At 44.2% G+C, this 57671-nt stretch carries 49 protein-coding genes (2 of these 49 running past the window's edge); 27 read left to right on the top strand and 22 right to left on the bottom strand.

Annotation, left to right across the window (positions count from 1 at the left end; translation table 11 throughout):
• Both ACXAFM_RS11660 and ACXAFM_RS11655 read left to right on the top strand, forming a co-directional pair.
• Positions 1–944 carry the 3' portion of a M28 family metallopeptidase gene (locus tag ACXAFM_RS11660; protein ID WP_474834643.1) on the top strand. 469 nt of this gene lie to the left of the window's left edge, so 944 of the gene's 1413 nt are visible here — the last part of the coding sequence; its start codon lies off the left edge, out of view; the stop codon is at positions 942–944.
• Positions 945–1218: 274 nt separating this feature from the next.
• Positions 1219–2244, top strand: a complete 1026-nt coding sequence (locus ACXAFM_RS11655; RefSeq protein ID WP_474834642.1) for a substrate-binding periplasmic protein — start codon at positions 1219–1221, stop codon at positions 2242–2244.
• A 159-nt stretch (positions 2245–2403) separates the two neighbouring features.
• Here ACXAFM_RS11655 and ACXAFM_RS11650 read toward each other — a convergent pair whose 3' ends face one another.
• Positions 2404–5130: an ATP-binding protein gene (locus ACXAFM_RS11650; RefSeq protein ID WP_474834640.1), complete on the bottom strand. Its 2727-nt coding sequence runs from the start codon at positions 5128–5130 to the stop codon at positions 2404–2406.
• Between the two features lie 223 nt (positions 5131–5353).
• Here ACXAFM_RS11650 and ACXAFM_RS11645 point away from each other — a divergent pair, with 223 nt between their 5' ends.
• The 3 genes from ACXAFM_RS11645 to ACXAFM_RS11635 are packed head-to-tail and all read left to right on the top strand — an operon-like array spanning position 5354 to position 8315.
• Positions 5354–5911, top strand: coding sequence for a GbsR/MarR family transcriptional regulator (locus ACXAFM_RS11645; RefSeq protein ID WP_136783374.1), 558 nt, complete (start codon positions 5354–5356; stop codon positions 5909–5911).
• A gap of 11 nt (positions 5912–5922) precedes the next feature.
• On the top strand, positions 5923–7296 hold the full coding sequence (locus ACXAFM_RS11640; protein WP_474804384.1) for a cytochrome ubiquinol oxidase subunit I: 1374 nt from the start codon (positions 5923–5925) through the stop codon (positions 7294–7296).
• A gap of 11 nt (positions 7297–7307) precedes the next feature.
• Positions 7308–8315 carry a cytochrome d ubiquinol oxidase subunit II gene (locus ACXAFM_RS11635; protein WP_474804381.1) on the top strand — a complete coding sequence of 336 codons (1008 nt, stop codon included), beginning with the start codon at positions 7308–7310 and terminating at the stop codon, positions 8313–8315.
• A 597-nt stretch (positions 8316–8912) separates the two neighbouring features.
• Here ACXAFM_RS11635 and ACXAFM_RS11630 read toward each other — a convergent pair.
• The 8 genes from ACXAFM_RS11630 to prlC all read right to left on the bottom strand — a co-directional run bounded on the left by ACXAFM_RS11630 (position 8913) and on the right by prlC (position 16977).
• Positions 8913–9395 (bottom strand): Lrp/AsnC family transcriptional regulator, encoded by a 483-nt coding sequence (locus ACXAFM_RS11630; protein ID WP_474834638.1) that lies wholly within the window; start codon positions 9393–9395, stop codon positions 8913–8915.
• Positions 9396–9461: 66 nt separating this feature from the next.
• Positions 9462–10106, bottom strand: a complete 645-nt coding sequence (locus ACXAFM_RS11625; RefSeq protein ID WP_474834636.1) for a hypothetical protein — start codon at positions 10104–10106, stop codon at positions 9462–9464.
• A 351-nt stretch (positions 10107–10457) separates the two neighbouring features.
• The gene (gene cspE, locus ACXAFM_RS11620) at positions 10458–10667 is read right to left on the bottom strand and encodes a transcription antiterminator/RNA stability regulator CspE (protein WP_012519905.1); all 210 of its coding nucleotides are present in this window, start codon (positions 10665–10667) and stop codon (positions 10458–10460) included.
• A 293-nt stretch (positions 10668–10960) separates the two neighbouring features.
• Positions 10961–12589: a ubiquinone biosynthesis regulatory protein kinase UbiB gene (gene ubiB / locus ACXAFM_RS11615; protein ID WP_474834634.1), complete on the bottom strand. Its 1629-nt coding sequence runs from the start codon at positions 12587–12589 to the stop codon at positions 10961–10963.
• A gap of 23 nt (positions 12590–12612) precedes the next feature.
• The gene (locus tag ACXAFM_RS11610; protein ID WP_474834632.1) at positions 12613–13248 is read right to left on the bottom strand and encodes a ubiquinone biosynthesis accessory factor UbiJ; all 636 of its coding nucleotides are present in this window, start codon (positions 13246–13248) and stop codon (positions 12613–12615) included.
• A complete protein-coding gene (gene ubiE / locus ACXAFM_RS11605) occupies positions 13248–14045 on the bottom strand; it encodes a bifunctional demethylmenaquinone methyltransferase/2-methoxy-6-polyprenyl-1,4-benzoquinol methylase UbiE (RefSeq protein WP_118491819.1) in 798 nt (265 codons plus the stop codon). Before ubiE ends, ACXAFM_RS11610 begins: the two co-directional genes overlap by 1 nt.
• 187 nt (positions 14046–14232) lie before the next feature.
• A complete protein-coding gene (locus tag ACXAFM_RS11600; protein WP_474834630.1) occupies positions 14233–14934 on the bottom strand; it encodes a DNA-3-methyladenine glycosylase I in 702 nt (233 codons plus the stop codon).
• A gap of 6 nt (positions 14935–14940) precedes the next feature.
• The gene (gene prlC / locus ACXAFM_RS11595; RefSeq protein ID WP_474834628.1) at positions 14941–16977 is read right to left on the bottom strand and encodes an oligopeptidase A; all 2037 of its coding nucleotides are present in this window, start codon (positions 16975–16977) and stop codon (positions 14941–14943) included.
• A 305-nt stretch (positions 16978–17282) separates the two neighbouring features.
• Here prlC and ACXAFM_RS11590 point away from each other — a divergent pair, with 305 nt between their 5' ends.
• The 5 genes from ACXAFM_RS11590 to gorA all read left to right on the top strand — a co-directional run bounded on the left by ACXAFM_RS11590 (position 17283) and on the right by gorA (position 23343).
• Positions 17283–17843: a response regulator gene (locus ACXAFM_RS11590; protein ID WP_179984746.1), complete on the top strand. Its 561-nt coding sequence runs from the start codon at positions 17283–17285 to the stop codon at positions 17841–17843.
• A 22-nt stretch (positions 17844–17865) separates the two neighbouring features.
• On the top strand, positions 17866–18690 hold the full coding sequence (locus ACXAFM_RS11585; protein WP_474834626.1) for a phosphate/phosphite/phosphonate ABC transporter substrate-binding protein: 825 nt from the start codon (positions 17866–17868) through the stop codon (positions 18688–18690).
• 11 nt (positions 18691–18701) lie between these two features.
• Entirely contained in the window at positions 18702–20381 is a 1680-nt protein-coding gene (locus ACXAFM_RS11580; protein ID WP_474834625.1) for a sensor histidine kinase, read from the top strand.
• A gap of 65 nt (positions 20382–20446) precedes the next feature.
• Positions 20447–21751: a response regulator c-di-GMP phosphodiesterase, NosR family gene (nosR, locus tag ACXAFM_RS11575; RefSeq protein WP_474834623.1), complete on the top strand. Its 1305-nt coding sequence runs from the start codon at positions 20447–20449 to the stop codon at positions 21749–21751.
• Positions 21752–21993: 242 nt separating this feature from the next.
• On the top strand, positions 21994–23343 hold the full coding sequence (gorA, locus tag ACXAFM_RS11570) for a glutathione-disulfide reductase (protein ID WP_474834622.1): 1350 nt from the start codon (positions 21994–21996) through the stop codon (positions 23341–23343).
• A gap of 173 nt (positions 23344–23516) precedes the next feature.
• On the opposite strand, the gene ACXAFM_RS11565 is transcribed toward gorA, so the two are convergent.
• On the bottom strand, positions 23517–25748 hold the full coding sequence (locus ACXAFM_RS11565; RefSeq protein WP_474834620.1) for a molybdopterin oxidoreductase family protein: 2232 nt from the start codon (positions 25746–25748) through the stop codon (positions 23517–23519).
• Positions 25749–26007: 259 nt separating this feature from the next.
• Here ACXAFM_RS11565 and ACXAFM_RS11560 point away from each other — a divergent pair, with 259 nt between their 5' ends.
• On the top strand, positions 26008–29343 hold the full coding sequence (locus ACXAFM_RS11560; protein ID WP_474829604.1) for an amidohydrolase family protein: 3336 nt from the start codon (positions 26008–26010) through the stop codon (positions 29341–29343).
• Positions 29344–29419: 76 nt separating this feature from the next.
• On the opposite strand, the gene ACXAFM_RS11555 is transcribed toward ACXAFM_RS11560, so the two are convergent.
• A complete protein-coding gene (locus tag ACXAFM_RS11555; protein WP_474829602.1) occupies positions 29420–30964 on the bottom strand; it encodes a hydroxymethylglutaryl-CoA reductase in 1545 nt (514 codons plus the stop codon).
• A gap of 432 nt (positions 30965–31396) precedes the next feature.
• Between ACXAFM_RS11555 and ACXAFM_RS11550 the strand changes: the two genes are divergently transcribed.
• The 7 genes from ACXAFM_RS11550 (at position 31397) to ACXAFM_RS11520 (ending at position 37632) form a co-directional block, all read left to right on the top strand.
• Complete coding sequence (locus tag ACXAFM_RS11550; RefSeq protein ID WP_474829600.1) at positions 31397–32650, top strand: HlyD family secretion protein; 1254 nt, start codon at positions 31397–31399, stop codon at positions 32648–32650.
• Positions 32651–32652: 2 nt separating this feature from the next.
• Positions 32653–34929: a peptidase domain-containing ABC transporter gene (locus ACXAFM_RS11545; RefSeq protein ID WP_474829598.1), complete on the top strand. Its 2277-nt coding sequence runs from the start codon at positions 32653–32655 to the stop codon at positions 34927–34929.
• Positions 34926–35237 (top strand): helix-turn-helix domain-containing protein, encoded by a 312-nt coding sequence (locus ACXAFM_RS11540; protein ID WP_179984757.1) that lies wholly within the window; start codon positions 34926–34928, stop codon positions 35235–35237. Before ACXAFM_RS11545 ends, ACXAFM_RS11540 begins: the two co-directional genes overlap by 4 nt.
• A gap of 47 nt (positions 35238–35284) precedes the next feature.
• A complete protein-coding gene (locus ACXAFM_RS11535) occupies positions 35285–35506 on the top strand; it encodes a hypothetical protein (protein ID WP_474829596.1) in 222 nt (73 codons plus the stop codon).
• Between the two features lie 112 nt (positions 35507–35618).
• On the top strand, positions 35619–36617 hold the full coding sequence (locus ACXAFM_RS11530) for an ATP-grasp domain-containing protein (RefSeq protein ID WP_474829594.1): 999 nt from the start codon (positions 35619–35621) through the stop codon (positions 36615–36617).
• 209 nt (positions 36618–36826) lie between these two features.
• Positions 36827–37156, top strand: coding sequence for a type II toxin-antitoxin system PrlF family antitoxin (locus ACXAFM_RS11525; RefSeq protein ID WP_474804333.1), 330 nt, complete (start codon positions 36827–36829; stop codon positions 37154–37156).
• Between the two features lie 20 nt (positions 37157–37176).
• Positions 37177–37632, top strand: a complete 456-nt coding sequence (locus ACXAFM_RS11520) for a type II toxin-antitoxin system YhaV family toxin (RefSeq protein ID WP_474830572.1) — start codon at positions 37177–37179, stop codon at positions 37630–37632.
• Positions 37633–37840: 208 nt separating this feature from the next.
• Here the strand turns inward: ACXAFM_RS11520 and hslU are convergent, their stop codons facing one another.
• From hslU to priA, 5 genes are all read right to left on the bottom strand, one after another.
• Entirely contained in the window at positions 37841–39169 is a 1329-nt protein-coding gene (gene hslU / locus ACXAFM_RS11515) for an HslU--HslV peptidase ATPase subunit (protein ID WP_118491788.1), read from the bottom strand.
• Between the two features lie 82 nt (positions 39170–39251).
• Positions 39252–39776 carry an ATP-dependent protease subunit HslV gene (hslV, locus tag ACXAFM_RS11510; protein WP_025257580.1) on the bottom strand — a complete coding sequence of 175 codons (525 nt, stop codon included), beginning with the start codon at positions 39774–39776 and terminating at the stop codon, positions 39252–39254.
• A 163-nt stretch (positions 39777–39939) separates the two neighbouring features.
• Positions 39940–40677 (bottom strand): hypothetical protein, encoded by a 738-nt coding sequence (locus ACXAFM_RS11505; RefSeq protein ID WP_474829592.1) that lies wholly within the window; start codon positions 40675–40677, stop codon positions 39940–39942.
• A 72-nt stretch (positions 40678–40749) separates the two neighbouring features.
• Complete coding sequence (locus ACXAFM_RS11500; RefSeq protein WP_474829590.1) at positions 40750–41340, bottom strand: SPOR domain-containing protein; 591 nt, start codon at positions 41338–41340, stop codon at positions 40750–40752.
• Between the two features lie 132 nt (positions 41341–41472).
• Positions 41473–43662 (bottom strand): primosomal protein N', encoded by a 2190-nt coding sequence (priA, locus tag ACXAFM_RS11495; protein WP_474829588.1) that lies wholly within the window; start codon positions 43660–43662, stop codon positions 41473–41475.
• A 452-nt stretch (positions 43663–44114) separates the two neighbouring features.
• On the opposite strand from priA, the gene rpmE reads away from it, so the two are divergent.
• Positions 44115–44327: a 50S ribosomal protein L31 gene (gene rpmE, locus ACXAFM_RS11490; RefSeq protein WP_012519872.1), complete on the top strand. Its 213-nt coding sequence runs from the start codon at positions 44115–44117 to the stop codon at positions 44325–44327.
• Positions 44328–44501: 174 nt separating this feature from the next.
• On the opposite strand, the gene ACXAFM_RS11485 is transcribed toward rpmE, so the two are convergent.
• The gene (locus ACXAFM_RS11485) at positions 44502–44819 is read right to left on the bottom strand and encodes a hypothetical protein (RefSeq protein WP_474829586.1); all 318 of its coding nucleotides are present in this window, start codon (positions 44817–44819) and stop codon (positions 44502–44504) included.
• Between the two features lie 625 nt (positions 44820–45444).
• On the opposite strand from ACXAFM_RS11485, the gene ACXAFM_RS11480 reads away from it, so the two are divergent.
• A complete protein-coding gene (locus ACXAFM_RS11480; protein ID WP_474829584.1) occupies positions 45445–46680 on the top strand; it encodes a malic enzyme-like NAD(P)-binding protein in 1236 nt (411 codons plus the stop codon).
• A gap of 163 nt (positions 46681–46843) precedes the next feature.
• On the opposite strand, the gene metJ is transcribed toward ACXAFM_RS11480, so the two are convergent.
• Positions 46844–47176: a met regulon transcriptional regulator MetJ gene (gene metJ, locus ACXAFM_RS11475; protein WP_014950979.1), complete on the bottom strand. Its 333-nt coding sequence runs from the start codon at positions 47174–47176 to the stop codon at positions 46844–46846.
• A gap of 160 nt (positions 47177–47336) precedes the next feature.
• Here metJ and metF point away from each other — a divergent pair, with 160 nt between their 5' ends.
• Entirely contained in the window at positions 47337–48224 is an 888-nt protein-coding gene (gene metF / locus ACXAFM_RS11470) for a methylenetetrahydrofolate reductase (protein WP_474829582.1), read from the top strand.
• 226 nt (positions 48225–48450) lie between these two features.
• Entirely contained in the window at positions 48451–49335 is an 885-nt protein-coding gene (locus ACXAFM_RS11465; protein ID WP_474829580.1) for a virulence factor BrkB family protein, read from the top strand.
• Positions 49336–49476: 141 nt separating this feature from the next.
• On the opposite strand, the gene ACXAFM_RS11460 is transcribed toward ACXAFM_RS11465, so the two are convergent.
• Complete coding sequence (locus tag ACXAFM_RS11460) at positions 49477–50115, bottom strand: DUF2959 domain-containing protein (protein WP_474829578.1); 639 nt, start codon at positions 50113–50115, stop codon at positions 49477–49479.
• Entirely contained in the window at positions 50112–50354 is a 243-nt protein-coding gene (locus ACXAFM_RS11455) for a hypothetical protein (RefSeq protein ID WP_025257569.1), read from the bottom strand. The genes ACXAFM_RS11460 and ACXAFM_RS11455 overlap by 4 nt, the downstream gene beginning before the upstream one ends.
• Positions 50355–50542: 188 nt before the next feature.
• On the opposite strand from ACXAFM_RS11455, the gene pip reads away from it, so the two are divergent.
• From pip to ACXAFM_RS11440, 3 genes are all read left to right on the top strand, one after another.
• Complete coding sequence (gene pip / locus ACXAFM_RS11450) at positions 50543–51520, top strand: prolyl aminopeptidase (protein WP_474829576.1); 978 nt, start codon at positions 50543–50545, stop codon at positions 51518–51520.
• Complete coding sequence (gene dtd / locus ACXAFM_RS11445) at positions 51517–51954, top strand: D-aminoacyl-tRNA deacylase (protein WP_474829574.1); 438 nt, start codon at positions 51517–51519, stop codon at positions 51952–51954. Before pip ends, dtd begins: the two co-directional genes overlap by 4 nt.
• Positions 51955–52186: 232 nt before the next feature.
• Positions 52187–53101: a bifunctional GNAT family N-acetyltransferase/hotdog fold thioesterase gene (locus tag ACXAFM_RS11440; RefSeq protein WP_474829572.1), complete on the top strand. Its 915-nt coding sequence runs from the start codon at positions 52187–52189 to the stop codon at positions 53099–53101.
• A 112-nt stretch (positions 53102–53213) separates the two neighbouring features.
• Here the strand turns inward: ACXAFM_RS11440 and rpoH are convergent, their stop codons facing one another.
• Positions 53214–54068 carry an RNA polymerase sigma factor RpoH gene (gene rpoH / locus ACXAFM_RS11435; RefSeq protein ID WP_179984771.1) on the bottom strand — a complete coding sequence of 285 codons (855 nt, stop codon included), beginning with the start codon at positions 54066–54068 and terminating at the stop codon, positions 53214–53216.
• A gap of 624 nt (positions 54069–54692) precedes the next feature.
• Here rpoH and ACXAFM_RS11430 point away from each other — a divergent pair.
• Both ACXAFM_RS11430 and ACXAFM_RS11425 read left to right on the top strand, forming a co-directional pair.
• Positions 54693–55919 carry an EAL and HDOD domain-containing protein gene (locus ACXAFM_RS11430; RefSeq protein WP_474829570.1) on the top strand — a complete coding sequence of 409 codons (1227 nt, stop codon included), beginning with the start codon at positions 54693–54695 and terminating at the stop codon, positions 55917–55919.
• Positions 55920–56072: 153 nt separating this feature from the next.
• The gene (locus ACXAFM_RS11425; RefSeq protein WP_474829568.1) at positions 56073–57308 is read left to right on the top strand and encodes an EAL and HDOD domain-containing protein; all 1236 of its coding nucleotides are present in this window, start codon (positions 56073–56075) and stop codon (positions 57306–57308) included.
• Here the strand turns inward: ACXAFM_RS11425 and ftsX are convergent, their stop codons facing one another.
• Positions 57309–57671, bottom strand: the 3' end of a protein-coding gene (ftsX, locus tag ACXAFM_RS11420) for a permease-like cell division protein FtsX (protein ID WP_474829566.1). 618 nt of this gene lie beyond the right edge of the window; 363 of the gene's 981 nt are visible here — the last part of the coding sequence; its start codon lies beyond the right edge, outside the window; the stop codon is at positions 57309–57311.

Below are 57671 nucleotides of genomic sequence, written 5' to 3'. Positions count from 1 at the left end.
TGGATTTCACGTCTGACTCACCGGGTGCAAACGACAACGCCTCGGGTGTTGCCGGTACTCTTGAAGCGGCACGAGTATTATCAAAGTACAAGTTTAACGGCAGTATCGTGTATGCTGCACTATCTGGCGAAGAGCAAGGGCTTTTCGGCGGGCGTATTATGGCAAACCATGCCAAAAAAGACGGCTGGAGAATTAAAGCCGTGCTCAATAACGACATGATAGGCAATATCGAAGGGGTTAACGGTGTGATTAATAACACCACCGCTCGCTTGTTTGCCGAAGGTACACGCGTAACCGAAACGGAAAAAGAAGCGCGAATGCGACGATTCACCGGGGGTGAAGTAGACTCGCCAAGCCGAAACCTTGCCCGCTATATCGATAAAATTGCCGATAAGTACATTGAAAATTTAGACACTATGGTGATTTATCGTTTGGACCGCTTTGGTCGTGGTGGCCACCATCGCCCGTTCAATGATTTGGGCTACCCGGGTATTCGTATTATGGAAACTAACGAAAACTACACCCGCCAGCACCAAGACCTTCGCGTAGAAGACGGTATTGCCTATGGTGATACCTTAGATGGCGTTAACTTTGACTACGCCGCTAAGCTTACCGGTTTAAACGCTGTTTCTCTTGCAGCAATGGCCTGGGCGCCTAACCCACCTGCAAACGTAGAAATTGCCGGCGCCGTTCAGCCCTCAACCTTTTTGAAGTGGGATGCACTAGACGCTGAAGAGAACCCTCAGCTTAAAGGGTACAAAGTCTATTGGCGTCATACTGATGCTCCGCAATGGGAATACAGTAAGTATGTGGGCAATGTGACCGAAGCCATGCTTGAGAACGTTGTTATCGACAACTACTTTTTTGGAGTTGCCAGCGTTAACAAGGACGGTGTTGAAAGCGTTGTCGTTTATCCAGGTCCTGCGGGAAGCTTTGGAGAATAAGCGTTTGTATTGAGCGCTTATATTGAGCGTACCTATACGCTTACTCATCCAATTACGTATCCGATCAAGTTCGTGACGTTAAGTGGGTAATGGAAACTGGCTTATCGTCACGAATGACTTTACTCAACAAAAGCCTGCCTAGACGTTAGCATGACACACAATTAATTGATGCCGCTTACATTTTGTTAATTTAAACCAGTGCGGGTTTATTGGAATTAACTGACTAACTACATTACAGTGTAATAAATGCATGACGGCAGTTCGGAGTTCACCTTTGGTAAGATTTAGCGCATTTTCGCTCTCTTTTTTTGCTCGACGCCTTTCCTTGTTAGGCATCATCCTTGCCCTTTGTTTAGTCAACATTTCGCCTTTACAAGCCGCCCCCACGACTTTAGGTGCCGCTTCCTTTGAAACTTATATAAGCGATGATGGTGAGCCTGCTCGAGTTAATGCTTTGCTTGAAAAGGTGTTTGAAAAGGCGGAGTTGGATATTCAACTTCAGGTTATGCGACAAGCTTTTTTAGGTAGCTCTGTACTAACAGGGAAATTAGACGGTGAGTTTGCCCACATAAATTTGGGCGAGGACAGCAGCAATTATTTTCTATCCGACATTTACTTACCTGTTTATCTTTACGCAGTAAGTAAGAAGGCAAACGTAGAAGACATAAAGCTTTTTCCACACTTAAAAGGTAACCGGGTTGCGATTGAAAACCGCTTTGCAAACACACCCTCGTTCAGACTACTTAAAGATATAAAGTGGTCGCGCAACCCCACAACGTTTGATGCCTTTCGCCAACTTGCCGATGATAGAGCACCTTACTTGATTACTACCCAGCTTCTCACGCGAGAGCTAAACATACTGCTGGCGAACGATAACGAAGAAACTTTGCACTTTTCAGCAAAGCCTTTAGCCAAAACGGGGTTTCAAATAGCTATCAGTAAAAATGTTGCCAGTGCTGAGAGCATTATTGCAAAATTTAACCAAGCCATATCAACGTTACAAAATAACGGTGAACTTAATCAGCCTCTTGCATTGGCATGGCTAACGAAAGATGTGAATGGAGATGGCGTAGCCGACTATATTGGACATAGCAGCATAACTACAACTGCGGACTTATTAGACACAGTTTACTCGCTAGATGGTAAGCCTACCTCTGAAAGCAGCATGTTTTATGTTGATGGTAAGCAATATGTATCGTTAGAAGAGGCACGCGCAGTACTCTCAGCTAAAGAAAGCTTATCGGCCCGAGAGTCACTTTTAGATAAAAGTGTCTATGAACAGCTGCTTCGCCGCTGGTAGATGAATTTTGAAAGCCTAACAGATCCTAACTCGCTATTGGGCATCAACGGAGCCTGATTTAAGACTCTGTATTCAGGTTGTAGTCAATACAATGCCACGCAGTATGCACTTATCCGCGCGCTGAAGGCTGTCTAGACCTACAGGCGCGGTTTTCAGCTATTAGAGTGACGTTTCTGGCATGTACATTTCCAAAATAGTCAGCAACTCTTCTCCGTCAACGGGTTTAGATACGTAATTATTGAAGCCGGCTTTAAGGGCTTTAACGCGGTCTGATGTATAGGCGTATGCAGTAAGTGCCACAGCGTTGAGCTTCGCAATCTCGGGGATTTCGCTAGCTCTTATTTTTAACACTAGACCTAACCCATCCATTTCCGGCATGCCAATATCCGACAGTAATAGATCGAAAGCTTCGGGCATATCGTTTAGCTCTTTCCATGCGAGCAGCCCGTTTTTAACTACGTTGACGCGGGCACCGTTAGACTCTAAAAATAACTTTATAAAGTCACGGGCGTCTTGCTCGTCTTCTGCTACCAAGATTCGTAAACCGCTTAAACGCAAAGACTCGGTTAAATCACTGATTTCGCTATTCTTGGTTTCGATAATGTCATCGTGCAAGCTAAGAGGAGCAATAGGCAAAGATACAAAGAAAGTAGTCCCGGAATTTGGTCCATCACTTTCGGCGCGAATTTCCCCGCCGTGCATTTCAACTAAGCTCTTTACAATGGATAAACCCAGCCCCAAGCCGAGTTTGTTATGAGAATCTTTACCTTGGTAAAAGCGCTCAAAAACCCGGGCTATCTGATCTTGGGTCATTCCTTTACCGTTGTCTTTTACACGAAACAAGTAATTTGAATGTTCTCTTCGGCCCCGCACATGTACGGTTCCGCCTTTTGCTGTAAATTTAAGAGCGTTACTGAGCAGATTATTTATCACCTGCTTAATACGCAAATTATCACCCAGAATTTGAGTATGCTCGTCTTCGCAATTGATCGACAAATGGATATTCTTGCTGGCAAAGCCCGCTTCAAATGATTTAGCCACCTCAGAAATAGATGAAGCAATATTAAGTGAATGCGTGCTGAGCTTCATGGTGCCGGAGATAATGCGCGACAAATCTAAAATGTCATTTATTAAGGCGGCCTGTGTAGACGCAGCGCGTTTGATAACGCCTAATGCGTCGGACATTCTATCGACATTCGTCACATCCATCAGGGCTAAATCGGTCCAACCTACAATTGAATTAAGGGGTGAACGAAGTTCATGGGAAATACTCGCTAAAAACTGATCTTTAGCTTTATCTAACTCTTCTAATTTACTAATTTGCTTATCGAGCGAAGCTTTCAGGCTTAGCGCGTAAGGTATAAATAGATGATCAAAACCTTCTATTATAAGCTGATCATCCTCACTCCACTCAATCGACTCATCAGCAACACTTTGTAAGTACATATCAAAGGAATTACGAGGCGTTAGTACCTTACCAATATCTTTGTTTGCGGCTTCGCGGCCCGCCCATCGTATGGTTTTGTCTTTTTGCTCTCTAAACCAAACCGTGTAGTAACCAAGCTTGGCAGATACACAGGATATATACATGCCGCGAATGCCATTGAGGTCACATTGCTCCGACACTTCTTCCGCCAGCTTGCTAATAGCAATTGACTCTTCAGAATTTGGAATGACGAATTTGTCGAGAAGGCGAGTTAATGTTTGTTCAGAGGGCGTTTTACCTACTAAATATTTATCTACAGGGGTAATAACCGCCATACCACATGCATTGGCAACATCCAAAAGGCCTTTTTCTTTTTGGGTTATCGCCTCAAGCGGGTTAGCAAAGCCAGTAAGCTGATGAATAATAGTGTTTAGCTTACGTTGGCGAATTTGAAACTGTTCTTTCTTTTCATGCAAGGCTTTAGTGTGTAGCTGCCACGCATAGAGATGACCGAGGGATTCGCATACCAAACGCTTTTTTTGGTCGATATATTTAGGCTCGTTATTGTGACAAGCAAGTAACCCCCAAAGTTTACCTTCAAACACAAGGGACACTGAAAACGATGAACGTATACCCATGTTTTTAAGATAAGTAATATGAACCGGCGACACTGAACGAACCATAGACATGGATAAATCCAGTGGCGGTCGCTCTGCTTCTTGCACTGTTGGCTTTAAAGCAATAGGGTTTTGTTCTACGTCAAATACGCAACGTACGCGATTTTTTAAGTACAGAGCTCGGGCTTGGCTAGGAATATCAGATGCCGGAAATTTCAAACCTTTGAAAGAGCGTGAAGCTGGTAATTTTGCTTCGCCAATTACTTCTCCGCTATAGGTTTTATCGAACTGATAAACCATCACCGAATCAAACCCTATATAGCGCTTAAATACGCCCGCAATGGCGTCTGCGACATCACTGATAGACTCGCATCCATCCACATCAGGAAGCAATGTGCGAATATCTACGTCCATCGGTACCCATTGTTGGGCAGCTTCATAGCTAAGCTGCGGGGTGGGCTCTAATTCAATAACAAGTAAACCGTTTGAATCGAACGCGACACCGCTACCCTCTTTTTCCCAGTTGTCTAAATGAAGCGCGTTGTCGGCAAATTTCCATTGATACGCTCGGCGCGTGTCTCCGCCTTTTACGCTTTGATAAATACTTTGAAAAGTGGGGGCATCATCAGAAGGGGTATCGATGAGTTCAGTAATAAGGGTTTCACCCGCAGTGATACTGACTTTAAATAGTTCATTGATGTTTTCACTGAACACCTGAATTTTTTTAGTTTCAGGGTCTACCGCTATAACGTAACCAAAGCTTTGAACACTTTCGATTAGGTGAATAGCTTCATCTTCGCAGTTCTGAAGCGTCTTTATCTTTTTATCTGTAACGTGTTGCATTGCCTTGGCCGAGAAATTTTGAAAGCTAACTTTCATGAGGGTTTTAATTACACAACCACGATAACAACTTATTGCAACCAAAGCATGCAATATCGTTGAAACTTTCCTAATTAACTTTTATTAAATTATCAATAAAATTTAGCTTACAAAGCTTTTTATTGTTGCTTTTTTTGATCTGACGCAATAAACTTTCAGTAATTTCTGAAACTTCTGGAAAATAAGAATGAAAATGACGCCTTTAATTACATCTGCAGTCATGCACTTTGGCGAAATGGGAAGTCGCTGGGGTTTTAATAGAACAGTAGGGCAAATTCTTGCGCTTATTGTATTAAACGAAGAGCCCATTTCGGCACAAGAGGTTGCCGATGCGCTCAATATCTCCAGAGGCAATACCAGTATGGGTTTAAAAGAGCTTCAATCATGGCGCCTAGTAAAACAACATCACGTTCCCGGCGAAAGAAAAGAGTTCTTTATTCCCGCTGGCGATATCTGGACATTAGCAAACAGAGTATTTGAAGAGCGCAGAAAGCGCGAAATAGACCCAACCATGAGCCTGCTTCGGGATTTGCTTCTTGACGCACCTGCTAATGAAAAGGAGGCAAACGCCCAACATAAACTGAACGAAATTCATGATTTACTCGAATCAATTACGGCATGGTCTGAAGAGCTTCAAAATCTTGGACCTGAAAAGCTAAACACGTTGATGAAGTTAGGTTCTGGCGTGGGCCGTATGCTTGAGCTTAAGGACAAGCTGCTTCCGGGGAAAAACAGCGTTAACTAAGGGGGCTCTCTGTGGATGCATTCTTGCTGTCTCGATTACAATTTGCGTTAAATATTAGTTTCCATATTTTATTTCCAACCATCACCATGGCGATGGGCTGGTTTCTATTCTATTTTAAACTGCGTTCTAACATTTCAGGTCACCCTGTGTGGATGCGCATGTATCGTTTTTGGGTACGTGTTTTTGCCCTAAGCTTTGCATTAGGCGTGGTTAGCGGCGTCACAATGTCATTTCAGTTTGGCACTAATTGGCCTGGATTCATGGAGAAAGTGGGTAACGTGGCCGGTCCGCTCTTAGGTTACGAGGTACTGACCGCTTTTTTCTTAGAAGCCACGTTTTTAGGCATCATGCTATTTGGTATACGCCGTGTTCCTAACTGGCTGCATACAGCATCCACCCTTATAGTCGCTCTCGGCACCACAACATCTGCATTTTGGATATTAGCGCTTAATAGCTGGATGCAAACCCCACAAGGTTTTGAAGTAGTCGATGGTGTGGTGTATGCCACCAACTGGAAAGAAATCATTTTCAACCCATCTTTCCCTTATCGCTTTGCTCATATGATGTTGGCGTCTGGGTTAACGGCTAGTTTCCTTATTGCCGGGCTTTCAGCCTACCGCATGCTTAAAGGCGACGACAAGCTTGCGCCTAAGCTCGCGCTTAAAACTGCCACCTATACGGCGGCAGTGTTAATTCCGCTGCAAATTTTTGCGGGCGACATGCACGGTTTAAATACCCTTGAACATCAACCTCAAAAAGTGGCAGCGATGGAAGGGCTTTGGGAAACCACTGAAGGCGCACCTTTGTTGCTTTTTGCAATTCCTGACGAAGAAAGCAAAGAGAATCATTTTGAAATTCCTATTCCCTACGGTGCAAGTTTAATTCTTACCCATGAGCTCAAAGGAGAGATAGAAGGGCTTAATGAGTTTGAGGGAGAGCACCCACCTGTAGCCCCTGTTTTCTTCGGCTTCAGAGTCATGGTAGGTATGGGTATGCTAATGCTGGCTGTTTCATGGCTTGGTAGTCTTTACCTTATTCGCAAGAAAGAATTTCCTGTGTGGCTGAAACGTACGTTTGCAGGTATGGCATTTAGCGGCTGGATAGCAACGTTAGCTGGCTGGTACGTTACAGAAATAGGTCGACAGCCTTATTTGGTGAGTGGCGTCTTAAGAACCGCTGATGCTGTTACCCAATTGCCACCGGCCAATATTGCTCTGTCGTTCACGCTTTACCTCGTCATTTACACGGTGCTCTTAATCGCATACATGGGAACGCTTATGTTGATGTGTAGAAAAGCAGTGGAAATCGAGGAAATAACGACGGAAGAGCGCGAAGTAGCGAAGGCTAAGATGCAACCCTCTGAACCTGACCCAAGCACGGTATAAGGAGAGCAAACATGTTTGAAAATGTATCAGCAGAAATGCTTGGAAACATCTACGTCGGCTTACTTGGTTTATCTGTATTACTGTACGCTATTTTAGATGGCTATGACTTAGGTGTTGGCGTATTAATACCGCCAAGAAAAGAGGCTTTTCGCGACGATATGATAGCCTCTATTGGGCCTTACTGGGATGCCAATGAAACCTGGCTTGTGCTTGCCATAGGCTTACTGCTCATTGCTTTTCCTGAAGCCCATAGCGAGTTTCTGCAAACTCTGTACTTACCTGCAACTTTCATGTTGTTAGGGCTTATTTTGCGCGGTGTGGCATTCGATTTTCGCGCCAAGGTTGTGCAGGTGAAAAAGCGTAAGTGGGATTTAGTATTTAAATACGGTTCGCTTTTAACTACGCTCGCGCAAGGATACATGTTAGGTATTTACGTGACAGGGCTTCGCACTGATATTTGGGCTCAAGGCTTTGCTCTACTTGCGGCATTTGGAGTAACAGCGGCCTATGCATTTATTGGCTCATGCTGGTTAATACTCAAAGGCGAAGGAGAGCTTCAAGAAAAAGCATATTATTGGGCACGCCGAGGGTTGGTTGTACTGGCTGTGGGAATTACTGCAGTAAGTATCGCTAATTTAACCCTACACGATGATGTGCGAGACTTATGGCTGTCTGCACCTTGGGGCTATGTGCTTTTTGCTATACCCGTAGCATGTTTTGCGCTTTTAGCATTGTGTGGGGTATTGCTTAAAAAGCTGCCTGACGCTCAAGGTAAAGGCGAATGGCTTCCGTTCTTTATAGCCTTGCTTGTATTTTTACTTTGCTTTACCGCATTTGGCATTAGTTACTACCCGTTTATTATACCTGGGCAGATGACGGTGATGGATGCGCTCAGTGACGCTAACTCCCTGCGCTTCTTGCTAGTCGGTGTAGTTATTGTTGTGCCAATCATTCTGGCTTATACGGCCATGGTGTATAAGATTTTCTCCGGTAAATCAGAGAAGCTTTCTTACTACTAGTATTTATTATTGGGATCCCAGCAGATCCTAATTACTCAAAACAATAGTGAACATCACTGATAGTCAGTGGTGTTCACTTTCTATTCAGCGCTATAATTGGCGCTTATACGTTGTGAGTTTATTCTGTTTCCAACTACTTTCTGGCCTGTGGCGTTTTCGGCGACGACTATAACCTGCTCGGAAACTCGATCTGAAAACCTGCGATCAAGATATGATCCTTTCTCTCGAACAATGTATATCAATGAATAGAGGGTGCTCAGTTGTACTTAGTCTATCCTTATCATGTGAACGAGATATCTAAATTGTTTAATGACAATTATTTTGTTGACATCAAACTGTAATATTACTATATTTTATTTGGGGCAATTTTTACTAGAAGGAGCCAATACTATGGAAAATGTATTCCATTCGTTCTCACGGTTCTTCAAACGCGCGCACCCCTATACAGTCGCTCATTACATCGGCCGTAAAAATGCGCAGCGTATCTTAGGATGTAAAATTAAAAAGAAATCCAAGATATTTGCCGACCAGCACGTTGAAGACCAAAATCATTAATTTATATGGGGCCCGTCAAACCGGCCCCATTTTTTTGGCGTATTAAATGTGGTTTAAAGGGACTGAGGTTGTGTACTTAATCTGTTCCATGGCAAAGCTAGACGTAACGTCTGAAAACTCTATACCGTTAACCAATCGCTTATAAAAGTGGTCGAAGCAATCCATATCGGTGACGAGGACTTTTAGCAAGTAATCGTACTCCCCTGACATACGATAACATTCAACAACTTCATCAAATGACGCTGCGTGCTTGGCGAAACTTGCTAGCCATTTTCCATCGTGCCTTCCTGCTTTCACTTGAACGAAAACCGTCATTGCAAGGCCTAGCTGCTTTGCTTGCAACAGCGCCACTCGCCTAGAAATTATACCCTTATCTTCTAGCTTTTGAATGCGCCGCCAGCAGGGCGTTACCGTTAGCCCGACTTGCTCGGCGATTTCTGCAACAGGCGTATCAGCATTATTCTGAAGCATGGCCAAAATAGCTTTATCTATTGCGTCTATACCGCTCATTTTATCATTAGCCATAGTGGAACCTGGCCCTGCATCCCCAACACTTTCAGTTTTATATTTGTTTTGTTACTCATACTTTATCTAAAGCCACCAAGGCTTTGAAAAATCCACGTTTTCGGGAGAAATTTCATACTGATAAGGAGGTGAGAATAAATCCCAAAACGTTTCGCTTAGGTCTTCATCTATTATGTTAAGTTTACCCGCATCACGATAGCGAGAGAGTAGTTTATTGTAAGCATCAATAGGCATTTGCGGGTTAGACTGTCGAAAAACGACACGACCGCTAAACTCTTCGAACATGGCTTTTTCACCTTGGAATTGCATTACCTGCTTAACCGCTATTTCTTCGATAGGTTTTGATGAAGTTTCGCTAGATACCTGGCTTTTAAACTTATCGATAAACTTATTTACTAGCGCTTGGTCAAGCGTAATACCTTTTTCCTTAACGTAATCCTCTAACACTAGTTCGAAAATTTTGTTAGACGCGTTTACATGGGCGACATATTCGAGCATTTCGGCGTAGTTATCTTTCGCCTGCTCTTTCATGTTTTGACGCTTTTCTTCACTGGGCATTACATCTACTACTCGAATTTCGGTGTTGAGCACTGTTGCCAAAACATTCTCGCCAACGACTAGCCCATCTGCTTGGGCGGCATAAGTAGAGTTTGAACAAAGAAGAAGTAGTAAAGCAGCCAGTGTGGTTCGAATTATTGATGTGATGCGCATAAAGCACTCCCTGAAGGCGTATTCATCGTTATATCGAGTAAAGCATTAAACACCATGACTACGCAATACTGTGGCGTACTGATATTAGGAATATACTGCGAGCATCAAATTTATTGGGGTGAACGAGTGCTTTTGTGATCTGGTGCGGTGTAAACAAGAAACGGTAACGATAGTTACGCTGAAGACTGGCAATTGAAGAAAAGCGCTATTCGTTAAAAGTGAGTTATACCAAAAGCGTTATAGACTAAAAGTGTTATGCACTAAAAGCCTAGTCAAGCATTTAGCGTGAGCGTGGGAAATGCAGCCAATAGAAAGAAAAACGGCGGTCAAATGACCGCCGTTTTTGAATTCTTAGATAGCTTGCACGTTAGCAGCTTGAAGACCTTTTTGACCTTCTTCAACTTCAAATTCTACTCGCTGACCTTCTGGAAGCGTTTTGTAACCGTCAGAGATGATCGCACGGAAATGAACGAAAACGTCCTTGCCGCCGTTATCTTGAGTTAGGAAACCGTAACCTTTATCAGCGTTGAACCACTTAACTGTGCCTGTAACTTTAGACATGTCGTATAGACCTCAAATATCGTATTAAATTGCGCATAAGCGCGTGTAACAAAGTTCTTTAGAGTCTTTAAATTGGCGGAGTATTGGGTCTTACTTACGAATGGACAAACAACTTACAACAAATTACCGGGTAACTCGAGTGGTTTAACATATAGCAAATAATACAAAATCGCGTCTATTTAAAGACTTTGGCTTAGAGCCGTATCCACTATAACACTCTTCGGGACGATTACTATACAAATTAATTAATTAACTACGGATTTCATAAATATTTCACCGCAGCGTAACAAAAATCACAGCCCTTTTCGCCACGCTAAATACCAACAAATTGCGCCGATTACTCCCGTACTTGCAGGGAAATACCAAGATAAGTCATAAATTGGCAATATTGCTGACATCAGTACAAAGGTTGCACCTACTAGGCTTAAGTGAGTGGTCTGAGTTGTTTTTTTCTGCTCTTGAATCAGTGCCAAATGTGCCCTCTGCTGTTGCAATGGCAAGCGCTTCATTTGCTGTAAACTGTCGTAAAGCAGGTCTGGCATTTCAGGGAGTTTTTCAGACCAGAAAGGCAAGTTGTCTTTTACTTTCCCCATCATAGCCGTAAAACCAATTTGTTCCTTCATCCAGTTTTCGAGGAACGGCTTGGCGGTTTTCCATAAATCGAGCTGGGGGTAAAGCTGACGACCTAAACCTTCGATATACAGCAAGGTTTTTTGCAGTAACACCAATTGCGGCTGTACCACCATATTGAAACGTCGTGCCGTGTTAAATAGCTGTAGCAGTACGTTACCAAAGGATATTTCTGCCAAAGGCTTTTGAAATATCGGTTCGCATACTGTGCGAATGGCCATTTCGAACTCATCAATGTTGGTATCTTGCGGCACCCAACCTGAGTCGGCGTGAAGTTGCGCCACTTTGCGATAGTCGCGGTTGAAAAAGGCGATAAAGTTTTCGGCCAAATAGCGCTTATCTTCGCGATTAAGCGTACCAACAATGCCAAAATCGATGGCGATGTATTTGGGGTTTTCAGGATGTTCCGTAGATACAAAAATGTTGCCCGGATGCATATCAGCATGGAAAAAGCTATCCCGGAATACTTGGGTAAAGAAAACTTCAACCCCGCGCTCTGCTAACTTTTTCATGTTGGTGTTTTGGGTTAACAAAGCATCGATATTGGAAATAGGTAAGCCGTAAATACGCTCCATAACCAATACATTACTGCGACAGTAGTCGCTGTAAATCTTAGGTACGTATAAGGCGTCTGAGCCCTCAAAATTACGTCCTAGCTGGATACCGTTAGCTGACTCACGGAGCAGATCAAGCTCATCTACAATGGTTTTGCGGTATTCCACTACCACTTCTACAGGGCGTAAACGCTTGCCGTCTGGCAACCAACGCTGTAGGACATTTGCTAGGCTAAATAAAAGCTCCATATCCGCCACTATGGTATCGCGAATATCCGGCCTTAATACCTTTACTACAACATCTTCGTTATTGTGCTTTAACTTTGCTGCGTGAACTTGCGCAATAGAGGCCGACGCGAGTGGCGCGGTTTCAAATTCGCTAAACAACTCGTTCAGATCAGATAGCCCTAGTGCCCGCCTGATGATGTCTTGCGCTACGTCTGACGAGAAAGGTGGTACCTTGTCTTGTAAGCGGGCCAGCTCATTAGCAATAGCTGGGGGAAGCAGGTCGCGGCGTGTAGAAAGCATTTGACCAAACTTGATAAAGACTGGACCAAGATTTTGCAATGCAAGAGTAATGCGCTCGCCAGGAGATTTCCCTTTATGCTTATTGCGCACCCAAAAAATGGCATGGCGCATAATTCGCGCGTACCAGGGTAACCATTTTGCTGGAATAAGTTCATCTAAGCCGTGTTCCAACAATACCTTGTTAATTCGGTATAACCTAACAATACGCATTTATGAGCCTGTTTCTCTCAATTTTACTTAAGTTTTTCTTCTAACCGGCGCAGTCGCGCATCGGCACTTTCTGCCCTGTCGCGAAGCGCATTCACTTCATCACTAAAGTGCATTACCGCAAGCTTATGTGCAGCCAGCTGTTTTTCTTCTACCACGGCATTGCCAAAGACCTTCGCCATAGACGCTAGAGCCGTCATCGATTTCTCATGCACTGTTTTTACCGTTTTAATGGTTTGATGAGCGATAACGTCATTGGTCTTTTGAGCAATCAACTCTTCAACGTCGATGTCGAGCTGCTGAAACAAAGCACTGACTTGCTGGGCAACGTTCAGCTCCCCTTCTAAAAAGAGTGCTTTTTGTTGAATAAGGCGGGTCAGCTGGCTAGTTTCTTTTAACTCAGGCAAGGTCTGTAGCGACGTTTTAATACAACAGTCTTTCGGCCCAAGGGACGCGACGGCGTCTTCAAACGAGCCTTGCTCGCTGAGTACGTCCACTCGGTCAGAAAAAGACAAGGTGATACCGTAAGGCAGCGGCGAAATAAACGCGGTAAGTCTCGCGCCGTTAAGGACTTTTAATCTTTTCTCGCTGTCTTCATCTAAAGACAGCAGTTTGTTTAGAGCCGATTCAACCGTAGCGGTAACAAGCGCTGAAGTAGGCATTAAAACTTGTAGCCTCTATGCAGAGCCACAATACCGCCGGTTAGATTCTGGTAATCACATTGTTCAAAGCCAGCCTGTTCAAACATGCCTTTTAATGTTTCTTGATCAGGGTGCATGCGAATACTTTCAGCAAGATATTGGTAGCTTTCTGCATCATTCGCCACCAGCTGCCCCATTTTCGGCAAGATGTGGAAAGAATACATGTCGTAAAGCTTACTTAGCTGCTCTGACGTAGGCTTAGAAAACTCTAAAACCAGTAAGCGACCACCGGGTTTTAACACACGAAAAATAGAATTCAGTGCATTTTGCTTTTCCGTCACGTTTCGAAGACCAAATGCCATGGTCACCACATCGAAATGGTTGTCAGGAAACGGCAGCGCTTCTGCGTCGGCTTGTACATAATCAATATTGCTAACCAAACCCCGATCGCGCAATTTATCACGCCCCACCTTAAGCATAGACAAGTTAATATCAGCTAAGGTTACGCGTCCTGTAGGGCCCACCAAACGCGAAAACTTAGCGGTTAAATCGCCAGTACCACCTGCAATATCCAGTACTTTATTACCCGCACGCACACCGCTGCAGTCAATGGTAAATCGCTTCCATAAACGATGTACTCCCATTGACATAAAGTCGTTCATTACGTCGTACTTCGCAGCAACAGAGTCAAAAACATTAGCAACCAAAGAGGCTTTCTGCCCTTTATCTACCTGCTTAAAACCGAAGTGTGTCGTATGCTCGTTAGCATTGTCGATTGCAGAGTCTGCTTGCGTAGCGGGAGTTTGATTGTCGCTCATGACAGTCCTGTAATTTGAATATTGTTATTAATGCCGAAGTGTATAGGATTGTGTGCTGAAGCAAAAGCTTTATGCCTGTCTGCCTCATATTGAAAGCCAAGTTGCTAGCTTTGCTTCTGCATTAGCCTGCGAGATGCACGCCTGCTTTTAATATACGCAAAGAAGCCCTAAATAGTCCTAATCCGTATTACGCTGTAAGATTATTCGTGCCCCAGCTAAAAGCTACAATAGCGCTGACTTCTTGTAGTGATCGACCGCTTTCTTTATGCCAATGTGCAAATGCTGCATTTGCTGCTGACAGCGACTTTTTCGATGTTAATCCGCCATCTATAATCTCGTTTTTGCGCAGATAATCTTCAACGTCACGAGAGAACAAGAACGTATCAATACCCAATGCGCGGAGCATGTACGGGCCCGTATTGCCACCTAATCGCGCGCCGCGCTTTTTCAAAAACGCCCATAGTTCGGTGATGTTGTCTTTATCAAAGCTGGCGACAAATTTACCAAAGCTGCCGTGCTCCATAGCCACATCTTTAATCATCATGGCGTTATCTCGCACAGTCATCACTTTTTTATAGTTGCGAACAATGCGCTTATCCGACGCTTTTTGTTCTAGCATTTCATCTGGCATCAGCAACACTTTATCCACGTTGAAACCGAAAAATACGGTTTCAAAATCTGGCCATTTTTGCTCGATGACTCGCCATACAAAGCCAGATTTAAAAACTTGCTTAGTCATTGCCGCTAAAAAGCGATCATCACTAATGGCTTCAATTTGCGCTTTAGAAAGCGGGGCTTGAAGCATTGCCTCAAGCCCCCTTTCACCGCCTTTGCGCTCGCACGCACGGCGGTAGATAGATTGGAAAGACTCTAACTTCGACTCTTTCATGTATGCCTAGCCCTTTATACCGCTATGACGAAGCAAAGCGTCAACCTTCGGCTCGCGCCCTCTAAAGGCAACAAACAAATCCATAGGAGGCTTGCTGCCGCCCATTTCTAAAATGTTTTCTAAGAACGCTTTGCCCGTATCGCGATTGAAGATGCCATCTTCTTCAAATTTACTGTAGGCATCTGCAGAAAGGACTTCAGCCCACTTATAGCTGTAATAGCCCGCTGCATATCCACCTGCAAAAATGTGTCCAAAACCATTTTGGAAGCGATTGAACGATGGCGGAATAACTACGGCAACTTCTTCGCGCACTTTGTCCAAGGTACCCTGCACGTCTACTTCACTGCCCTTTTCACTGTGCAGTAAGAAATCAAATAGACTGAATTCAAGTTGACGAACCATCTGCATAGCAGATTGATAATCACGAGCCGCAAGCATGCGGTCGAGCAAATCAGCTGGAAGCGGCTCTCCGGTCTCATAATGACCAGAAATAAAATTAAGGGCGTCTTCTTCCCAACACCAGTTCTCTAAGAACTGACTTGGTAGTTCAACAGCATCCCATGGCACACCGTTAATGCCAGATACGCCAGCCACGCTCATTTTTGTAAGCATGTGATGGATTCCATGACCAAACTCATGGAAAAGGGTGACGACTTCATCGTGCGTAAACAGCGCAGGCTTATCGCCGACAGGGGCATTGAAGTTACAGGTCAGATACGCAACCGGCAGCTGTAGCTCACCGTCTATCATTTCACGTCGTACTCGGCATTCATCCATCCATGCCCCGCCACGTTTTTTAGCACGGGCGTAAAGATCTAAGTAAAAGCTACCACGCAATGCGTCGGCATCGTCGGTTATAGTGAAATAACGTACATCTTTATGCCAGGTGTCGATGCCTGGCTGCTCAATAATCTTCAAACCATATAAGCGATGCACTACTTCAAAAAGACCTGATAGCACTTTGTCTTCAGGGAAATAAGGGCGCAGCATTTCATCAGAAATGGTGTACTTTTCTTGCTTCAACTTTTCGCTGTAATACGGTAAATCCCATGCTGCTAATTCGGTAACACCATGTTTGTCTTTGGCGTACGTTCTTACTTCTTCAAGCTCTTTTTCCGCCTGAGGTTTAGACTTAGCCGCCAAGTCGCGTAAGAAACCTATTACCTGATCAGTAGATTCTGCCATCTTGGTAGCCAGTGAACGCTCTGCATAGCTAGCAAACCCTAACAATTCAGCCAGCTCTGTGCGCAGCGTTAAGGTCTCTTTAATAATGTCGGTGTTATCCCACTTACCCGCATTCGGACCTTGGTCAGACGCTTTTGTGGCATAGGCACGATACATTTCTTCGCGAAGTTCACGATTATCGGCGTAAAGCATAACAGGCAAATAAGACGGAATATCCAGGGTAAATAACCATCCCTGCAAGTCTTTTTGGTGCGCAGCTTGCGCTGCCGCTTCAAGTGCTGACTCTGGCATACCTGCAAGCTCAGATTCATCGGTAACGTGTTTGGTCCAGCCCATGGTGGCGTCCATCACATTGTTTGAGAAGGTTGACGATAACTCACTAAGCTTTGCCTGAATTTCTGCAAAACGTTTCTTTTGTTGTGCAGGCAAGGCAACACCTGAGAGCGTAAAGTCGCGTACCGCGTTCTCAATGACTTTCTGTTGTTCTTCGCTAAGGGTGTCAAACTCGTCAGACGCTTTTAGTGAAGCATAAGCATTATAAAGGCCTTCGTGCTGGCCTACCCAAGTACCGTATTCAGATAAAAGCGGCAAACACGCATCATGCGCCTCTCGCAATTCATCGCTGCTTACTACGCTGTTCATATGAGACACAGGTGAGAACATTTTACTTAAGCGGTCGTCTACCTCTTCAAGGCGTAATACTAAATTCTTGTAAGAGTAATCATTCGACGCTACCACTTCTTCTATTTCACTTTTACAAGCTTCAATGGCTTTTTCGATAGCTGGCTTTATAGAGGCAGGCTCAATAGCAGAAAAAATTGGTAGGCCATCTACCATCTCGATTGCAGGTGTTGTCATAATCTTTTTCACTCTTAACACGTTGATAGAATAATGATGGGGTTTCGCTGACTAAAAGCAAGCTATTGTTTAAGCCACAGTTGACCTATCTTGAAGTTACTTCTAGTGTGAAAGTAAGGATCACGAAGATTTGATGAGGTTAGTGTGCTCGAAGCGTACCTTAAATAAATATAAATAAGGTGGTTAGCAACTTGTGACCTCACGAAGCATCCTGTCACAAATGTCACATTTCATCCTTTTGTCTACTTTGTCTACTTGTGATACAGCAGCTATAATTCTGTGTAATAAATCTACAAGGCTTAGATATGAAAACCTTAACCTCTGGCGAAATAGCGTCGTATTGCGATGTGAACCTTCGCACTGTAATTCGATGGATTGAAAGCGGGAAGCTTAAAGGCTTTAAGCTTCCTGGGCGTGGTAACAATCGTATTCTTGTTGAGGACTTCATAGAATTTCTTGAACGCCACGACATGCCTATTCCTGACGCACTCAAAGGCATTGCTTCGCCATCTGTTCTGATTGTAGATGACGAAATGCCGGTAGCGAAATCAATACAGCGTGTGGCTCGTCGTGCAGGGTTCGATTCATACATCGCAACTGGCGGGTTCCAAGCAGGGATCATGTTAAGTCAGTATGAGCCTAAAGTGATGACACTCGACCTGAGTATGCCAGGCATGGATGGCTATAGTGTTATTGAATTCACTCGAGAGCAAAACAAGCACAAAGATTTAAAGATTATTGTTATCTCTGCCTTAGACGATATAAGCCTTGAACGTGCGCTGGAAATCGGTGCTGACGCAACGCTTCAAAAGCCTTTCTCAAACCATGATTTAACGAATGTCTTAGAACAATTCATGTCGATGTAATTTTGATGAGAGGGTGTGCACTATGTCGCGGCTAGCAATGTTCATTTTAACAGCTCTATGTCTTACTGTTGTTACGCTCTCTTCTAACGCAAAAACGCTAACTTTCGCCGTCGTTCCACAGCAGTCAGCCAAAACTTTGGCTGAACGGTGGCAACCGCTTATTGATTACGTGAGTAATTATACTGGGCTTGCCATCGAGTTTAAGACAACTAAAGATATTCCCACTTTCGAAGCAAACTTGACTGCTGGGCTTTACGACATTGCCTACATGAACCCCTATCACTTTGTAGTTTTTAACGAATCTGCAGGCTATCGTTCTCTTGCTAGACAACGTGACAAAAAAATTCGCGGATTAATCGTGGTTCATCAAGACAGTACTATTCAATCAATTGATGATCTAAATGGTGCCGAAATAGCCTTCCCAGCGCCCGCGGCGTTTGCGGCCACTATTATTACCAGCGCCCACCTGCGCAATAACAATGTTGCATTCATTCCGCGTTATGTAAATTCGCACGATTCAGTGTACTTGTCGGTTCAGCGCGATTTCTTTAAAGCAGGTGGAGGCATTCATCGAACGCTAAACATCTCACCCGAGGCAGTGAAAAGTGATTTACGAGTGCTTTGGGAAAGCAAAGGTTACACGCCACACGCTATAGCCACCCACCCCAAAATGGCGTTAGCAGATAGACAAGCTATTCTTAATGCATTGATTGCATTATCTAATGACAGTAGTAAGTCATCAATTCTTCGCAAAATTGGGTTGAGTGAATTTGTTGAATCTAACGACAGCGATTGGAATGACGTTAGAGAGCTGGGTATTGCATCGCTTTCTAGACCACACCTATGAGAAACGAGCAGATGAAGCTGTCGTTACGATTTAAAACAATAACTGGCATTGCTAGCATCGCAGCGCTCTTGCTGCTGGTGCTAATTGTGACCGTGTTCCAATTATTAAACGATCTGGTTGACAGCAACATCAAAAAGTCTGCGGACACCACTGTTGCGCTTTTCGTTTCTACAACAAAAAATGCTTTTTTAAGTTATGACTTAGCTTCTCTTGACGCAGATGTATCTGAAATTCTCACTAACCCGAATATTGCCTACGTGAAGGTAAAAGATAAACTTGGCAATGTGTTTGTAGAGAAAGGCAGTGAGGACGCGCTTAGCCGCCCTTTTGAGGCAGACCTGTCGGTGTCGGCAGCTGACGATGGTGTATACGATACCCGCGCACCAATCATGGTCAACGATACTGTTTACGGCTATGTAGAAATTGGTCTAAACATCGCTTCTGTAACAGAGTCGGTCTCAAGAGTGAGAAACTGGACCGTCACGCTCGCTTTGATGGAGTTCGTTCTAGTTGGATTGTGTTCGTATTTGCTTGGTTCGTTTTTAATGTCTCAGCTTCAGCAGCTTTTGCAGGGTGCTAAACACCTTGGTGAAGCAGTTCAGCACAATAATTACAGGGAAGTCTTTGTTCCAGTTAGAGGCAACGATGAGTTAAGCGAGCTCGCCGAAGCTTTTAATCAACTCGTTGAGCGGTTAAAGGAGGAGTACGAACAACGTCAGCGTGCGCAGGATGAACTCAAAGAGTTGAATACGCTGCTTGAAGAAAAAGTGCAAGACAGAACGTCTCTACTCAATCAAAAAAATTACCAGCTAGAAGAAACAAACAAAGACTTAAAAGAAGCCCAAGTTCAACTTCTTCAGGCAGAAAAGATGGCATCAGTAGGCCAGCTTGCCGCTGGCGTTGCCCATGAAATTAATAACCCCGTCGGTTTTGTAAGCAGTAATATTTCAACACTTAGTGAATACGTTGCTACTTATCAAATGATCTTTTCTCAAATTCAAGTTGTTATAGGCGAGAAAGATGAAAACAAACGGGTAGCATCACTGATTGAACTAGAGAAATTGCTAGATAAACAAGATATGGCCTTTATAAACGAAGACATTTCAGATTTACTGAGTGACTCTCGCGAAGGCTTGCTTCGCGTGGCTGAAATAGTTAAAGGGCTTAAATTGTTTTCACGGGTTGATAGCGATCAAATGCAAAAACACAATATTAATGATTGTGTACGTACTACTTTGGCGATGGTTAACAATCAACTGAAATATATCTGTACGGTAGAAACCCATTTAGGAAGGATCCCGGATGTAGAAATGAACGTTGGTAAAATATCTCAAGTGATTACCAACCTGCTCATTAACGCCGGACAAGCTATAGAAGCCACCGGCAAAAACGGAAAGATAATTATCACAACGTGCACGGTTGGCGAGTTTTTAGAATTGCGGGTAGAGGATTCAGGCTGCGGTATTCCGCCTAGTCATCTTGATAAACTGTTTAATCCTTTCTTCACGACCAAGCCGGAAGGGCAAGGGACGGGGTTAGGTCTTTCAATTTCATTTGGTATCGCGCAAGAACACGGTGGGTCATTATCTGCCACCAGCACGGAAGGAGACGGCAGTACCTTTACGCTAGCGCTCCCTATCAACCCCGTATCCAAAGACTTACAAAGTAATGGTAACGCTGATAATGCATAAAGTAATAGTGTTAAAACATGCCATTGCGTGTGATAGTTGTTACGTCGCGTATAAGGATAATTTTTATGACAGAGCCTACTGAACAAGCTACAACCTATACCGTCCTATTTGTCGACGACGAACCTAATATTCTTCGTGCAATTAAACGTGCGCTCTTCACTATGGATATTACACTGCTGCTTGCTGATAGCGGTGCTAAGGCACTGGAGTTGATGAGCAACAACGAAGTCCACGTTGTGATCTCAGATATGAAGATGCCTCAAATGTCTGGCGCTGAGCTTCTTGAACAGGTGGCTATTAATTATCCCGATACATTTAGAGTAGTACTTACCGGCTATGCTGATATCGAATCCACGATTAAAGCAGTCAACCAGGGAAAAATTCATCGCTACCTTCAAAAGCCATGGGATAACGAAGAATTAAAAGCAGTAGTTGAGGAAGGGTTAGAGCGAGTTAAATTAAAAGCTGAAAATACGCGTCTTCAAAAACTTACACGCCTTCAGAATAGAAAGCTCAGAGATGTGAACGCATCGCTAGAACAAGTGGTCCAAAAGCGTACTCGTCAAATTAAAGCTGCACTTAACAAAATTGAAAAGCACAATATTGCCATGGAGCAAGTGCTGTTCAACGTGATTAGCATTAACCCGAACATTAACGGGAAATTTGCCATTGAGGTAAGTGAGCTGTCTTCAAAGCTTGCGCGTATTGCGCGTTTGGAGAAAGACGAAATAAAACAAGTTCGCTACGCAGGTCTCATATGTGAGCTTGGGCTATTAGGGCTTGAAACCGAAGATTTTAAAGCGCCGTTTTCAAAGCTTAAATATCAGCAGCAACAAAATTATTTATCGCAAACCAAACAGGCTGCACTGATCCTTGCGCCGGCTCACGAACTGCATCAAGTTTCAGATATTATCGAGTTTCAATTCGAGCACTACAATGGCTCTGGTTTGTATAACAAAGTTGCCAAAGAAATTCCCGCAGGGGCGCGCATTTTAGCGATTGCCAGAGATTATTGGCGCTTAGTAACCGGCAGAATGAGTGGTGTGGAAATGAGCCCCCGCGATGCCAAATTAGAAATGAAAAAGCACCGAAATACCCGCTATGATGGCGAGTTTTTGGACCTTTTACTCGAAGCAGAAGGTGTGACTACATCTAAGCTACTTTCGACATCATTGAAAGCTTCACAGCTTAAAGCAGGCATGGTCCTCGCCCAAAATTTGTATAACGATAGTCACATCCTTATCCTTCCCGAGGGACATGTGTTTAATGATGCCACCATTCAAAAACTCGTGCAATTTGAAGAAGAACGTGGAAAAGCGTTTAGTATTCAAATAGAACCAGAAGAGCTTTCTGCTACTATAAGTGAGTAAGTTCTGAAGGCATTGAGCTTAAATGGGGCTGGCGCAACATAAGTTAAGGCGGGTTGCGCCACGCCCTTTTATTTAATCTGCATTGTCCCCATTGACTAACTAATTGAAACACTATTAGGCAAACCTCGGTCTTTTAATTAATCTTACAAACAGAACCGTTTAAAAATGATTTGCTGTGCGAACGTGTTTAAGCGTTTATGCTTGTGTTCACGATCGTAAAACCGATAAAGAAGGCTTTTTGAATGACACATTTTGATTATATTTGTATTGGCGGTGGCAGCGGTGGTATCGCATCTGCAAACCGTGCAGCTAAACACGGAAAGAAAGCCGCCATCATTGAAGCTAAAGATATTGGCGGTACGTGCGTAAACGTAGGCTGCGTACCTAAAAAAGCCATGTGGTACGGAGCCCAAATTGCTGAAGCTGTTCACCGCTACGCGCCTGAATACGGGTTCGATTTGTCGATAAATCACTTTAGTTGGGACAGCCTTATTGCCAGCCGCCAAGCCTACATTGAGCGTATCCATGCCTCTTATGACCGCGTACTTACTGCAAACGATGTAACACTTATTCGTGGTTTCGCAAAATTCATCGATAACAATACAGTAGAAGTAAACGGCGAAAAGTATACGGCTGATCATATTACGATTGCCGTTGGCGGTCACCCAGTAATTCCAGATATTGAAGGCGCCGAGTACGGCATTGATTCTGATGGTTTCTTTGCATTAAAAGAGCAACCTAAGCGTGCTGTTGTGGTTGGTGCTGGATACATTGGCGTCGAGTTAGCTGGCGTACTTCATGCCCTTGGCACAGAATCGCACCTAGTGGTTCGAAAACACGCACCGCTTAGAAATTTTGATCCCATCATTCATGAGACCTTGGTGGATATGATCCACGCTGAAGGCTGCAAACTGCATGACCATGCCAGCGTAGAGAAAGTAGAAAAAGCTGACGATGGCGAATTATCAGTACATTTAACCAATGGTGAAGTGCTTAAAGCTGACTGCTTAATTTGGGCAATTGGCCGTAAGCCGTCTACCGACAAAATTGATATAGAAAATACCGATGTTGAGTTAAGTGATGATGGTACAGTTAAAGTAGATAAGTACCAAAACACCACTGCCAAAAACGTGTACGCAGTAGGTGATATTACCGGTGAGGCAGAGCTTACTCCAGTAGCAATTAAAGCGGGTCGCTTACTTAGCGAACGCTTATTCAATGGCCAAAAAGACGCTCACATGGATTATTCAATGATTCCAACCGTGGTCTTTAGTCACCCACCTATTGGCACAATTGGCCTAACTGAGCCAGAAGCTATTGAAGAATACGGCGAGGACAATATTAAAGTGTACAGCTCTAGCTTTGCGTCTATGTACACAGCGGTAACCCGCCATCGTCAAATGACCAAAATGAAACTTGTGTGTGCAGGTAAAGATGAAAAGGTAGTAGGTCTACACGGTATTGGCCATGGCATGGATGAAATTTTACAAGGCTTTGCCGTTGCCATAAAGATGGGCGCTACGAAAGCTGATTTTGATGCGTGTGTGGCAATTCACCCTACCAGCGGTGAAGAGTTTGTTACAATGACTTAAGTGTGTGCACTTCACTGTTTGACTTAGTGTAGAAAAGCTTTTTTAGCGTTACTCTTTCAGGATAGCTACATAAAAGTTCACAGGTGAACGCGCAATGAGTAGAAGACCTACTTGTTGAACATACCACTGAAAAACGGCATTTACTTTTAAGTAGATGCCGTTTTTTTATATGCTTAACTTACTTTTTCTAGTTCAACGGGCACACCATTTAACACTGCATTACCAGACAGTTCGTCTACCTGCATGTCGTCAGTAAGTATGTTGGTGTTCACGCCTGGATGCTGACTTGCTACAGACAACTTAGTACCTTTTTTGTTGTGACCCCACCCATGAGGTATAGAAACCACGCCAGGCATAATTGCATCGGTGATTTCAGCCTCTATGGTGAGCGCGCCCACTCGCGATTTCACGCATACCTCATCGCCATCTGCAATGCCGTATTTTTCCCCATCATCAGGATGAAGCTGCAGCGTACAGCGGTTATTACCTTTCACCATACGAGGGCTGTTATGCAGCCACGAATTATTAGTTTTAATATGCCGGCGCCCTATTAAAACAACGGACCTATTTTGCGGCGCAACACGGTTCGCTTTTCCAAAGAAATGCGTGTTCACCCTATCTAAATCAGCCATGAAGTAATCAAAATCTAAGTGAATCTTCTTATCTTCATGGAACAAGGCGTGAGGCAAAGACGGCTGTAGCGGCCCTAAGTCGATACCATGTGGGTGTGCTTTAAGCGTATCAATCGACAATCCATTTGTGGGACTAGCCTTTGAAATTTCGCTTGAGTTAGCCTCCGCGCCTTGGTTTTTATTTGCGCTTCGACCATAAAGGCCTGCTTGCAACAAATCATCGACCACACCTTTAGGCTGCTTGCCCCAAAGCGCGGCATAGTGATCCGTATTTTTCCCATTTAGCGCATCGAGCCTTTCTGCTAACGAAAGGTATATTTGCCAGTCGCTAAGCTGGTCTTCATCACTATCCACCACAGCTTCGGAATATTTAGCAAAATTACGCACCGCAAAATTGTGAAATACAATGTCGTAGTGATCGCGCTCTAGCGCAGTTACTGGTGGAAGAATGACATCAGCATGACGCGAGGTTTCGGTAACATAAAAATCAACCGCAACCATAAAATCAAGTTGCGAGAATGCTTTATCAAGCTGTTCTGCATTGGGCGTAGTAACAACAGGATTCCCTGCACCTACCACCATGGCTTTAATTTGCCCGTCTCCTGGGGTAAGGATTTCCTCAGCCAAACAGGCTACAGGATACTCACCCGCGAACGCCGGAAGCCCTCTTACGCGAGAGGTAAATCCACCCATGCTGCCCTTGCCTGATACAGGTAATACGTCAGCGGCTGGCTGAGTAAACATCATGCCACCCCGCTTGTCCAGGTTTCCGGTGAGCATATTAAACAGCATGATAAGATATTGGGTTAATGTGCCAAACGCTTGTACGCTAGCCCCCATCCTGCCATAGCAAACTGCAGACTCGGCATTGCAGAAATCCACAACAAGCTGAGTGATGTGTGAAGCAGAAATACCGGTTATATCGCTCACTTTTTGCGGTGAGTAATCGTGAACGTATTTTTCAACCGCTTTTATATCTTCAGCATAAGGTAAAATTTCATCCATTTTGTGCAGTTGCTTTTCAAACAACACATGCAGCATAGCTAGTAGTAACAGCGCATCACTGCCAGGACGTATAAAGTGATGTTCACAGCTGATATCAGCGGTTTCACTGCGTTTAGGGTCAATAACGACCACTTTCCCTCCGCGCTTTTGAATCCCCTTCAAACGTTTTTTCACGTTTGGTACCGTCATAATGCTGCCGTTGGATGCCAGCGGGTTCCCGCCAATGATCATGAAATGCTGCGTGTGGTCGATGTCAGGAATAGGAATTTGAGAGATATGACCAAAAAGTCGTCGACTAACAATGTGATGTGGCAACTGGTCAACGGAAGTAGCGGAATAGCGGTTGTGCGATTTCAGCGCACGGTAAAAATAAGGCCCAAATAATATTGAACCCATATTATGCGCATTAGGGTTACCTAAATACATACCTACCGCATTTTTACCGTGGGTCTGTTGAATGCGGTGCAAATTATTAGCAACTAGGTCGAAGGCTTCATCCCACGAAATCTCTTCCCAGGTGCAGTCTTCCCATGCGCTGTTTCCTCCTTCAAGTCTTACCCTTTTTACTGGGCGCTTCAATCGATCAGGGTCGTCGTACAAGTCTTTGAGCGCACTGGCTTTCGGGCAAATATGACCTTGGCTAAAGGGATTATTTTTATCCCCTTTTATTGACAATATTTGACGGCCTTTCGTCGCTACCTCAATACCACACATTGCTTCACAGAGCGTACAAGTAGAATAATGCAATTGTTGTTCAGCGTTGCTCACGGTAATTCCTACACAATTCATTGTTAATGACTTGTTACGAAATTAGCGATTATCGCTGTAATAGACAAGCATCATTGAAAGTGATGATGTATTCATTGAACGTTAAATTTATACCCACAATCGCATTAGCTAAATGAATCTTGCCTACTTTGAAGTAAGATTAACCTTAGATTCACAATTCAAGAGTACGTAGTGTCCTTTTAAGTCATGTACTCTGATGTAGACAGAAAATAAATAACAAGCACTTGGAAATACAATTATGATAACGACAAAGAGAAGTTTACTGGCCATCACGCTAGTAAGTGCTTTGGGCTTAAGTGTAGTACCTACCACATACGCCCAGAGCGACAGTGAAGAAAAAACAGAATCGGACATTGAAAAGTGGGACGTCAATAACCCACCTTATGCACTAAACGAAGTTACCATCAAAACCAATGAAACCACGTGGTCTAGCTTAGACGTGGCGCCAAATGGCGAGTTTATGGTTTTCGACATGCTCGGCGATCTTTACAAAGTGAGCACAAAAGGCGGCGATGCAACGCCGCTTACCCAAGACTTCGCTTGGAATATTCACCCTTCCATTTCTCCTGACGGCAAGCAAATCGCATTTATCTCGGATAAAGATGGGTTAAGCAACGTATGGGTTATGGACATTGACGGCGGTAATCTTCGTCAAGTAACTAAAGAGAAAAGTAACCTTATCCACTCTCCTAAATGGAGCCCCGACGGCGAATACTTAGTTGTTACTAAAGGCATTATGTCTAGCCGCAGTATTCCGGCGGGCGAGATTTGGATGTACCACAAATCAGGTGGCGACGGCCTACAAATTAAAGCCCGCAACAGCGGAAAGCGCGACCAACAAAACATTGCCGACCCTGTATTCTCTCATGACGGCAAGTACATTTACTTTACCGAAAATACCGTTCCGGGTGCCCGCTTTGAATATAACCGCGACCCGTTAGAAGGCATTTTTGCTATCACTCGCTACGACCGCGAAACCGGCGAAGAGAGCCGCTATATTAGCGGTACGGGCGGCGCTGTAGTCCCTACACCTTCACCTGACGGTAAATACATCGCTTTTGTTCGTCGCGTTAAAGATAGAACCGCACTTTTCATTAAAGACATTAAGACAGGCGTAGAAACACCACTGACGTTGGAACTAGAGCGAGATATGCAAGAAGGCTTTGGCTCGGAAGGTTACTTTGCCTACTTCGACTGGATGCCAGACAGCAGCAAAATCGTATATTGGACAGGCGGTAAATTCCACACTATAAACGTGAAAGACAAAACTACCAGCACAATGAACGTAACCGTTGAAGGCACGGTGAAATTTGCTGATGCGCTTCGCTTTGACGTTGATGTAGCCCCTGATGAATTTGACGTTCGTATGATCCGTTGGTCTCAAATGTCGCCTAATGGTAAGACCGTACTCTTCCAAGCGTTAGGTAAACTTTATGTGCGCGACGTTAAATCAGGCAAAATTAAGCGTTTAACGAAACAAAACGACCATGACGAATACTATCCGCGCTTTTCTAACGACGGAAAATCGATTGTTTATACGACTTGGAATGACCAAGACCTAGGCACCGTTAGCGTGGTTTCTGCTCGTGGGGGGAAAGGAAAGGTTATTACCCAGATGCCAGGTCACTACATTGAGCCGTCGTTTTCTGCCGATGGCGAGAAAGTCGTCTTCCGCAAGTTTACCGGCGGCTACTTACTAGACCCCAAATACTCGGTTGAGCCAGGAATTTACGTAGCAGACCTTGAAAAAGACACAGTAGAAAAAGTCTCTGAAGGCGGCTACAACGCGCATTTCGCAGGTAACGACGACCGAGTGTATTTTACCGAATCAGCGGGCGGCGAAGCGTATTACGAAACCCAACTTTCAAGCGTAAACCTTAAGGGTAACGACAAGCGAACTCACCTTTACGGTGCAGATAAGGTTAGTGAGTACAAACTTTCACACGATAAGAAATGGGTTGCGTTTGTTTACCAGTTCAAAACGTACGTGGCGCCATTTGTCGAAAATGGCAAGCGCATTACCATAGGTCCGAACATGACCTCGCTGCCGGTAACGCAGCTTTCAAGCCGTGCAGGTGAATACCTGACGTGGTCGCCTGACAACAAAACCCTTAGCTGGTTTAACGGCCCTACGCTATTTAGCCGTTCACTTGATGAAGCCTTTGCCTTTGTTGATGGCGCAGCGGAAACCTTGCCTGAGCCGGTCGCTGAAGGTATGGATTTGTCGTTTACCACAAAAGCTGACAAACCATCTGGCTACAAAGCCTTGGTTGGCGGTAAAGTGGTAACCATGCGCGATGCCGACAACACCCAAGAGGTGATTGAAGATGGCGTTGTGCTGATTAAAGACAACCGCATTGAAGCAGTGGGTAAACGTGGCGATGTGACCATTCCCGATGATGCAATGCAGATAGACACAACGGGTAAAACTATTATCCCGGGGCTTGTTGATGCACATGCTCACGGCTCGCAGGGCCGCAATGAGATTATTCCTCAGCAAAACTGGAGTCAGTACTCGAATGTGTCATTCGGTGTTACGACCATTCATGACCCTTCAAACGACACGACAGAAATCTTCGCTGCGGCAGAACTTCAGCGTAAAGGCGATATCGTTGCGCCGCGTATCTACTCCACCGGCACGATTTTATACGGTGCAGAAGGCCTAGGTTACAAAGCGATTATCAACAATTATGAAGATGCCTATTTCCACGTAGAGCGCTTAAAAGAAGCCGGTGCTATTTCAGTAAAAAGCTACAACCAGCCCCGTCGTGACCAGCGCCAGCAAGTGCTGTGGGCGGCAAAAAATCAAGAGATGATGGTGGTGCCTGAAGGGGGCGGTAAGCTTCAGCAGAATCTGACCATGCTGGTAGATGGCCATACGGGCCTTGAGCACAGCATTCCTGTGGAAAAAGGCTACAGCGACGTCACTCAACTGTGGAAAGCCACAGAGTTCGGCTATACGCCGACCTTTGTTGTGTCGTACGGCGGCATGATGGGTGAAGAGTACTGGTACGACAAAACTGAAGTCTGGAAGAACCCGCGTCTTCTTCGTTATACCCCGTCGACTATTCTAGATAGTCGCGCGATTCGCCGACCTACTGCGCCAGAAAATCAGTACAACCACCAAAACGTAGCAAGCTACGCCAAAGAGCTTCGAGATAATGGGGTCAGTGTACATATTGGCGCACACGGCCAGCGCGAAGGCTTAGCTGCGCACTGGGAGCTGTGGATCATGGAGCAAGGCGGCTTCACGCCTTGGGAAGCGCTACGCGGTGGTACTATTGATGGCGCGAAACACCTGGGTATGGGCAAAGATCTTGGCAGTATCGAAAAAGGTAAGCTTGCTGACCTAGTTGTGATTGATGGCGATGTGCTTAGCGACATTAGAAAGAGTGAATTCGTAGAATACACTGTACTAAATGGACGCGTATACGAGTCGGCCACCATGAACGAAGTAGGCAGTAAGAAAAAACGTAAACCCTTCTTCTTTGAACAAGACAATGCGACCTTTATGCCGCAACAAACGGCTGATGAAGTGGAAGCGAAAGCGCACCACTATCATTGGGAGCATTAGTAAATGAACCGCTAAACAAAAGGGGCTTCACATTATGTGAAGCCCCTTTTTACTTTCCGTTAGTTAAATTTACTTGCTACCGGTTACGCCCATACTGTTCGTGTGACGACACCCAGTCTGACGAACTAATGGCTGACGCTAGCGATATCTCACCGGCCAACACCACAGACGCCACAATTTCTGCAAATTTATACACGCGATCCCGCCCATAACAATCTAGCAACTCTAAGCACTCTCGCTGTGTACCAATACCGGTACCGCCGCCATAAGTAGCGACAATAAGCGATGGTATGGTGATAGACACATACAGGTCACCGTCATCAGTAAGCTCTGAATACATCATGGCCGCCGACGATTCAGATACGTTTGCAACGTCTTGCCCTGTTGCTATAAACATAGCAGTTATACCGTTTGGCGAATGAAGACCGGTGTTATTCACACCAGATAAGAAAGACCCTACACCAGCCACACGGCCGTGGTAATCAATTTGCTTCGGGTCAACACGCATTACTTCTAACAAATGCTCTCGTTTAATAGTGGCTTCAGCTGTCACCCGTTTACCACGGGTACGCATAATGTTTATTTGAGAGGCTTTTTTGTCGGTAGCAAAGTTAGATTCAAGATAGAAATTCTCTATCCCCTCGTAATGGTCGAGTATCCACCCGCATGCTGCAAACGTAGCGCGCCCGACCATGTTCTGACCTGCAGCATCACCGGTTTTAAAATTAAACCGTAAGAACGCAAATTTATTCGAAAGGAAATGGTCGATATAGGTTAGCTTAGCAACGCTTGAAGTAGCCTCAGCTTCTTCTTTTATCTTCTCAAAGTTTGATTTTATCCACTTAACGAAGTCTCTGGCACCTCGCGCATTCTCAAAGATAAATACCGGCGCGCGCTGCATGGCATCATCAACTACTGTTGCCGTTACGCCACCACTCATGTTAAGTAACTTCATACCGCGATTGTATGATGCTACTAACGTGCCTTCAGTAGTTGCTAGTGGCACAACAAACTCACCTTGTGCGTGTTCACCATTAATGGTCAACGGCCCAGCAATACCGATAGGAACCTGTGCCACGCCAATGAAATGCTCGATATTGCCTTTAAGCGCTTGCGGGTCAATTGAGTACTTCCCTACGTGGTCTATTTTCTTGCCTGTAGCGCTTTCAAAATATCCTTGGCGTGTTTTTATAATGCTTTCGCCATAATCATCCATATCGTCACGAGGAATAAAGGCACTGCGTTGTCCTGGCGCAGTAATATTATCTTCTACTTCGAATTTAAGCTTTCCAAAGGGTGATGCAGAAAAGCAAATACCCAATTTGCGCTTTTCAGGGCATGGGGCTTCATCAATGTCTAAATGCACGGTAATGGTTTGACGCAAGCCAAACGGCTCCCCGTCCGACTTATTTAAAGCTTCTACAGAAATACAGGTGTCAGGAGTAAGTTGGAGTGAAATTTTTTCTTCGGGAATTTTTTCGCCATCAAGGGATATCCATTTTACTTCCTTGATTGTCGCGTCTTTTAATCTGTTTTTAAGAGAAAAAGATAAGCCTTTATTTGTTTTTGTAAGGCTTGCACGTGTGTAAAGTTGTTTTAAAAGTATGCTGGGTACAAACATCTTGCTTCCTTCTACGTATTCTTACCGTGTTATTTTCATATTTCCTTGTTTTTTATAGCACATTCTTTAGACACTTCTATGACTTCTTTGCATCTCTTCGCCGTTTTCTTGCGCAATATCAACTTTCAAATTTAGGCCAAGCGCTTTCAAAAATGCGCCAAGCCCAATGCGGCTGCATGCTACCGAAAAATAGACCTTAAGCACTCTTCATTCGCTTCTCAAGCCGCCTAAAGTAAATACCGTCACTGCAGTAACGTTGACCACAAGGTATCTGGTAGTAACAAAATGGAGGCGTCACGGAATACGATGCCAAGGATTAATCGCCGATATGGAAGCGGCAGCCAGATACTCTTTATGTGCAAACTAGCACTTAGAAAAAGGGTTACTTTATCAGGACCCCAAGCGCAAGTAGCGAATTATATAGGGATGAAGATGAGAACAGGGTTGTTTAGAAAAGAAGTTATTGATGAGCAATCAAATGCCGTTGAGGGGAGCTTTTTAATGACCCCTAAACCAGCCTATTCAGCAATAGCAGGGCTGCTTGTCGTGTGGATTGTGGCGGTTGCTGCTTACCTGAACATGGAAAGTTATGCGCGAAAAGCTTCGGTAACTGGATGGCTAGAACCCAGCCATGGTGTTTTCAAGCTTTATTCAGACGCAAGGCGAGGAAAAGTGCTCGACGTCATAGTCAGTGAAGGTCAATTAGTCGAAAAGGGCGCACCTCTAATAAAAATTAGCTACAGCAGCGAGGATGCATTAGGCCATAGAGTCAGTACCCAGTTACTTGCCGAACTAGAATCGAAACAAAATCGCACTCACCAGAGTATTAAGCGCCTGCGCACTTTGCACCTAGCCCAGCAGCAGCGCTTGGAAGAGCAGCTTTCCCAAGCAGAACATACTTCAGCAACGTTGAAAGACATTATTGCTCTAACCCAATCACAGTGGCTTCTAGCATCTAAACAATGGGAAAAAGCACAAACCTTACTTAAGCAGGGACATATTAGCCGTGCCGACTTTGAAACCCATTCGCTTAATCGCTTAAATGCAGAGCAGAAACTAGCTTTAGCAAAAAAGGATTGGAATAGCGAGCAAGCCAACATAGCAGCAATAAATCATGAACTCGCTACCTTGCCTGAGCAACAAGCCAACGAGCTGGCAAATATAGAGAATACTTATAGCGATCTCACCCAACAAATTGTGAGTCACAAAAGTAATGCTGAAGAGATAATTTATGCCCCTCGCAGCGGCGTGATATCAGGCCTTCATGTAAAGACGGGATATACCGTTGACAGCGCTCGCCCTCTACTCACTCTACTCCCTCAAAATGCTGACATTCAAGCGCGAATCGCAGTACCCGTGCGCTCAGCAGGATTTTTACAAGAAGGCCAAGCCCTACACATACGATATGACGCGTTCCCTTATCAAAAGTTTGGTGTGCAGTTTGGCGAGATAGTCAATATTTCTTCGTCGCTTGTTTTACCGGGAGAACTTGCCGATGTTCCTATTTCAATTAGCGAGCCAGCCTACTTGGTTACTGCCACCTTAGATACAAACGAAGTATTGGCTTACGGCAGCAGTATTTCATTGAAAGCAGGCATGACATTTTCGGCAGATGTTCAATTAAGTCAACGCACGCTTATGGAATGGTTAATGGAACCGCTCTATAGCATTAAAGGGAAGCTGTAATCATGATGAGTTTAACACACCCTCTTTCGGCACAACTGTTTCATACAACAAGCAGGGTACCGGTTATTCTGCAAAGCGAAGCGGCTGAATGCGGACTTGCTTGTATGGCAATGATTGCACAGTACTACTCCGATAAGCGCGACCTTAATACTTTGCGTCAAAGCATATCCGTGTCACTACGAGGAACGACCTTAAAAGACGTAATGCGAATTGCCAGTGACCTGGGCTTTCAAACCCGAGCGGTAAAGATAGAAATGGAGCATCTTGCGCAGTTATCTTGCCCAGCCATTTTGCATTGGGATATGAACCACTTTGTTGTTTTGACAAAAGTGAGAGGGAAGCATATTTTCGTTCATGACCCCGCCCTAGGTAAAAGAAAGCTCAATTTTGAAGAAGCCTCAAAGTACGTTACGGGGATTGCGCTTGAGGTCTCACCAAGTGACACATTTAGCCCCAAAAAGTCTGCGCCTCAACTTGGGCTTACTCAGTTTTTCTCCCGTGCCATCGGCTTCAAACGCAACTTACTAACGCTTTTCGCATTATCAATAGTGCTGCAACTTTTTGCCCTTGCTGCACCTTACTACATGCAAACAGTGGTTGATGATGTATTAATTTACAATAACGAGGCCTTGCTCAAAGCTCTTGCTATTGGCTTTGCCCTATTACTGGTTATAGAAACCTTTACAAGCGGTATAAGAAAGTTCGTTATCTTGTCCGTTTCATCTCGCCTACAGCTACAGATGTCTGCATCTGTATTCAAGCATCTTTTAGCTCTTCCCTTAGACTATTTTGATAAACGCCATATTGGTGATGTGGTATCGCGCTTTGGTTCCCTGGCTAGCATTCGGGAATTTTTAACCACTGGGGTCGTTACCGCCATGCTAGATGGAATAATGGCAATCGTCACCTTGGCCGTGATGAGTTTATATTCCTTCAAGCTTACTTTGGTAGTCGTCGTGATCATGGTCATCTATCTAGCCATTCGTCTGGGACTTCTACCATTCATTAAAAGGCATACCACTGAGCGCATTGCTCTGGCCGCTACTGAACAGAGCCACTTCATGGAAAGTGTGCGGGCAATTTTACCTATTCGCGTGTATGGGCAAGAGATACAGCGCCATGGCCTATGGCAGAACAAGCTAGTTGCAACACTTAACAAAGACATCACCTTAGGGAAATTTAACATAGGTAGCACACTGGCAAACCAATTTCTGTTTGGCGTTGAAAACCTAGTCGTTGTTTACATTGGCGCGAACCTTGTCATGCAAGGCTCCCTTTCAATAGGCATGTTGCTGGCTTTTATGGCATATAAGACAAGGTTTGTAGGTGCTATTGACGGTATAGTTAATAAGCTTATTGAGCTCAATATGCTAGGCGTTCATTTCAACCGTTTAAGCGATATTTTACTTACACCAGTAGAGCAAAAAACCAAAACTCACCCGCTACATAATACAGAGCGTTCGCTCGGCGTACAGCATACACATACGCCCAATAGCTCGGCTTCTACCTCAGATTCACCTAACTCTCCCCTATTTAACTTACTCGATGCTGACTCGCCGGGAAGTAGCACTTTCGACGATGACGCTTTGTCAGGCACTACCGCGCTTAGGATAAAGTCGCTTAGCTACCGCTATGGAGAAAATAGTGAGTGGGTATTTAAAAACCTAACACTTTCAGTAAAAACCGGCGAAATCGTAGCCATTATCGGTGACAGCGGCTGTGGCAAAAGCACCTTACTTAAGTGCTTAATGGGCCTTTATCCAGCCTCGCAAGGCAGTATAGAGCATCCAAGTACTGTAAATCCTGTCATCGCTTCTGTGCTTCAAGAAGACGCCTGCTTAAGCGGTACTATTGGACAAAACATCTGTTGCTTTGAAGAAGCCCCGAACCTCAAGAAAATGGTTTATGTAGCACAACTTGCCTGTATCCATCACGACATTATGCACATGCCTATGCAATATCATTCGCTAGTAGGCGATATGGGTAGCAGTTTGAGCGGTGGGCAAAAGCAGCGCCTGCTTTTAGCAAGAGCACTATATCAAGAGCCTGACATTTTGTTCTTAGACGAAGCGAGCAGCCACCTAGATATGGCCAATGAAGCTCAGATAAATCATCACCTCAAATCCTTGAGTATGACTCGAATTATTGTGGCACATCGCCCCCAATCTATCGCCTTGGCAGACAAAATTTATCGCCTAGAACAGGGCACATTACAACCATGCTCTCCCTCTGAAGTAACAGGAAGCGCAACATCTGGTAAACACGGAGAAACCCTATGAAAAACCATGAAGTAAGAGAACCCGCAGTATTGATGACAGCTGCTGAGCGCATGCAAATAGATGCGAGTGGCATTACCGCTCGTGACACCGTTATTCCCATGGACTGTTTGTCGAAACGTGAGCTACAGGTAGTACACAAAATAATGGAAGGCCGCTCTAACAAAGTGATCGCCTCTGAGCTATTCATCAGCGAGCGAACCGTTAAGTTTCACTGCGCCAACATTTATAAAAAACTCAATATCAGTAGCCGTTCAGCACTTATCGCCTGCTGCTTTCGAACCCTTTACCGAGAAGTGGTTTCGCTTTAAGCGCATCCACTTCTTCACTCAACACGCCACTACAAGGAGCGTACTTTATGAAACACCATCAACTAAATCACAACCAACCAAATCTAACCCCACCAGCAAGCACCGAGCCCGTTGCTTTAGCGGAAGCGCAACTGTTTGAAGTATCCGGCGGTCTACGCGTTCGTTTAAGCGATACCGTGCCGGTAGTTGGCCCTTCCCCCAAAGAACCGGTTTATATCACCATGGCTATTGGTGAAGGCGGCGGCAAACTACCAGATATTTTGTCATAGCATTAACCCCCTTAGCGTCAGCATATGGATAGCCAGTGTTTACGAACTGTCCATGTGTTGCGCTTTTTAAAAACAATACTCTTTACCCATAACCCGTTAGCAAGGAGCGCGAATGCACGTTGCACTTTTAGGAAGTGAGCAAGATCCACAAATTCAACACGTAGCGAAGGCGCTTAGTCAAACAGCTACCCCTTTTTATATCGCTAATACGCAACAATTCGGTACAGCTTGGAGTATTAGCTATGACCCTGATTTTGACGACGGATTAGTCCATTTCAATTCACCGACACTATGTGACCAACCCAGAGTGACTTTTTCGAACACCAAAGCGGCCTACTGGCATGAATATTTGCCGGGAGCTTCGTTGACAGCATCAGGTGAGAATACTCGACCCAATCACGCTGTGAATAATCAGATTAAGACAGATGAGCTTAACAATAAGCCACCTAACCTGTTAGCTGATGCTACTTGGGTCGAGCAAGAACGGGCGAGCACCTTACTGTGTTGGTTTAGCTATAGCGACATCAAATGGGTGAACTCTATCGATGCTGTAAGAAGCCATCAATGTAAGCCTTACCAGTCACGGGTTGCAGGCAAGTTGGGTGCACATATACCCTACACCTTCGTTGGCAATGCCCCCGAAGTCGCCTCTCAGTTTTGCAACAACATGCGAGAAGTTATTTATAAGCCAGTACGCGGCGGTCGCACGGCGCAGTTTGTAAATAAACAGTCTAATATGCGCCCGCTCCTAAATTCACTTTTAAATGAGCGCCCTGTGACCTTCCAAAAATACATTGTGGGCGAAAATGTACGTAGCTATGTACTAGGCGATGATGTGCTAAGCGTACAAATCGACTCAAGCGAACTAGATTATAGAAACGACGACAATGCCAGTGTGTCTGTGACTATTATCCCAAACGAGGTACAGCGTCTGGCTATTGAAATTTGCCAAGCATTAGATATGCATTGGTGCGCAATCGACTGGCGCAGAAGTGCGAAGGGAAAGTACTTTTTTCTAGAGGCGAACCCGAGTCCCTACTTTTTAAAAGTAGAAAATGATACCGGTCTAGATATAACAGATAAATTGGTGGCACTGCTTTTTAAATATTAGCGTTAGATTATTTTTAAGTGCCTAACGCTTTCCGATTAGGTCAGGCAATAAAAGTCAAAGATCTTAGGTGGGAGTACACTATGCACTTCGTCTATACATTAGTAGCCGAAATACTTTATGACCTAACGCAGCAAGGTAATGCATTTGCATTACCTTTAATGCCGTACTAAAATTTGGAGTAACCTAGTTTATATATTTTAGAGGTTGTTATGACACGCGCTGCTTTAGAAACTGAATCAACGCTTACTGAACGATTCCAAACTACAGTACCTAGTTCTGTTCGTCAGGCATTACGTTTAAGTAAAAAAGACAAAATTAAGTATGCCATTCAAGCTGACGGTAGCGTAGTTATATCGCGTGCAGAAACACAACAAAACGACCCTGTAATTGGCGAGTTTTTGACGTTTATAGCTCGTGATATCCAGGCTCACCCAGAGAAGCTAGAACCGTTATCTACGAGCATGCGTGAGAGCGTTAGTGAATTGATTCAAGGTGTCGAAGTTGACCTAGACGCTCCTTTATTGGATGAGGATGAGTAAGTTTGCAAAAAGCGATACCAATGGTCGTAAACGGTTGGACACTTTATGCTCATCCATTATTTAAAGAGCAGTATCTCAGTCTTAAAGGGGAGGTTGAAGCTCTACGGGAAAAAGATCCGCAAAATTACAAAAAGAAAAATGTTACTAAGCGTTTAGCGGCTATCCAAAGACTGGCCTTTGAACTCATCCCCCATGATCCTACTCACGCAAGTTTCCGCCAAGGAAATACATTGGGCGATGACAATAAGCACTGGTTTAGAGCAAAGTTTTTTCAACAGTATCGACTGTTTTTTCGATTCCACCTTGAGTCAAAGGTTATTGTATATGCATGGGTAAATGACGAGAAAAACAAACGAGCTTATGGAAGTAAAACAGATGCTTATAAAGTTTTTGAAAAGATGGTGAAATCTGGTCACCCACCAAAAGAATGGGCGGATCTTTTAAAAGCAGCCAAAAATGAATTACTCCCACTTTAAACCGCCTGCTTGTTCTCTTTTAGCTAAGAAGCTCATAGTTATTTATAGGTTAGAAACATACAGGCACGCGGGCATTTCCCACCAATGGCACTCTTCAATATAAAATTTCTGATTTACAAATTGTCGACTTGGTTAGCCAAAAAATTATGAAGCCTCCCCTTTAATTGGACAAACCAACTACAGGAAGAGGCCTCTACTTAGCATTTATTTAAAGGATGAAACGCGACAGGTCTTCGTTATCTACCAAGGTTTCTAGGTGGCTATTAACGTAGTCTGCATCAATCACGAACGACTCACCACTTTTCTCTGAAGCATCAAACGAGATATCTTCCATTAGGCGTTCAAGCACCGTATGCAGACGGCGAGCGCCGATGTTTTCAGTGCGCTCATTCACCTGCCAAGCCGCTTCGGCTATACGCTGAATGCCAGAATCGTCAAAACTGATATCAACCCCTTCCGTTTTCATTAACGCAACATACTGCTGAGTTAATGATGCGTTTGGCTCGGTAAGAATACGTTTAAAGTCGCCCACTTTCAGCGCAGCAAGCTCAACACGAATAGGCAGTCGCCCCTGAAGCTCTGGGATAAGATCAGACGGCTTGCTCATTTGGAATGCACCTGAAGCAATAAATAAGATATGGTCGGTTTTAACCATGCCGTGTTTTGTCGACACCGTAGAGCCTTCTACAAGTGGAAGCAGGTCACGCTGTACGCCTTCACGAGAGACATCGCCTGACGTATTGCCTTCACGCTTACAAATTTTGTCAATTTCATCGACAAACACAATACCGTGCTGTTCTACTGACTCAATGGCTTTTTCTTTCAAGTCTTCTTGATTTACAAGGCGTGCCGCCTCTTCTTCAATAAGCAGTTTGAACGCTTCTTTAATTTTCAGCTTCTTCTTTTTCTTTTGCGAACCCGACAAGTTTTGGAACATGCCTTGAAGCTGATTAGTCATTTCTTCCATACCAGGAGGCGCCATAATTTCTACGCCCATCTGTGGAAGTGCCACATCAATTTCAATTTCTTTGTCGTCTAAATCGCCCTGACGTAGCTTCTTGCGAAATGCTTGGCGTGTGCCGCGATCTTCAACGTCTTCTTTGTTGCCCCACGCGTCTTCTGGTGGAGGAAGCAAAACGTCTAAAATGCGCTCTTCCGCCGCTTCTTCAGCACGGAATTTCACTTTCTTCATTTCGTTTTCTTTCGTCATTTTTACCGCGATGTCGGCAAGATCACGAATGATGGTTTCAACTTCTTTACCCACATAGCCCACTTCGGTGAACTTTGTCGCTTCAACTTTAATGAAGGGCGCGTTAGCAAGTTTAGCTAAACGGCGAGCGATTTCGGTTTTACCCACCCCCGTTGGACCAATCATCAAAATATTTTTTGGGGTAACTTCTTGGCGCAGCTCAGGCTCAAGCTGCATACGACGCCAGCGGTTTCTAAGTGCAATAGATACAGCGCGCTTGGCATCTTGTTGACCGATAATGTGTCGGTCTAACTCGTGAACAATTTCTCTTGGTGTCATCTCAGACATGAATAAACCCTTTTCTAACAATACTTGTTGTACTTGCTACGCAAACGAGCGACAACAAGCCAATAACAGCGTTCGCTATTACTTAGTAATCTAGTACATCAACCGTTTGGCTATGGTTAGTAAATACGCAAATATCACCGGCAATGGTCAGCGATTTTTCAGCAATTTCCTTAGCGCTTAGCTCGGTATTGTCTAAAAGTGCAGTAGCTGCCGCTTGTGCATAGTTACCACCAGAGCCAATCGCGATAAGATCTTGCTCTGGCTGCACTACGTCACCGTTACCGGTAATGATGAATGACGCTGTTTCATCGGCTACAGCAAGCAGGGCTTCAAGTTTGCGTAACGCCCTATCGGTCCGCCAGTCTTTGGCAAGTTCAACCGCGGCCTTGGTTAAATGGCCTTGGTGCGCTTCAAGCTTGGCTTCAAAGCGCTCAAATAGCGTAAACGCGTCGGCCGTGCCGCCCGCAAAGCCCGCTAGAATTTTGTCGTGGTACAAACGGCGCACCTTGCGCGCATTCCCTTTCATTACGGTGTTGCCTAGTGATACCTGTCCGTCACCAGCCATTACCACTTGATTCCCACGTCGTACAGATACAATCGTTGTCACGTTATTTCCCCGTTTAGCTGGGCGCTGCTGCGTTTTATATGTACCTTTTTCGCGGAACTAAGGCAGCAGCGTAATAATTCAATAACAAATAAGTGGGGGAAGGCTTTTTAATTTCAAGGGTGAGACAAAAGAATGTGCGCTCAGAGGTACCTACTATTTGGGCTTAGCGAAATCGATAACTTTCGATGTCAAAACCAAAACTACTTTCATAACCTTTTACATACACCCAACCTCTGTTCGGTAGGCGTTTGTGCTCGCTTTCCCCTAAGCATAAGCGCCCATCGGACAAAGCTCCGCTCTCTTTTAGCAATAGTGAGTGTCGACAGTGTTTAGAGCCGCTTCCTTTTTCATAAGCAAATTTTCGTTCTATCTCTTGTTTGTCGGACATTAAGTGAAGCGTATAGGGCAATGCCGTATCAACGAAACTAAAACATAAGAAAAAGGCTAATAGCGGCATACCAAGTAACGTCATTTTTCCACGCAAATCTTTAGTCACAAACTGTGCGTGTCGCTTATCAACGAAAATAGTGAGGTAATAAAAGGCGCTATAAACAACAGTGAGAAGAGCAATGGCCCAATTCGAATTGTCTAGCCAAGCATTGATCACGATAAAATTGGTGAAAACCGTTACAAACAAAGCGCCGATAAGTACCAAAAAGGTAATGTTCGATATGCGTGTGATCAGGTGTAGTTCAGACCATTTGGGTCGAGAAATGTGATCGTCTTGAAGGGCGCTATCCGCATCATCAAATGGCAGCGTAGCTCGCCTAGAATCGAGCTCGTTCTTCGCTGCCTGATAGCGCTCTGGAAAGGCCTGCTTATCGATATTTTCCAGAACGTCTTCAAGCTCTTCTATGCTATAAGCGGCGTAATCTGGTTGTTCGGTGATGGCAAAACCCATTGATACTTCCTTGTAAATACATACTTCCGCTACGCGCTATGCAGCGCATTAAGTGTCACCTACAATGAACTGCTACAAATTCCAGTACCAAATTTGGCATGTGGCAATGTTTACCTTACGCAGACTATGCTTGGCTTTTTCCGCATCGCGCTTAGATTCATATGGGCCAAGAATAACGCGGAACCAATCGCCATTGCTGCCGGTGCTGTGTCTGATAAGAGCTTCTAAACCCTGAAATGCAATTTTAGCTTTCATCTCTTCAGCCTGGGCCCGGGTTCTAAATGAGGCGCACTGCATAAGATAGCGTTTGTCAGACTTTTCCTGCTCTCTTACTTCAACTTCTACTTCATACCCTGGCAGGGTCTTAATGTACTCCCATTCTTCTTCAGGCAACTCAGGTAAAGACTCTTCTGTCGGGGCAACAGGTCGTGAAGCTTGAGTATCTACGTCATCCTCTACATTGTCTTTTATCGACCATAAAAATACACCGAAGCCAATCACTAAAGCGAAAATGCCTATAAGACGCACGATAGGAAGCTTCCCAGAAACTGGGGCGTTAGCTTGTGCGTTTGTTCGCGTATTTGTCGCCGGCTTTCTACCTTTACCAGCGGGCTTCTTTTTTTGAGGAGAGCGTCCACGAGAGACATAATCGCGTTGAGCCATAGTCGGCAATATTCCTACTTGTTATCGTTGTTTGTATGCGTAAGAAAACGTCATATACCAAGTCTATTAGAAGGGCTGGTGTTTCAGCCTCTTCAACCTTGCTAAAATTTTAACGTATTGCTACCTAACAAGCTAACTGAAATCGGTAGGATCGATATCAATCGACCACCTTACCTTCATAGCCTGTGGTAACGCCTGTAAAAATGGCAGTGCCAAACGCAGTGCATTGTGAAGCGGCGCACGCTTTTCATGGCTGCATACCAGCATAAACCGAAACCTGCCTTGCCGCTTTTCAATTAAACAAGGAAACGGACCGTTTATATCAATGGCGTGCTGTTGATTAAACACCTGCTTACTTTCCTGTAGAAAGCGATAAGCCAAACTGCTATCGGTAGCCTCTGCGCGAATAACAAACTGGCTAATAAAAGGGGGTAACCCTGCTGCCTTACGCTCCATTAAAGCGTGTCGCGCGAAATGCCCATAGCCATTGTGCACTAAATCTTGTAGTAAAGGGTGATGAGGATTATGGGTTTGAAGCCACATTTCACCAGGTTTACTGGCGCGCCCCGCTCTTCCAGCAAGCTGAGTAACAAGCTGAGCGAGCTTTTCTGGCGCTCTAAAATCGGCACTAAAAAGGGCACCATCACAATCTAGCACTGCTACTAGAGTGACATGAGGAAAGTGATGACCCTTTGATAGTATCTGGGTTCCTACCAGCAACTGGTACTCTTGGCGATTAATAGCATCAAGGGTTTGGTGAAGCTTGTCTTTACCCCGCACAGTATCGCTGTCTATTCTTACCTGTTTAACGCCGGGAAATAAGCTTGCTAGCCCTTGCTCAACTTGCTCTGTCCCCGTACCTGCGGTAACTAATTCATTGTGATGGCACGCTTCGCAGTTTGATGGCATTGAACGCATGCCACCGCAGTGGTGGCACTGTAACCGGTTTTGGGCTTTGTGCACGGTATAAGGGCGATCACAACGCTTACACATTGCGGTCTCACCGCAGTGATGACAGAGTAGCGCTGGCGCATAACCTCTTCGGTTTACAAACACCAACACCTGATTTCCTGCGTTAATGTGCTGACGCATTATCGTTAACAGGCCTTGTGAAATGCCGTAATGAATAGGTTGGTCGCGCGCGTCCAACACATGCTGATGGGTGCTTTTCGCACCTCCCGCTCGCTTGGTTAGCTGTAAATGAGCATAGCGGCCGCTTAACGCATTATTAAGTGTTTCAAGCGCGGGCGTGGCGCTGCCTAGCAAAAGAGGAATCTTATGCTGCTTGGCACGCATGGCAGCTAAATCACGAGCGTGGTAGCGCAGCCCATCCTGCTGCTTAAACGACTCGTCGTGCTCTTCATCCACAATCAACATACCTGGATTATGTAATGGCGTGAAAATAGCCGAGCGGGTACCAATAATAATACCAAGTTCGCCAGCTTTAGACCGCTGCCAAACGTTTAACCTTTCTTTATCAGAGAGCTGAGAGTGTAAAACGCCCACCGCAATGCCAAAGCGCTTCTCAAAGCGTGACACGGTTTGCGGTGTAAGCCCAATTTCTGGTACAAGAATAAGCACCTGTTTTCCTTCGCGCAGTAAGGGTTCAATGGCTTGAAGGTACACTTCCGTTTTACCGCTACCGGTAACCCCTTCAAGTAAACTTACCGCGAAGTTACCTTGCTGACGATTAAGCGCAGCAATGGCAACTGACTGCTCAGTGTCTGGAATTGGCTTTTCAGAAAGCGATAACGAGGCAAGCCAGCTGCCTGGCTTAAATTCAGGTGTTATTTCTTCAATACGTACCAAAGACTTTTCAACAAGCGCTTTAACTGCAGGAGCACCATACTGCTTTCGCGCTTGCGACGCTAATAAGGCTCCACCAGCCAGTGCAGCAAAGCAAGCTTGTTGCTTAGGTGCTCGCGATAGCGTTTCTGCAGCCGTTTGCACACCTTCTTCGGTAAGCATTAACATGTCTTGTGGTGTGGGAGCCGCCGACTCGCCTTTGCGTAATAAAACAGGCAACATGGCGTGCAGTACTTCACCCGGCGCATGGTGATAATACTGCCACAGCCACTGTGCCATTTTCAGCAACACATCATCTATAATGGGGCTATCGTCAAGTACCGACTCGATAGCTTTTAACTTGTCGACGTTGTCAATTTCACTTTCAGGCTTTTGGAGGGTTTCAACGACCACACCCACCAATTTGCGTGGGCCAAAAGGCACAATCACTCTGACACCCGCACTGAGTACGTTATCGTGGGTATATGTGAAAAGTTGGCGCAGTGGCACTGGCACGGCAACTTGGATAAAGGCCATTGCGAACGTTCTACCTTATTTGATGGCTGTTACAGCGCGTAATGCGCTTACTAAGCTTCTTATATTGAAACTAATAATACTGAAGCTACTTGCAGACCCATATATTACAGCAGTTTGCGCTGCTAACAGTTAGCTACACATTTTGCTATAGCGCACAATTTTACTATTGACGCTAATGGGCCTAGCCTTGAAAGACAAATATTTAAACATACTTTACGTTAAAGCATAAAAGGAATGTTTTTCGTTTAGCTCTCTTGGGTAGCCTTCTTGCCAAGCTGCTTTGTTTAACAATTGGGCAAAAACCACTTGATCATGCCACATCCATCCTATATTATGCGCCGCTCTTTTTGCGATGGGTTGTTCTTTGAACGACTTATCATTTGAACTAAGTAACGTATGGTGTGCGACTTCGGGTTGTATAGCGATACGGCCTTATTATTTGAGGTAACCCAATGAAACAAGATATCCACCCTAAATACGAAGAAATCACAGCTACTTGCTCATGTGGTAACGTAATGAAGATTCGTTCTACGCTTGGTAAAGACATTAACCTAGACGTATGTTCTTCATGTCACCCATTCTACACTGGTAAGCAACGTAACGTTGATACTGGTGGTCGTGTTGATCGCTTCAAGAAGCGTTTCGGTGCATTGGGCAAAAAGTAAGCCTGATATCGAGTTCGAAAAAAGCGCCTTCATGGCGCTTTTTTATTGTCCAGAGATAACTATTCACGTTAGTAGACTAACATTGAATAGCTTCCACTTATGCAAGCGCCTCTAATCAAAGCTAATTGATCATATCAATATCGCGTACATTTGAGACCAAAGCGCTCATTATGCTTAATGAAGGTTTTCGACTCTTACCAAGTGCTTTTCCCAGTCCCCTCTACTTTGTTTTTTACACGCTTCCTCACTGTCGAAATAAATTCCAGCTGGACTAGACTTAATAAATTCAAGGGCTATATTCACCTGGTTTATGAAGTCCATATCCCAACCGTTAATCAATGCTTGCTGCTTCTCTTGCTCCGTATTAAATACGGCAATAACTTTCGGCGCTTTCCAAGGTCCTAAATGCGTAAGCCATACGAATCCATTATCGTCAGATTTTACGTTTTCACACACATCTGTTAGCACTGCGATTAGTTTTTTCTCTGTCATATTCTTTGTCTTCAAAACGAGTTTGAGAGGCCATTTATCGTATTTTATCAGAAAAACAATAGTGAAAATAAAGAGGTCTATCTTTGTGAAATATTATCCAATACTGTTTTTTCGAATATAAATCGATAAGCATCTTAGCACCCGCGCCTATAATACACCTTCAAAATGAAGTGAGACTTAAAAATAAATTTTATGAATGACAATTATAGACTTATTTTACTGGTCTAATTAGTATGCCTACCCTACATTGGTAATTGAAAATTCTGATCAGATATGTACACAGTGATTGGCTGTGTTAGAGTTGCGATCGGCACCTTGATAGTGAGCATTAATTTTATGAATAATGCTTAACTGCTAAGGCTTGTGGCGCTTTTGGATATAAATTCAGGTCTAAATGTTAGACCTATATCAACAGCGATATGTTAGGGAAATCAGGAAGAGTTAACGCTAGGTCTGCAGTTTCCAACGTACCACACTAGTGCTAACAACTATTTATAATCACTTTTGTCATTAGTTAGTTGTAACGCGCTTATGTTTATCTATCTATAACTACAACGATAATAAAATAGCTACAGAGCGTGAACAAAAATACCGATGAACCCTACATCTAAGGATACCTTTTTACATGTCAGATTTTAGACAACGCGCACTCGACTATCACGCCAAACCCACACCTGGAAAAATTCGCGTAGAGCTATCTAAGCCAGCCGATAGCGTCGACGACCTTGCTCTTGCCTACAGTCCGGGCGTTGCCGAGCCGGTGAGAGAAATCGCCGAGGATGCAGATAACGCTTACAAGTATACGGGCAAAGGTAACTTGGTTGCGGTTATCAGTAACGGAACTGCGATACTAGGCTTAGGTAATTTAGGCCCATTAGCTTCAAAGCCAGTAATGGAAGGTAAAGCACTTCTGTTTAAACGCTTTGCTGGTCTAGATGCCATTGATATTGAAGTAAAGCATCGTACGACCGAAGAGTTCATTAATACCGTGGCGAATATTGCTGATACGTTTGGCGGTATTAACCTAGAAGACATCAAAGCACCTGAATGCTTCGAAATTGAGCAAGAGCTCATTAAGCGCTGTAAAATTCCAGTATTTCATGATGATCAGCATGGTACCGCTATTGTAACCGCAGCAGGTATGCTTAACGCTCTAGAGATTCAGGGCAAAAATATAGAGAACGCTAAAATTGTTTGCATGGGCGCCGGAGCAGCAGCGGTTGCCTGTATGGAGCTACTGATTAAGTGTGGTGCCCAGCGTGAGCGTATCTACATGTTAGATAGAAAAGGCGTTATCCACACTCGTCGCGAAGATTTAACTGAGCACAAGAAGCTGTTTGCTAACAATACTGATAAGCGCACCCTTGAAGATGTAATGGAAGGCGCAGATATCTTTGTCGGTGTATCAGGCCCTGATGTTTTACCGCCAGAAGCGCTTTCTTTGATGGCTGAAAACCCAATTGTATTTGCATGTTCTAATCCAGATCCTGAGATAAAGCCTGAACTTGCTCACGAAGTGCGTAAAGACCTAATTATGGCTACTGGCCGCTCAGACTATCCTAATCAGGTAAACAACGTGCTGTGCTTTCCGTTTATTTTCCGCGGTGCTTTAGATGTTCGCGCTACAGCCATTAATGATGAGATGAAAGTGGCGGCGGTTGAAGCTCTTCGTGCTATTACGAAAGAACCTGTACCACAGGAAGTATTGGCCGCGAGTAAAAGCGATAGTCTGACATTTGGTAAGGAGTATATTATTCCTAAACCTATGGACCCACGTCTGTGCGAGCGTATAGCTACCGCGGTATCTAAGGCGGCTATTGAGTCGGGTGTTGCACGAGTACCTGAAAGCCCAGAAAAATAAAGTTCTGGCGCACAAGGCTAAAAAAGGTTGGGTTAACGCTCAACCAATATTTGCTAAAAAGTGCGCTTAAAGAATACAAGTACATAAAAAAACGGCGCTGTGTTGTAGGCTATAAACTAGTAAAGCCTTACAACACAGCGCCGTTTCTCTTTAATACTAAATATCAGTCGTCTTCAGACACATCATTTTCGAAGCTTGGGTCAATGCCCATTTCTTCCATAATACGCCTAGCTTCAGCCGGCACGCGATTAGGATTGTCTTTACGCAAGTCATCATCGTTAGGCAATGGCTGGCCAGTAAACGCGTGTAAAAATGCTTCGCACAACAGTTCCGAATTAGTGGCGTGACGCAAATTATTGATTTGGCGGCGGGTACGCTCATCAGTAAGTGCTTTAAGCACATTAATAGGTATAGAAACAGTGACTTTCTTTACCTGCTCGCTCTTTTTCCCATGCTCTGCGTAGGGGTGAATATATTTACCGTTCCATTCTGCCATTGTACTAACTCGGTCTACTCTTTTTATATTATGAAGAGAAATTCTAAACAAGTTCACGAAAAGGTCAATTGAGCAGTGTAAACCTCTTGACGTCTAGACATATATTCTTTAATTTAGACGTCTAAACGTCTATAAGATTACATTTTTGAGAGTATAAACCATGGTTTCTTACGCACAAGGTATCGATGCATTAAACCAGTCCCTGTCGGAGCTGCGTGATATTGATGTATCTTTTGAATTCTTTCCGCCTAAAACGGAAGCCATGGAGCAAACCCTGTGGAAGTCGGTTGAACGCCTAGCACCGTTAAAGCCAAGCTACATGTCGGTTACTTACGGCGCCAATAGCGGTGAGCGTGACAGAACCCACGATGTGGTAAAACGTATTCAACAGCAAACAGGCGTTGCTGCCGTTCCTCACTTAACCTGTGTCGACGCAAGCCGTGATGAATTAAAGCAAATTGCAAAAGACTACTGGGATTCAGGCATTCGCCGTATTGTTGCACTTCGCGGCGACTTACCGTCAGGAGTAGAAAAAACAGAAATGTATGCCTCTGACCTTGTTGCCTTACTAAAAGACGTTGCCGATTTTGATATTTCTGTCGCTGCCTACCCAGAAAAGCACCCTGAAGCACCAAATGCGCAGTTTGATCTACTAAACCTAAAACGCAAAGCAGAAGCAGGTGCCACAGAAGCAATAACTCAATTCTTCTTTGATACGAGTGTTTACCTTCGATTTAGAGACCGCGCTGCCGCAGCAGGTGTCGACTTAGATATCGTTCCGGGTATATTGCCGGTAACCAACTACCAAACACTGGTTAAATTTGCTGGTTTCACAAATGTTCATGTTCCTGGATGGTTGCACAAAATGTTCGACGGCCTTGATGCCGATGACCAAGCAACCCGTAATTTAATAGGCGCTAACATTGCTATGGACCAAGTTAAAGTGCTGGCTAAAGAAGGGGTAAAACACTTCCACTTCTATACTTTAAACCGCAGTGAGTTGAGCTATGCTATCTGTCACATGCTAGGTGTGCGTCCAGGCGTTTAATAAATAACAATTATCACAAGAGTGATGTCATGTTTGCATGATTCACTCCACAAAAGGCGCAATCAATGCGCCTTTGTTGTTTTAAACCTGCATTAAACTTTGCCACCAAGGCCGCCCGCAGTTACCATTTGATAAAACAAGTAATGAACTATCGATGCCTTATACCAGTCCGCATAGATAAGACCGCGCTATTTATCATTTAAACGGTATCGTCAGGAGAAATTGAGTGGATTTAGACAAGGTTAAAACCTTATATAACAATGTTACTCCTCAGGTTAGAGAGCTCTTTAGCATCTTCATAAAGCGCTGTAGAGAAGACAATATTACTATCTCTGCTGGGCACTTAGCCTATGTAACCTTGTTATCTTTAGTACCATTTATCATGGTGACCTTTACCATTATGTCGGCTTTTCCTGCCTTCGCATCTGTGAGAAGCAAGCTCGAACATTTTGTTTTTAGCAACTTTGTTCCTACCGCCAGTGATGTGGTACATAAATACATGACCGATTTTGTGGGCAATGCCTCACAAATGAGTGCCATTGGTATTTTGTCGCTGCTGGTCGTCGCGCTAATGCTCATATCAAACGTAGATAAAACCCTTAATAGAATTTGGCGCACGCAAAGTGACAGACCCATAGTGTACACTTTTGCTATCTATTGGATGGTGATCACTCTAGGGCCTATGCTTATTGGTTCTAGCGTAGTAGTAAGTTCCTATTTAACTGGCCTTGCTGCTTTTACCGAAGAGTACACGCCTGGATTGGGAACCTTCTTACTCAGCCTTGTGCCAAGCGGTGCTGCCATGCTCGCATTCACTATTTTGTACATGGTTGTGCCAAATAGAAGAGTGTTTGCCCGCCATGCGTTCATAGGCGCAATTGTGGCTACCATAGCTTTTGAAATTACTAAATCGGGCTTTGCGTTGTATGTAACGAACTTTCCTTCATATGAGTTAATTTATGGCGCTCTTGCGGTGGTACCTATCCTGTTTTTATGGGTATATTTGTCGTGGATAATTGTGCTGTTCGGTGCAGAATTCACGTGCAGTTTAGGAGAAGCTTTCGAAAACCGTAAAGCAGAGAACGAGCCGCGCAAGGTTCCAAAGGAATAGTCGACCAAGGCTATAGGCGTAGTAATGATTTACCTTTCGGGGCGGCTTTAAACCAGTGTGCACAGATGCTCTCAAAAAATGTATAAAACGAAAGAAGGGAGCTGCAAGCTCCCTTCTTTATAATTGATGCCTAACTAACGGCTAGTTTTTCATTGAAGATATAAAGGCGTCAGACTCAGCGATAGCTGAATTCATTTGTCTGATAAGCTGAGCAACATTGTTTTCAATTGTAGAAAGTTCGCCCTGCAGTGCACCAATGGCGCTGGCATTTAAGTTGTGCTTAAGGTACAGCACATTATCTTGAAGTGCGCTTAATACTGGCGGCATTTTGCTTTCAGCTTTACGCATAGCTGTCATTAATGAAGAATAGCGACGCTTGGTCTCGCGGAGCTTTGCTGCGCTATCCCGTTTCAACGATGCGTTCTGATACTTTTCAAGCTCTTCTGCCCACTCATCAAATAAAGCTTCAGCAACGCTTTCCACTTTATCGATGCGTGAACTCACTTCCTCTGAAGCGGCAACGCTGTCTTCATACTGACCGTTCAAGCGGTTGTAAACGTCTTCAAGCTCTCCACCATCGAACGCAACTGCAGCGCTGAATGCTTCTAATGCAGAGTTAAACTGCTCTTGTGCATCTTCCTGAGATTCTTTAGCGTTTTCAACGCGGTCAACTAAGATATCGCGCTTTTCAACGCCCACCTTTTCCCATGCTGCGTAGTATGCAGACTGACACCCACTAAGGGCAAGCATAGCAACAAATGCTGATGCGATTAACTTCATGCGGTTACTCCACCTCTAAAACGTGCTGCGCTTATAATACAAATCAAATGCAAAAGGGCGCCTAAAGGCCAAAAGACAATGGCAAGTACCACAGTTGCAGCTAAGGCATAACATACGCCCACTGTGATGAAAAAGAACAATGCACCTAAAATTCTTCCTTGTACTAGATGACCTAACCCAGGAATAAAGAAGTTACAAATTGCGGCGATTACGTTACCGCCTGATCCTTGACCTGCCATATAAACATCCTCGCATTTATGACTATAATATGATTAGCTAGCACGTAATGACACTTGTTCTATAGTATAGACTTAGCGTTAATCGCTTATTTAACAAGCAAAAACAGCGTTGAAGCAGTCAGCACGCAAACGTTTGAATAATAATAAACTAAACTAAAACAGGCACTCACACAACGCGCAGAAACAAAATGAAACGACTTTACCCCGATGTTACCTACTATGAAAACGGATTTATCGAAGTGGGAAGTGGGCATTCGCTTTACTTCGAGCAAAGTGGCAATCCAAACGGCATCCCCGTGTTTTTTATTCACGGCGGGCCTGGCGCAGGCTTACCCCCTAACTACAAATGCTTTTTTGATAGCAACAAGTATCGCATTATAGGTTATGAGCAACGTGGTTGTGGCCGCTCTACCCCCCTCGCTGATACGATAAACAACGATACTTGGTCTAATGTTGAAGATATAGAAGCATTACGAACTCACCTTTCTATACCAAAAGTTTTGCTGTTCGGCGGTTCATGGGGCTCAACACTTGCCTTACTTTATGCGCTCAAGTATACCCCGCGAGTAACAGGTCTCATTCTTCGCGGCGTATTTTTAGCCAGGCAAGAAGACAGAGATTGGTTTTTATCGCCAAATGGATGCGCTGCCCAGTTATTTCCCGAGTACTACCGCAAATTCACCAAGGATGTTCCTACACCGGTGACGTCGAGCACAGTCTGCAGTTTTTATAGCGCAATGGTACGCTCTAGCAATGATGTACTGCGTCACGCTGCCTTAAAGCGCTGGTATCAGTGGGAAGAGCGATTGTCGCGCATTACTTTACCCCCCGGCGTAGGTGAGTCCACTGACAATTACCCCATGCAATTGGTCACTTGCCTAGCAACTTTAGAATGCCACTTCCTTTCTAACAAATGCTTTTTAGATGAAAACTACATCCTTGAAAACATTGATAAAATAAGTCATATTCCGAGCACTATTATTCACGGTCGCTACGATATGATCTGTAAAACCGAAGCTGCTGAAGCACTTCACAAAGCATGGCCTCAGAGCCAGTTACAAATCATCCCAGATGCGGGGCACAGCACATCCGAACCCAGTATAGGTTATGCCCTTTGCCGTGCTACTCGCGACATGTCACGCTTTATTCAGGAGTCATCAAAGTGATAGGACTTATCCAACGGGTATCAGAAGCTAATGTAACTGTAGACGGTAACGTTATTGGTGAGATTGGCAAAGGCATGTTGGTGCTGTTAGGTGTTGAAAAGGAAGACAGCGAAGCGCAAATAGAGAAGCTTGCGAATAAACTCTGTCGGTATCGTATCTTTAGCGATGAAGATGGCAAAATGAATTTAAATATTGAACAAGTCGATGGGGAAATACTGGTGGTGTCTCAGTTCACGCTTGTTGCAGACACTCAAAAAGGGAATCGTCCAGGCTTCTCTCGCGGTGCATCTCCTGAACATGGTCGAACTATCTATGAGCAATTTGTGCAGGCCCTTAAAAATAAAGGCATGAAAGTAGCCACAGGCGAGTTCGGTGCAGACATGCAGGTTGGCCTTATTAATGACGGGCCTGTTACTTTTCAGTTTAGTGTCTAAGAGCTCAAAGGGGCGCGTCTCGCTGCACTAGGCGGCTAAACCTTTCTTTTTCCAGCTATGCGAAAGCAATTCGGGTATTCCTTGCTGTTTAGTCCGTAACTATTGGGCCCTTCGGTTTACTGGTGACTGTGTACTTCTTCGGCATTCCAAGTTTGCTTACATAATTAAACTTGTACCTCATGGGTTCTTACGTTTAAATACTCCTTCACTCATTTAAGAAGGTCGGTTTATTGTGTACAAGGTAGTTACGCCTAAAAGCGACGCCGAATTTGAAGCCTATTTTCATTTTCGATGGGAGCACTTGCGCCAACCATGGAATTTCCCTCCTGGCTCTGAAAAAGACGAATATGAACAGGTCGCCGAGCATCGTATTATTACCAACCGTAAGAACGAAATTGTAGCCTGTGGCCGTGTTCATTTGAACACTGCTGAGGAAGCACAAATTCGACATATCGCGGTACACCAAGACCATCAACGCAAAGGCTTAGGTCAGATGATAATGGCAGCGCTGGAAAACGTTGCTAAAGACTTAGGTGCTGAGCGAGCAGTAACAAATAGCCGCGAAATATCCATCGACTTTTTTAGTGCGTGCGGTTTTGAAATTGAGCGTGAAGCCCCTAACGAATTAGGCATGCTAAAGCGCCAGCAAATGGTCAAGAAATTCACTGAAAGCAATACCTTAGTATTACATCCTAAGTGGTGTAAATCGCTGCAGGAGACGTGGTCAGAGACCATACCTATTACCGAGCACATGGGTATTAAACTATACCAATACACCGGGCGTACCCTAGAAACCCGCGCGTCGCTAAATAAAAACATTAATATTCACGGCACTATGTTTGCCGGCAGTATATTCTCTTTAGCCACGTTAACAGGCTGGGGCATGATTTACTTGCAGCTTAAAGAGCGTGGTTTAGACGGTGATATTGTATTGGGCGATGGGGATATCCATTACCACAAGCCCATCACTATGAAGCCAAGGGCGATCTGTAATATTGAAACCTTATCGGGTAAGTTCAAGCCCCTAGAAAACGAAAAAAAAGCACGTTTCGAGTTAAGTGTGGCTATTTTGGATGGAGATACGCCGGTAGCGGAATTTGACGGTGTCTTCTACGTTCTTCCCCCTTCTAAAAACGAAGAAGAGTAGCGTTGCAGGCTCTCCGCTTTGCCACTTGCGATAAAAATCTACACATAAAAAAAGCGCCTTATAGGCGCTTTTTTCAAAGTTAAGCTTTTGTGTAAGCCATTTACTGCGTGTACTACGCAACCATAGCAGCTTGAAGTTTTTTCATCGCGTTCTTTTCTATTTGACGAACACGTTCTGCAGATACCTGATACTTATCAGCTAGATCTTGCAGCGTAATCTTATTGTCTGCTAACCAACGAGTTTCGATGATGTCTTGGCTACGCTCGTCTAGCGTTTTAATTGCTGAATACAAACGCTTGCTCGCCGCTGTATCCCAGTCATTGTTAATCACATCCGTTTCAACATCTGAAGATTTGTCTTCTAGATATTGAACTGGTGCGAAATTGCCTGTTTCATCTTCATCCGCAGTTAAGTCAAATGCTTGGTCTTGAGAACTCATACGTGCTTCCATTTGAAGCACCTCTTTTGTACTCACGCCCAATTCGTCCGCAACGGTTTGCACTTCAGCATGGGTAAACCAACCAAGACGCTTTTTCGCCTTGCGAAGGTTAAAAAACAGTTTACGCTGCGCTTTGGTTGTCGCAACTTTAACTATTCTCCAGTTTTTAAGTACAAACTCGTGAATTTCTGCTTTGATCCAATGTACCGCAAAAGAAACCAAACGCACGCCCACTGTAGGGTCGAAACGCTTAACGGCTTTCATTAGGCCGATGTTACCTTCTTGAATTAAGTCGGCTTGGGGTAAGCCATAACCTGAGTAAGATTTTGCAATGTGCACTACAAAACGAAGGTGTGACATTACTAGCTTACGAGCGGCTTGTAAGTCTTCGTCTTCGCGAAGGCGCACTGCCAACTCGCGCTCTTCCTCAGCGCTAAGCATATCAATGCTGCTTACAGCTTGAATGTAGCCTTCGATGCTACCGCTGTGAGGCACTGACAGGGCCATAGATTGCAAATTGTTGCTCATTGTTCACCTCATTTATTGCCGCTTCATATTAGCAAAGTAACCGAAGCTGCGCGAGACCTAATTAAGATATGAAGTCTAATCGATATGTAGGTATAGTGACTATTTCTACAATATCAAGACCTAGAATAAGAAAAAAAGTTCAACTTTACAAAAGAACCATCAGTTTAACGCTATCTAAGTTGAAGCTCCTAGCCACTCCTCCGAGCGCAAGCACTTCTGACTTCATACTCCACTAACGCCACATCCGTTCAATGATTGGCCTGCATTAAGTGGTAGCTGGGTAGGTCATTTAACCACTACGTTATTATACTTTAATTACATAGCAAGAATTAAAAGCTAATCTCACTGGTATGAATTCTACCGTTTATAAGTTACCTGCATCAGCGCAAACACATTTATTAACCAAACCCACTCTGAATGATTTTTAAACTCATACTGTAGCGCTACTGTGATATTACCGATAGTTTAAACCTTGCTTTTCTCTTTGGAAATTGAAAATATTAGATTGTATCAATCGCTTTTGCACTACGACCGCTGCACAGCATTTTCCAGACAAAAATAATAAAAAACTGGAAGGGAAATACTTAAGGAAGGAGTAAGGCAAGTAAAGCAAAGGGGAATTTAATGTTTGCTTACGTCGCTAGACAGCCCATATTTGATGTAAACCGTGAGGTTTACGCTTACGAACTGCTTTTTCGCGTGGGCGAGGAAAATTGCTTTCCGGATATCCCCCCCGATGAGGCCACCTCGAAAATTCTCACCTCTACTCACTTAAGCTTGGGCATTGAAGAAATTACCGGAGACAAAAAAGCGTTCATCAATTTTCATCGAGATACGCTAATGTTTCGCTTTCCCACGTCGCTGGATGCGGACAAAGTTGTAATCGAGATTGTTGAAACCGTAGAAGTAGATGATGCCTTGGTTGCGGCTTGTAAACATATCCGTGGATTGGGGTATCCAATTGCCCTAGATGATTATGACATGAAGGGAAAATGGGAAGCTTTTATTCCCTTCACCAGTGTGGTGAAAATTGATATCACCGAAATTCCTCACACTGAAATACCCGCTTTGGTAGCGCGTTTTAAATCAAACAACATTAAGCTTGTAGCTGAAAAAATTGAAACCTATGAAGAATTTCATAAATTCAAAGACATGGGCTTTGATTATTTTCAAGGCTATTTTCTTGCTAAGCCAGAAATCGTTAGGCACAGGAAGTTGGGGCCAAGCAGCCTAACTATGATGGAACTGTTCACCTTAAGCAGCCAACCAAAGCTTAATTTCGATAATGTGAATAAGATTATTGAAAGAGATCCATCGCTTACCTATCTGCTGCTGCGCTTTATCAATAATCCGATGGTAAATAAGCGCCATAAGATAACGTCACTTAAGCATGCACTAACCTTTATGGGTGAAGTAGAAGTGAAGAAATTTATATCTTTACTTGCTCTTGCCAACTTAAGCGATGGTCAGCCCAGCGAATTGATGCAAATGGCACTGGTGCGTGCAAAGTTTTGTGAATTAGTAGTTATCCAGCTTGAGACTCCTGACAACCAGCTTAAAGGCTTTCTCACTGGGCTACTGTCTTTACTTGACGCCATGATGGAGCAACGTATTGATGATCTGGTAAGCAAGGTACCAATCAGTGATGATGTTAAGGGCGCGCTTTGCGGCACACCCGGTATGCTACGTAATTGTTTGATACTTGTTCAGTATTTCGAGCGAGCTAACTGGATGGGCGTTAAACAATTTGCGGCAAAATATGAGATGAAACAAAGCCTACTACACAGCTACTACAATGAAGCTATTAAGTGGGCAAAACACATTCATAACTCAGCATTGAAAGATGACTAAGAAGCTTAATGAAAGAATGCGGTTTCAAAATAATCATTGATTTATTGTTAGATTATACCTACATATCATAGACTAGGATGTGGCTATATATTTTCTAAGCCCATTTGATACCAATTGAAACGTCGTTAAACCATGTTGCCTCAGGAATAGTTTATGTTCGCGTTCATAGCTCGCCAGCCTATTTTAGACAAAAGCAAAAATGTATTTGCTTACGAGCTATTATTTCGGGATGGTAAATCTGGTGCATATCCAGAGCACAGTGACCAGAAAGCTAAATATATTTCAGAGCACTTTCATCCACTAGGGCTTGACGATATAAGCGGTGAGAAAACATCATTTATCACTTTCTCACCTGATACCATTATTTCACGCTTTCCAACTTCGCTTAACCCTGAGTCGGTTGTTGTTGAGCTGGCCGACCCTACCGATAACGCCAACGGCCTGTTCGAAGCATGCCAGCACATCAAGCAGCTTGGTTTTAAGCTCGCCATCGACGACCCTATGATGGTAGGCGCGACACATGATATCTTCCCGCTGATTGACATAGTAAAAGTAGATGTCACTAAGACTCGCTTTGAAACCATCGAAAAGCATATCCCCCGCTATCATGATGCAAATGTGAAAATTGTAGCTGAGCAGGTTGATACCCAAGATAATTTTTCTACTTGTGTAGATTTAGGCTTCGACTTTTTCCAAGGTTATTTCTTTTCTCAGCCCGAAGCGCGCATTCTTAAACAGCTTCCGGCCTCTAAAATGAACATCGTTGATTTAATGGGGGAAAGCTCAAGTACTAACTTTGACATAGAGCGCATTAGCCAAATTATTGAACGCGATGCCACGCTTAGTTTCTTATTGCTTAAGTTCATAAATAACCCGACCATCAATAAGCGCTATAAGATTACATCGTTAAAGCACGCCCTTAATTACATGGGTGAAGTTGAAATTAAGAAATTTATCGCGTTATTAAGTCTGACTAATTTAGGCGATGAAAAGCCCCTAGAAATCATTCATATGTCGCTTGTACGCGCTAAGTTTTTTGATTTACTGGCCGAGCGCAGGGGCATTAAGAATAACCCGCCCATATCTTTCTTAGTTGGGCTATTTTCGTTACTTGAAGGTTTACTCGACCAGTCTATGACTGACATTGTTAAACAGCTTCCGCTGTCTGAAGAGGTGAATGACGCTTTGTTGGGCAAAAACCTAGAAATGAACAACTACATGACGTTAGTTCGCGCCTTTGAAAGTGCTCTTTGGATGAACGTAATCAAGCAAGCAAAGTTGCTGAACATTGACCAAAAGCAACTACATATGCTGTATAACCAGGCTATTACCTGGGGTAACGGCGTACGCAGCGCTATTTCATCACATTACCCGCGCGCTACTGCTTAATTATTTAGGCTCGATCTCTTTTACGTGACGTTGCACTGAGATTAGAGATCCGAGCAAGCCTAATAGTACTGAAAGCCCTAGCATGGTTAGCAATGCTGAACCGGTCAGCCCGGTAATATTAAAATCTTTCTGATACATAGCAGCAAATGTGGTTATGCTGCTATCCATCCACCACAAAATAATAATTACGGCAAACCACGCCATTAATCCGCCTAGTAAGCCATACCAAAAACCTGTGTATAAAAAAGGACGGTGAATAAACGCATCGGTAGCTCCCACCAGCTTCATTACTACAATTTCATCGTATTTGTTGAGTATATTCAGTCGGATAGTGTTACCAATAATAAGCACTACAGCAATAAA

It is taken from the genome of Alteromonas sp. ABD4_190 (genome assembly GCF_056160105.1).
This window is presented reverse-complemented; position numbering and strand designations above follow the sequence as displayed.

Bases quoted from the DNA above. Each gene is read 5' to 3' on its own strand.
- ACXAFM_RS11455 (WP_025257569.1), bottom strand. From the start codon at position 50,354: ATGGCAGGTCAAGGATCAGGCGGTAACGTAATCGCCGCAATTTGTAAC.
- metF (WP_474829582.1), top strand. From the start codon at position 47,337: ATGGTTTCTTACGCACAAGGTATCGATGCATTAAACCAGTCCCTGTCG.
- rpoH (WP_179984771.1), bottom strand. From the start codon at position 54,068: ATGAGCAACAATTTGCAATCTATGGCCCTGTCAGTGCCTCACAGCGGT.
- ACXAFM_RS11585 (WP_474834626.1), top strand. From the start codon at position 17,866: ATGTCGCGGCTAGCAATGTTCATTTTAACAGCTCTATGTCTTACTGTT.
- ACXAFM_RS11600 (WP_474834630.1), bottom strand. From the start codon at position 14,934: ATGAAAGAGTCGAAGTTAGAGTCTTTCCAATCTATCTACCGCCGTGCG.
- ACXAFM_RS11550 (WP_474829600.1), top strand. From the start codon at position 31,397: ATGAGAACAGGGTTGTTTAGAAAAGAAGTTATTGATGAGCAATCAAAT.
- ACXAFM_RS11535 (WP_474829596.1), top strand. From the start codon at position 35,285: ATGAAACACCATCAACTAAATCACAACCAACCAAATCTAACCCCACCA.
- ACXAFM_RS11425 (WP_474829568.1), top strand. From the start codon at position 56,073: ATGTTCGCGTTCATAGCTCGCCAGCCTATTTTAGACAAAAGCAAAAAT.
- ubiB (WP_474834634.1), bottom strand. From the start codon at position 12,589: ATGCGTATTGTTAGGTTATACCGAATTAACAAGGTATTGTTGGAACAC.
- ACXAFM_RS11625 (WP_474834636.1), bottom strand. From the start codon at position 10,106: ATGCGCATCACATCAATAATTCGAACCACACTGGCTGCTTTACTACTT.
- ACXAFM_RS11650 (WP_474834640.1), bottom strand. From the start codon at position 5,130: ATGCAACACGTTACAGATAAAAAGATAAAGACGCTTCAGAACTGCGAA.
- metJ (WP_014950979.1), bottom strand. From the start codon at position 47,176: ATGGCAGAATGGAACGGTAAATATATTCACCCCTACGCAGAGCATGGG.
- hslU (WP_118491788.1), bottom strand. From the start codon at position 39,169: ATGTCTGAGATGACACCAAGAGAAATTGTTCACGAGTTAGACCGACAC.
- ACXAFM_RS11480 (WP_474829584.1), top strand. From the start codon at position 45,445: ATGTCAGATTTTAGACAACGCGCACTCGACTATCACGCCAAACCCACA.
- ACXAFM_RS11630 (WP_474834638.1), bottom strand. From the start codon at position 9,395: ATGGCTAATGATAAAATGAGCGGTATAGACGCAATAGATAAAGCTATT.
- priA (WP_474829588.1), bottom strand. From the start codon at position 43,662: ATGGCCTTTATCCAAGTTGCCGTGCCAGTGCCACTGCGCCAACTTTTC.
- ACXAFM_RS11525 (WP_474804333.1), top strand. From the start codon at position 36,827: ATGACACGCGCTGCTTTAGAAACTGAATCAACGCTTACTGAACGATTC.
- ACXAFM_RS11505 (WP_474829592.1), bottom strand. From the start codon at position 40,677: ATGGGTTTTGCCATCACCGAACAACCAGATTACGCCGCTTATAGCATA.
- ACXAFM_RS11635 (WP_474804381.1), top strand. From the start codon at position 7,308: ATGTTTGAAAATGTATCAGCAGAAATGCTTGGAAACATCTACGTCGGC.
- ACXAFM_RS11520 (WP_474830572.1), top strand. From the start codon at position 37,177: ATGGTCGTAAACGGTTGGACACTTTATGCTCATCCATTATTTAAAGAG.
- ubiE (WP_118491819.1), bottom strand. From the start codon at position 14,045: ATGAGCGACAATCAAACTCCCGCTACGCAAGCAGACTCTGCAATCGAC.
- ACXAFM_RS11540 (WP_179984757.1), top strand. From the start codon at position 34,926: ATGAAAAACCATGAAGTAAGAGAACCCGCAGTATTGATGACAGCTGCT.
- nosR (WP_474834623.1), top strand. From the start codon at position 20,447: ATGACAGAGCCTACTGAACAAGCTACAACCTATACCGTCCTATTTGTC.
- prlC (WP_474834628.1), bottom strand. From the start codon at position 16,977: ATGACAACACCTGCAATCGAGATGGTAGATGGCCTACCAATTTTTTCT.
- ACXAFM_RS11580 (WP_474834625.1), top strand. From the start codon at position 18,702: ATGAAGCTGTCGTTACGATTTAAAACAATAACTGGCATTGCTAGCATC.
- cspE (WP_012519905.1), bottom strand. From the start codon at position 10,667: ATGTCTAAAGTTACAGGCACAGTTAAGTGGTTCAACGCTGATAAAGGT.
- ACXAFM_RS11460 (WP_474829578.1), bottom strand. From the start codon at position 50,115: ATGAAGTTAATCGCATCAGCATTTGTTGCTATGCTTGCCCTTAGTGGG.
- ACXAFM_RS11530 (WP_474829594.1), top strand. From the start codon at position 35,619: ATGCACGTTGCACTTTTAGGAAGTGAGCAAGATCCACAAATTCAACAC.
- rpmE (WP_012519872.1), top strand. From the start codon at position 44,115: ATGAAACAAGATATCCACCCTAAATACGAAGAAATCACAGCTACTTGC.
- ACXAFM_RS11590 (WP_179984746.1), top strand. From the start codon at position 17,283: ATGAAAACCTTAACCTCTGGCGAAATAGCGTCGTATTGCGATGTGAAC.
- ACXAFM_RS11560 (WP_474829604.1), top strand. From the start codon at position 26,008: ATGATAACGACAAAGAGAAGTTTACTGGCCATCACGCTAGTAAGTGCT.
- ACXAFM_RS11500 (WP_474829590.1), bottom strand. From the start codon at position 41,340: ATGGCTCAACGCGATTATGTCTCTCGTGGACGCTCTCCTCAAAAAAAG.
- ACXAFM_RS11645 (WP_136783374.1), top strand. From the start codon at position 5,354: ATGAAAATGACGCCTTTAATTACATCTGCAGTCATGCACTTTGGCGAA.
- ACXAFM_RS11555 (WP_474829602.1), bottom strand. From the start codon at position 30,964: ATGTTTGTACCCAGCATACTTTTAAAACAACTTTACACACGTGCAAGC.
- ACXAFM_RS11610 (WP_474834632.1), bottom strand. From the start codon at position 13,248: ATGCCTACTTCAGCGCTTGTTACCGCTACGGTTGAATCGGCTCTAAAC.
- ACXAFM_RS11545 (WP_474829598.1), top strand. From the start codon at position 32,653: ATGATGAGTTTAACACACCCTCTTTCGGCACAACTGTTTCATACAACA.
- ACXAFM_RS11430 (WP_474829570.1), top strand. From the start codon at position 54,693: ATGTTTGCTTACGTCGCTAGACAGCCCATATTTGATGTAAACCGTGAG.
- ACXAFM_RS11485 (WP_474829586.1), bottom strand. From the start codon at position 44,819: ATGACAGAGAAAAAACTAATCGCAGTGCTAACAGATGTGTGTGAAAAC.
- gorA (WP_474834622.1), top strand. From the start codon at position 21,994: ATGACACATTTTGATTATATTTGTATTGGCGGTGGCAGCGGTGGTATC.
- pip (WP_474829576.1), top strand. From the start codon at position 50,543: ATGAAACGACTTTACCCCGATGTTACCTACTATGAAAACGGATTTATC.